The organism is Pseudoalteromonas spongiae UST010723-006 (assembly GCF_000238255.3).
Taxonomy (GTDB): Bacteria; Pseudomonadota; Gammaproteobacteria; order Enterobacterales; family Alteromonadaceae; genus Pseudoalteromonas; species Pseudoalteromonas spongiae.
The window spans coordinates 2,944,454-3,002,124 of the sequence record NZ_CP011039.1 but is presented as its reverse complement, the minus strand read 5'-3'; the positions used below and the strand labels follow the sequence as shown (position 1 = coordinate 3,002,124).

56 protein-coding genes and 1 riboswitch (2 of these 57 running past the window's edge) are annotated in these 57,671 nt (G+C 41.2%); of the genes, 23 read left to right on the top strand and 33 right to left on the bottom strand.

Annotated features, from left to right (window positions below):
* Together PSPO_RS13815 and PSPO_RS13810 are read left to right on the top strand one after the other, a co-directional pair.
* Positions 1-243, top strand: partial view of an acyltransferase gene (locus PSPO_RS13815; protein ID WP_010561447.1) — the final stretch only. It extends 669 nt beyond the left edge of the window; the window shows 243 of its 912 coding nt (coding positions 670-912); its start codon lies beyond the left edge, outside the window; the stop codon is at positions 241-243.
* Positions 244-254: 11 nt separating this feature from the next.
* Positions 255-1,445, top strand: coding sequence for a mechanosensitive ion channel family protein (locus PSPO_RS13810; protein WP_010561448.1), 1,191 nt, complete (start codon positions 255-257; stop codon positions 1,443-1,445).
* Here the strand turns inward: PSPO_RS13810 and PSPO_RS13805 are convergent.
* The gene (locus tag PSPO_RS13805) at positions 1,435-2,376 is read right to left on the bottom strand and encodes a histidine kinase (protein ID WP_010561449.1); all 942 of its coding nucleotides are present in this window, start codon (positions 2,374-2,376) and stop codon (positions 1,435-1,437) included. The two genes, PSPO_RS13810 and PSPO_RS13805, sit on opposite strands and share 11 nt — an antisense overlap.
* Entirely contained in the window at positions 2,369-3,508 is a 1,140-nt protein-coding gene (locus PSPO_RS13800) for a sensor histidine kinase (protein WP_010561450.1), read from the bottom strand. The genes PSPO_RS13805 and PSPO_RS13800 overlap by 8 nt, the downstream gene beginning before the upstream one ends.
* A gap of 385 nt (positions 3,509-3,893) precedes the next feature.
* Here PSPO_RS13800 and PSPO_RS13795 point away from each other — a divergent pair, with 385 nt between their 5' ends.
* Both PSPO_RS13795 and PSPO_RS13790 read left to right on the top strand, forming a co-directional pair.
* A complete protein-coding gene (locus PSPO_RS13795; protein WP_010561451.1) occupies positions 3,894-4,667 on the top strand; it encodes a substrate-binding periplasmic protein in 774 nt (257 codons plus the stop codon).
* Between the two features lie 73 nt (positions 4,668-4,740).
* On the top strand, positions 4,741-5,382 hold the full coding sequence (locus PSPO_RS13790; RefSeq protein WP_010561452.1) for a YiaD family glycine zipper/OmpA-like lipoprotein: 642 nt from the start codon (positions 4,741-4,743) through the stop codon (positions 5,380-5,382).
* 58 nt (positions 5,383-5,440) lie between these two features.
* On the opposite strand, the gene PSPO_RS13785 is transcribed toward PSPO_RS13790, so the two are convergent.
* Together PSPO_RS13785 and PSPO_RS13780 are read right to left on the bottom strand one after the other, a co-directional pair.
* On the bottom strand, positions 5,441-5,788 hold the full coding sequence (locus PSPO_RS13785) for a rhodanese-like domain-containing protein (protein ID WP_010561453.1): 348 nt from the start codon (positions 5,786-5,788) through the stop codon (positions 5,441-5,443).
* Between the two features lie 2 nt (positions 5,789-5,790).
* Complete coding sequence (locus PSPO_RS13780) at positions 5,791-5,979, bottom strand: YgaP family membrane protein (RefSeq protein WP_010561454.1); 189 nt, start codon at positions 5,977-5,979, stop codon at positions 5,791-5,793.
* Between the two features lie 134 nt (positions 5,980-6,113).
* On the opposite strand from PSPO_RS13780, the gene PSPO_RS13775 reads away from it, so the two are divergent.
* Genes PSPO_RS13775 through PSPO_RS13765 form a run of 3 tightly spaced genes read left to right on the top strand, consistent with a single transcriptional unit; the run spans position 6,114 to position 10,788 of the window.
* Positions 6,114-6,419, top strand: a complete 306-nt coding sequence (locus PSPO_RS13775; protein WP_010561455.1) for an ArsR/SmtB family transcription factor — start codon at positions 6,114-6,116, stop codon at positions 6,417-6,419.
* 13 nt (positions 6,420-6,432) lie between these two features.
* A complete protein-coding gene (locus PSPO_RS13770) occupies positions 6,433-9,732 on the top strand; it encodes an efflux RND transporter permease subunit (protein ID WP_010561456.1) in 3,300 nt (1,099 codons plus the stop codon).
* A 3-nt stretch (positions 9,733-9,735) separates the two neighbouring features.
* Positions 9,736-10,788 (top strand): efflux RND transporter periplasmic adaptor subunit, encoded by a 1,053-nt coding sequence (locus PSPO_RS13765; protein ID WP_010561457.1) that lies wholly within the window; start codon positions 9,736-9,738, stop codon positions 10,786-10,788.
* Positions 10,789-10,816: 28 nt separating this feature from the next.
* Here the strand turns inward: PSPO_RS13765 and PSPO_RS13760 are convergent, their stop codons facing one another.
* Positions 10,817-11,692 (bottom strand): DMT family transporter, encoded by an 876-nt coding sequence (locus PSPO_RS13760; protein WP_010561458.1) that lies wholly within the window; start codon positions 11,690-11,692, stop codon positions 10,817-10,819.
* 365 nt (positions 11,693-12,057) lie between these two features.
* Here PSPO_RS13760 and PSPO_RS21675 point away from each other — a divergent pair, with 365 nt between their 5' ends.
* Positions 12,058-12,228, top strand: coding sequence for a hypothetical protein (locus PSPO_RS21675; protein WP_157813518.1), 171 nt, complete (start codon positions 12,058-12,060; stop codon positions 12,226-12,228).
* Here PSPO_RS21675 and PSPO_RS13755 read toward each other — a convergent pair.
* The 3 genes from PSPO_RS13755 to PSPO_RS13745 form a co-directional block, all read right to left on the bottom strand.
* Positions 12,218-12,904: a pseudouridine synthase gene (locus tag PSPO_RS13755; RefSeq protein WP_040641425.1), complete on the bottom strand. Its 687-nt coding sequence runs from the start codon at positions 12,902-12,904 to the stop codon at positions 12,218-12,220. The genes PSPO_RS21675 and PSPO_RS13755 overlap by 11 nt on opposite strands.
* A gap of 31 nt (positions 12,905-12,935) precedes the next feature.
* Positions 12,936-13,391, bottom strand: coding sequence for an NfeD family protein (locus PSPO_RS13750; RefSeq protein ID WP_010561460.1), 456 nt, complete (start codon positions 13,389-13,391; stop codon positions 12,936-12,938).
* A gap of 65 nt (positions 13,392-13,456) precedes the next feature.
* Positions 13,457-14,374, bottom strand: a complete 918-nt coding sequence (locus tag PSPO_RS13745) for an SPFH domain-containing protein (protein ID WP_010561461.1) — start codon at positions 14,372-14,374, stop codon at positions 13,457-13,459.
* 149 nt (positions 14,375-14,523) lie between these two features.
* On the opposite strand from PSPO_RS13745, the gene PSPO_RS13740 reads away from it, so the two are divergent.
* The gene (locus PSPO_RS13740; protein ID WP_010561462.1) at positions 14,524-14,877 is read left to right on the top strand and encodes an outer membrane protein assembly factor BamB family protein; all 354 of its coding nucleotides are present in this window, start codon (positions 14,524-14,526) and stop codon (positions 14,875-14,877) included.
* A 25-nt stretch (positions 14,878-14,902) separates the two neighbouring features.
* Here the strand turns inward: PSPO_RS13740 and PSPO_RS13735 are convergent, their stop codons facing one another.
* The 4 genes from PSPO_RS13735 to PSPO_RS13720 form a co-directional block, all read right to left on the bottom strand.
* Positions 14,903-17,035 (bottom strand): TonB-dependent receptor plug domain-containing protein, encoded by a 2,133-nt coding sequence (locus PSPO_RS13735; protein ID WP_010561463.1) that lies wholly within the window; start codon positions 17,033-17,035, stop codon positions 14,903-14,905.
* Positions 17,036-17,144: 109 nt separating this feature from the next.
* Positions 17,145-18,173, bottom strand: a complete 1,029-nt coding sequence (locus tag PSPO_RS13730; protein ID WP_010561464.1) for a metallophosphoesterase — start codon at positions 18,171-18,173, stop codon at positions 17,145-17,147.
* A 137-nt stretch (positions 18,174-18,310) separates the two neighbouring features.
* Positions 18,311-20,461 (bottom strand): response regulator, encoded by a 2,151-nt coding sequence (locus PSPO_RS13725; protein WP_010561465.1) that lies wholly within the window; start codon positions 20,459-20,461, stop codon positions 18,311-18,313.
* Between the two features lie 157 nt (positions 20,462-20,618).
* Complete coding sequence (locus tag PSPO_RS13720) at positions 20,619-20,942, bottom strand: DUF3718 domain-containing protein (RefSeq protein ID WP_010561466.1); 324 nt, start codon at positions 20,940-20,942, stop codon at positions 20,619-20,621.
* Positions 20,943-21,610: 668 nt separating this feature from the next.
* On the opposite strand from PSPO_RS13720, the gene PSPO_RS13715 reads away from it, so the two are divergent.
* The gene (locus tag PSPO_RS13715) at positions 21,611-21,976 is read left to right on the top strand and encodes a DUF4870 family protein (RefSeq protein ID WP_010561467.1); all 366 of its coding nucleotides are present in this window, start codon (positions 21,611-21,613) and stop codon (positions 21,974-21,976) included.
* A 59-nt stretch (positions 21,977-22,035) separates the two neighbouring features.
* Here the strand turns inward: PSPO_RS13715 and PSPO_RS13710 are convergent, their stop codons facing one another.
* A complete protein-coding gene (locus tag PSPO_RS13710) occupies positions 22,036-22,941 on the bottom strand; it encodes a response regulator (RefSeq protein WP_010561468.1) in 906 nt (301 codons plus the stop codon).
* A gap of 82 nt (positions 22,942-23,023) precedes the next feature.
* On the opposite strand from PSPO_RS13710, the gene PSPO_RS13705 reads away from it, so the two are divergent.
* Positions 23,024-23,821 (top strand): hypothetical protein, encoded by a 798-nt coding sequence (locus PSPO_RS13705; RefSeq protein WP_010561469.1) that lies wholly within the window; start codon positions 23,024-23,026, stop codon positions 23,819-23,821.
* A 1-nt stretch (position 23,822) separates the two neighbouring features.
* Here PSPO_RS13705 and cysC read toward each other — a convergent pair whose 3' ends face one another.
* The 15 genes from cysC to ubiE form a co-directional block, all read right to left on the bottom strand.
* Positions 23,823-24,419, bottom strand: a complete 597-nt coding sequence (cysC, locus tag PSPO_RS13700) for an adenylyl-sulfate kinase (protein ID WP_010561470.1) — start codon at positions 24,417-24,419, stop codon at positions 23,823-23,825.
* A 22-nt stretch (positions 24,420-24,441) separates the two neighbouring features.
* Entirely contained in the window at positions 24,442-26,166 is a 1,725-nt protein-coding gene (locus PSPO_RS13695) for an SLC13 family permease (RefSeq protein WP_010561471.1), read from the bottom strand.
* A 2-nt stretch (positions 26,167-26,168) separates the two neighbouring features.
* Positions 26,169-27,587: a sulfate adenylyltransferase subunit CysN gene (cysN, locus tag PSPO_RS13690; RefSeq protein ID WP_010561472.1), complete on the bottom strand. Its 1,419-nt coding sequence runs from the start codon at positions 27,585-27,587 to the stop codon at positions 26,169-26,171.
* Entirely contained in the window at positions 27,587-28,486 is a 900-nt protein-coding gene (gene cysD / locus PSPO_RS13685) for a sulfate adenylyltransferase subunit CysD (protein WP_010561473.1), read from the bottom strand. Before cysD ends, cysN begins: the two co-directional genes overlap by 1 nt.
* 37 nt (positions 28,487-28,523) lie before the next feature.
* A complete protein-coding gene (cysG, locus tag PSPO_RS13680; RefSeq protein ID WP_010561474.1) occupies positions 28,524-29,948 on the bottom strand; it encodes a siroheme synthase CysG in 1,425 nt (474 codons plus the stop codon).
* A gap of 485 nt (positions 29,949-30,433) precedes the next feature.
* Positions 30,434-31,447: a porphobilinogen synthase gene (gene hemB, locus PSPO_RS13670; protein WP_010561475.1), complete on the bottom strand. Its 1,014-nt coding sequence runs from the start codon at positions 31,445-31,447 to the stop codon at positions 30,434-30,436.
* A complete protein-coding gene (locus PSPO_RS13665; RefSeq protein ID WP_010561476.1) occupies positions 31,447-33,303 on the bottom strand; it encodes a sensor domain-containing diguanylate cyclase in 1,857 nt (618 codons plus the stop codon). The genes hemB and PSPO_RS13665 overlap by 1 nt, the downstream gene beginning before the upstream one ends.
* On the bottom strand, positions 33,294-34,082 hold the full coding sequence (locus tag PSPO_RS13660; protein ID WP_010561477.1) for a TatD family hydrolase: 789 nt from the start codon (positions 34,080-34,082) through the stop codon (positions 33,294-33,296). The genes PSPO_RS13665 and PSPO_RS13660 overlap by 10 nt, the downstream gene beginning before the upstream one ends.
* A 4-nt stretch (positions 34,083-34,086) precedes the next feature.
* Positions 34,087-34,584, bottom strand: coding sequence for a type VI secretion system-associated protein TagO (locus PSPO_RS13655; RefSeq protein WP_010561478.1), 498 nt, complete (start codon positions 34,582-34,584; stop codon positions 34,087-34,089).
* A gap of 1 nt (position 34,585) precedes the next feature.
* Complete coding sequence (tatC, locus tag PSPO_RS13650; RefSeq protein ID WP_010561479.1) at positions 34,586-35,344, bottom strand: twin-arginine translocase subunit TatC; 759 nt, start codon at positions 35,342-35,344, stop codon at positions 34,586-34,588.
* Complete coding sequence (gene tatB / locus PSPO_RS13645; protein WP_010561480.1) at positions 35,325-35,666, bottom strand: Sec-independent protein translocase protein TatB; 342 nt, start codon at positions 35,664-35,666, stop codon at positions 35,325-35,327. The genes tatC and tatB overlap by 20 nt, the downstream gene beginning before the upstream one ends.
* 3 nt (positions 35,667-35,669) lie before the next feature.
* A complete protein-coding gene (gene tatA, locus PSPO_RS13640) occupies positions 35,670-35,894 on the bottom strand; it encodes a Sec-independent protein translocase subunit TatA (RefSeq protein WP_010561481.1) in 225 nt (74 codons plus the stop codon).
* Positions 35,895-35,931: 37 nt separating this feature from the next.
* Entirely contained in the window at positions 35,932-37,542 is a 1,611-nt protein-coding gene (gene ubiB / locus PSPO_RS13635) for a ubiquinone biosynthesis regulatory protein kinase UbiB (RefSeq protein ID WP_010561482.1), read from the bottom strand.
* An 11-nt stretch (positions 37,543-37,553) separates the two neighbouring features.
* Positions 37,554-38,156, bottom strand: coding sequence for a ubiquinone biosynthesis accessory factor UbiJ (locus PSPO_RS13630; RefSeq protein WP_158523451.1), 603 nt, complete (start codon positions 38,154-38,156; stop codon positions 37,554-37,556).
* Positions 38,157-38,163: 7 nt separating this feature from the next.
* Entirely contained in the window at positions 38,164-38,916 is a 753-nt protein-coding gene (gene ubiE / locus PSPO_RS13625; RefSeq protein ID WP_010561484.1) for a bifunctional demethylmenaquinone methyltransferase/2-methoxy-6-polyprenyl-1,4-benzoquinol methylase UbiE, read from the bottom strand.
* Positions 38,917-39,163: 247 nt separating this feature from the next.
* On the opposite strand from ubiE, the gene PSPO_RS13620 reads away from it, so the two are divergent.
* A complete protein-coding gene (locus PSPO_RS13620; RefSeq protein ID WP_158523450.1) occupies positions 39,164-40,984 on the top strand; it encodes an EAL domain-containing protein in 1,821 nt (606 codons plus the stop codon).
* Between the two features lie 56 nt (positions 40,985-41,040).
* Here PSPO_RS13620 and PSPO_RS13615 read toward each other — a convergent pair whose 3' ends face one another.
* Complete coding sequence (locus tag PSPO_RS13615) at positions 41,041-42,051, bottom strand: GGDEF domain-containing protein (RefSeq protein ID WP_010561486.1); 1,011 nt, start codon at positions 42,049-42,051, stop codon at positions 41,041-41,043.
* A gap of 371 nt (positions 42,052-42,422) precedes the next feature.
* Here PSPO_RS13615 and PSPO_RS13610 point away from each other — a divergent pair, with 371 nt between their 5' ends.
* Together PSPO_RS13610 and PSPO_RS13605 are read left to right on the top strand one after the other, a co-directional pair.
* Positions 42,423-44,213: a DUF885 domain-containing protein gene (locus PSPO_RS13610; RefSeq protein ID WP_010561487.1), complete on the top strand. Its 1,791-nt coding sequence runs from the start codon at positions 42,423-42,425 to the stop codon at positions 44,211-44,213.
* Positions 44,214-44,309: 96 nt separating this feature from the next.
* A riboswitch (cyclic di-GMP riboswitch) is annotated at positions 44,310-44,394 on the bottom strand.
* 160 nt (positions 44,395-44,554) lie between these two features.
* The gene (locus PSPO_RS13605) at positions 44,555-45,616 is read left to right on the top strand and encodes a potassium channel family protein (protein ID WP_040641430.1); all 1,062 of its coding nucleotides are present in this window, start codon (positions 44,555-44,557) and stop codon (positions 45,614-45,616) included.
* Positions 45,617-45,660: 44 nt separating this feature from the next.
* Here PSPO_RS13605 and PSPO_RS13600 read toward each other — a convergent pair whose 3' ends face one another.
* Together PSPO_RS13600 and PSPO_RS13595 are read right to left on the bottom strand one after the other, a co-directional pair.
* Entirely contained in the window at positions 45,661-45,909 is a 249-nt protein-coding gene (locus tag PSPO_RS13600) for a hypothetical protein (RefSeq protein ID WP_010561489.1), read from the bottom strand.
* A 194-nt stretch (positions 45,910-46,103) separates the two neighbouring features.
* Positions 46,104-46,571, bottom strand: coding sequence for an EVE domain-containing protein (locus tag PSPO_RS13595; RefSeq protein ID WP_010561490.1), 468 nt, complete (start codon positions 46,569-46,571; stop codon positions 46,104-46,106).
* 74 nt (positions 46,572-46,645) lie between these two features.
* On the opposite strand from PSPO_RS13595, the gene tesB reads away from it, so the two are divergent.
* Entirely contained in the window at positions 46,646-47,506 is an 861-nt protein-coding gene (tesB, locus tag PSPO_RS13590; RefSeq protein ID WP_010561491.1) for an acyl-CoA thioesterase II, read from the top strand.
* A gap of 43 nt (positions 47,507-47,549) precedes the next feature.
* On the opposite strand, the gene plsB is transcribed toward tesB, so the two are convergent.
* A complete protein-coding gene (gene plsB, locus PSPO_RS13585; protein WP_010561492.1) occupies positions 47,550-49,961 on the bottom strand; it encodes a glycerol-3-phosphate 1-O-acyltransferase PlsB in 2,412 nt (803 codons plus the stop codon).
* 228 nt (positions 49,962-50,189) lie between these two features.
* On the opposite strand from plsB, the gene lexA reads away from it, so the two are divergent.
* The 5 genes from lexA to PSPO_RS13560 all read left to right on the top strand — a co-directional run bounded on the left by lexA (position 50,190) and on the right by PSPO_RS13560 (position 55,287).
* A complete protein-coding gene (lexA, locus tag PSPO_RS13580; protein WP_010561493.1) occupies positions 50,190-50,807 on the top strand; it encodes a transcriptional repressor LexA in 618 nt (205 codons plus the stop codon).
* Between the two features lie 338 nt (positions 50,808-51,145).
* Entirely contained in the window at positions 51,146-52,276 is a 1,131-nt protein-coding gene (gene coxB / locus PSPO_RS13575) for a cytochrome c oxidase subunit II (protein WP_010561494.1), read from the top strand.
* Positions 52,276-53,850 carry a cytochrome c oxidase subunit I gene (gene ctaD / locus PSPO_RS13570; protein ID WP_010561495.1) on the top strand — a complete coding sequence of 525 codons (1,575 nt, stop codon included), beginning with the start codon at positions 52,276-52,278 and terminating at the stop codon, positions 53,848-53,850. Before coxB ends, ctaD begins: the two co-directional genes overlap by 1 nt.
* Positions 53,850-54,425, top strand: a complete 576-nt coding sequence (locus PSPO_RS13565) for a cytochrome c oxidase assembly protein (protein WP_010561496.1) — start codon at positions 53,850-53,852, stop codon at positions 54,423-54,425. The genes ctaD and PSPO_RS13565 overlap by 1 nt, the downstream gene beginning before the upstream one ends.
* Entirely contained in the window at positions 54,409-55,287 is an 879-nt protein-coding gene (locus tag PSPO_RS13560; protein WP_010561497.1) for a cytochrome c oxidase subunit 3, read from the top strand. The genes PSPO_RS13565 and PSPO_RS13560 overlap by 17 nt, the downstream gene beginning before the upstream one ends.
* Before the next feature lie 13 nt (positions 55,288-55,300).
* Here PSPO_RS13560 and PSPO_RS13555 read toward each other — a convergent pair whose 3' ends face one another.
* Complete coding sequence (locus PSPO_RS13555; protein WP_010561498.1) at positions 55,301-55,519, bottom strand: DUF2909 domain-containing protein; 219 nt, start codon at positions 55,517-55,519, stop codon at positions 55,301-55,303.
* A 20-nt stretch (positions 55,520-55,539) separates the two neighbouring features.
* Here PSPO_RS13555 and PSPO_RS13550 point away from each other — a divergent pair, with 20 nt between their 5' ends.
* The 3 genes in view from PSPO_RS13550 to PSPO_RS13540 are tightly spaced (at most 9 nt apart) and all read left to right on the top strand, a layout consistent with a single transcriptional unit that may run on beyond the window.
* Complete coding sequence (locus PSPO_RS13550; RefSeq protein ID WP_010561499.1) at positions 55,540-56,259, top strand: SURF1 family protein; 720 nt, start codon at positions 55,540-55,542, stop codon at positions 56,257-56,259.
* Positions 56,252-56,776, top strand: a complete 525-nt coding sequence (locus PSPO_RS13545) for a hypothetical protein (protein ID WP_010561500.1) — start codon at positions 56,252-56,254, stop codon at positions 56,774-56,776. Before PSPO_RS13550 ends, PSPO_RS13545 begins: the two co-directional genes overlap by 8 nt.
* 9 nt (positions 56,777-56,785) lie before the next feature.
* Positions 56,786-57,671 carry the 5' portion of a COX15/CtaA family protein gene (locus tag PSPO_RS13540; protein WP_010561501.1) on the top strand. The gene runs 107 nt beyond the window's last position, so the window shows 886 of its 993 coding nt (coding positions 1-886); the start codon lies at positions 56,786-56,788; its stop codon lies off the right edge, out of view.

Genomic DNA, 57,671 nt, shown 5'->3' with positions numbered 1-57,671 from the left:
TATCACGGAACATCCGAGACAATTTGTAAAGATATGCTGTTTGGCAAGCTCACTAAAATACATGTCGATATAAAAGTACAACCCATCTCTGCAGAGCTAATTGGTAATTATCAGCATGACCGAGAGTTTAGGGTTGAGTTTCAACAAAAACTAAATGTAATTTGGCAAGATAAAGATCTGCAAATTAGTTTAATGCAAGAAAACGAGCAGTTACCAACGATTAAACCAGCGCATTCGAGTTAAAAAGGATTTATATGAGCAAGGTAGAAAAGCTAATATCCCTTTGGGTTAAAGAGGCATTTCCACATTTAGATTGGCTGCCACAAGTGCTTTCTATTTGCTCTGGCGTATTGCTGCTAGTCATTATTTATTATGTTGCACGCTGCTTGGTATTACCGGGCTTTGAAAAACTAACCGTTTATATTTCGCCACATCGATTAGGTCAACTTAAGCCGCTATTTAGCAAACTTAATAGGCGCCTAGCGGGGTTTATATGTAGTGTGGTGTTTGTATCTGGCTTTCGTTATTTTTACTTACCTGGTGATGAAGGCGAGGTGTTTTACCGCTCAATTGGCCAAATTATTGCCATTATCTACAGTGGCTTTATTTTTAGCTCGGTTATTAGCATTGCAGGGGCTGCATATAATCAGCTGAGTTTTGCGAAAGAAGTGCCAATCTTGGGCATTATCCAAGTAGCTAAGCTTATTACCTTTATCGTAACGTCTATTCTCATCATTAGTGTGTTAATTGACGAATCTCCGGCTTATATTCTATCGGGCTTTGGTGCGCTAGCGGCGGTGCTATTATTGGTATTTAAAGATACTATTTTGGGGTTTGTTGCGAGCATTCAAATTGCCGCAAACCGACTAGTAAAAGATGGCGATTGGATCCAGTTTGACCAATACGGAGCTGACGGTGAAATTGAAGAGTTAGGGTTAAATACGGTTAAAGTACGTAACTGGGATAAAACCATTACTACTGTGCCAACCTATGCTCTTATTTCTCAGTCATTTAAAAACTGGCGCGGCATGCAAGAGTCTGGCGGCAGACGCATTAAGCGTGCAATTCACCTTGACCTTAATAGTATTCGTCTTATCGATAGTGACTTCTTAGAAACCCTGAAAAGTAATGAATTTATCACCCAAGTGCTCAGCAATGAAGAGTTAGATAACGCAAAAGCACAGAGTAATGTGAAGTTATTCCGCGCTTATGCAGAAGAGTATTTGCGCCAGCATGAGGCGCTTAATCATAATTTAACTTTAATGGTACGCGAGCTTGCGCCGAGCGCAGAAGGTTTACCGGTAGAGCTTTATTGTTTTAGTGCAGATAAGCGCTGGATCCCATATGAGCACTTACAAGCCGATATTATGGATCACTTGCTAGCAAGTTTAAACATGTTTGGTTTACGCCCTTATCAGCACGTTACAGGCCAGCTTACAGGCTAATAATCAGGCTTAATACCTTATTGTGATATTGAATGCTCGCTTGTTGGCTGGCAAAAAATTCAATGTAGTGGCTTTTAATTCGCGAAATAATAAGGCGTGGTTGATAACTAAAGCCTGTAACGCTCACAACACAATTTTGCTGTTCAAATGTAACGTTTACGTGCAGCGGTTGAGATACTTTCAAATTTAGCATATACAGCAAGTTGTAGACTAACAATGGCGGCACAGTGACCGATTGCTGTGCTAATTCTGGCGCGACCTTTACCGTTAAATCGCCTGCATTCGCTAGCCGTTGCATATATGATAATGCACTTAGCTCTTGTTGTAATTCAACTAGATCTTGTTTTCCGGCTTGTAGTTTGTAACGCAGCAGCTCAGCTAAATCGGTAATAGACTCGCTTGCCTTATCGGCATCTTTATCCATTAACGCTTCTATGTTGTCTAAACATTGATAGAGAAATGCGGGTTGAACTTGCTGCGATAGCATTTTAAGTGAATGGCTTTTAATGCGTTTTTCGATACTGGCTTTTTCTCGAATGGCCTGTGCACTGACATAACCAATAGTCCAAACAAGGCTTAAAAATAGGTTAAATTTGGTGAGTAATTTTACTAACTGCTGTCTGTCACTGGCCTCGATATACCAAATATAACTAAGCAAAGTGCTTGGCAAATATAAAATAGCGACCGTAATAATTACTGCACTCAATACCACTAACGCACGATAAAACCGCTGCTTCTGCAGCATGCGCTTGATAAAGCTGCGGGTAACAAAGTGCCAAACAGATACCAATAAAAGGGTATACAGCAACCATTCGTGAGCATATTTAAATAGTTTTTCTGGCGCAAAAAAAGTCACTGCAACTAACGGGAAAAACAAGATTAATACCGTGATAATGCCTTGTGCAACGTAATAATCGTACGACTTATTCACCTGCCTTGTCCTTTTTCAACGGGATCTGTAATTCAACGCTGAACTGGTCATCACTGCGTTCTGAATTAATTGTGAAATTATCACGATAAAGTAATGCTAAGCGCGCTTCAAGATTAGCTAACCCAGTGCGAGTGCCATCAGCTTGACGTGCGGTTTTATTAATTGGATTACTTACGGTGATTGACAGTTTTTTATCTTGCTTGGCAACCGAAATGGCGATGGTACCGCCTGAAGGAATTTGCCCGATGCCATGTTTAATCGCATTTTCGATCAAGGTAAATATACTCATACTTGGCACAAGCATAATTTCACATTCGCTAGGCACCTTTAAGTCGACATTGAGGCGCTCTTCAAAGCGCACTTTTTCAAGCTTTAAGTAATGGCGACAAAGCAACAGCTCTTGTTTAAGAGCAATACAGTGTTGTTTATTATCGAAATGGTGCTTAAACAGCTGGCGGAACTCTAGTAACAGCTTTTTAGCTTCGCTAACGTCCTCGTACAGCATCCCGCGAATGCTATTTAATGAATTAAATAAAAAGTGTGGGTTAAGTTGATATTGCAGCACATCGAGTTGTTGCTGCTTTAGTTTTTCTTTTAATTTGTGCTTATGCATAATGCCGTAAGCTTGCAGATAACACAGCATGTAAAAGCAGTAAAAAATGCTGTGTAGAAACGCTTCAACGTAAAAATATGCCGGAGCAAGTGGTTTGTCGTACCCCTTAATACTGGTGCTAATAGTGAAGGTCATATAAGAGTTATTTTCGCCCGTATGATCATAATCGGGGTCGGTTACTTGCTTTGTGCCACCTTCTATTTTAAATAAAAAGCTACCAGGCACAGAAGCTGTATGCGTGTAAGTCGCGCTGGCAAGACCTGCTAATACGCATAAAATTAAACCCGCAAAATAGGCTTTTTTGCCACTGTTTGATCTTTGCCTAATAAGTTTTAGTGGCAGATAGATAATCAGCAGTGGTAGCAAAATAATGTGTATGGTGTAGTGAGTAAGGCGTTCAGAATCAACACCCTCAACACGCAATGGGCCAAACTCCCAGATAAAACTGACAAGAAGAATAAGTGAAAACAGCAGTAAGTTTATACCTATAACTACTTTATGTTTTGTCAGCCAATGCAAGTGTCACCTAATGTGAGGGAAAAACTGTTTGCAAAATATAGCTTTTTAAAATAAATGGCAATAATTGATTGCTTATAGGGCTATGCCATAATTAATAATAGTTGCTGAACTGAGCGCTAAGTTTTGTTTTAATCCGCGCCAAATACAGCTATACCGTTGTACTACTGATAGATTAATAAGTATTTACATTTGTTTAAATATTGTAGCCTAGGGTTTTTTTGGGGTGGCTTTTTGGCTAGAATCACGAAGGTCTATTAAAATTTGTTGTTTTATTTGGTTTTATTGGGCAGTGTGTAGCGCAATATAATTGCTTAAATTACAATAGACTCTAGGTATGCAACCGCAGAACAAGGATTTTTTGCCACTCTGTAGTTAAGGCAGAATTGTGAAAATAAAATACGTAGCACCTTTTATCATCTTTGTTTCGCTTCTAATGGCAGCGCCAAGCTCTGCTAGCAGTCGTTTGGTGGTTGCTGTTGACCATGCACCTCCATACAGTTACACCCAAGGTGAAACCCGCCCCCGAGGTTTATTAATCGACATTATGATGCGCATTTCTAAGCAGCTTAATGTATCTTTACAGCTTATTCCATGTCCTATTTCGCGCTGTGTTCAGTTAATTAAATCAGGCCAAGCCGATATTGGTGGGGCGTTTATCAAAACGCTAGAACGTCAACGTGATATGGCATTTCTTGAACCGGCCTACATGGTATTGAACTCACCATTTGTATTTTATGCACAAACCGAAAGCAAAACAGTGGTTAATACATTTGGTGACCTTTACGGAAAGCGTATTGGTATTGTGCGCGGTGCTGCGCATTTTGCTCGTTTTGACAATGACCAAAAGTTAATGAAAATCGCGGTGCAAAGTGAAAAAGTAGCGATGGATTTACTTTTGAAAGGTCGTTTAGATGTGGTTATTGCTGTTGAGCAAACCGCTGACCATTCGTTGAGTGTCTTAAACCAGCCTTCACACAGGCTTAAAAAACTAACCTACCGCCATGATGAGCCGATTCTCGGTTACGCAGTGGCTTCAAAGCGTTCAGAAAAGCAGAAGTTGATCGAGCAAGTGCAAGTTGCCCTACAGGAATTAGCAAAAAGTGGAGAGTTGTCACAAATCGTTGATCTGTATGACTTACCACCAGTTGATGTGAAATAACTTCGCAATTCAGCGTTTATTCAGACATACCACACTACATTTTTATAAAACTCCAAAGATAAAGAGAGAGACAATGACTTACTTCTCGTCACGTAAATTACTGAGTGTTTCTATTTTGGCTGCGGCTGTTGCAGCGTCAGGTTGTGCTACAACCAATGCGGAAAAAGGTGCGATGATAGGTGCTGTAACTGGTGCAGTAATCGGTAAATCTACCTCTAACCACAAAAATAAACGCGCGGTGATTGGTGCTGCTGTAGGTGCTATTGCAGGTGCCGCGATTGGTGATTACATGGATCGTCAAGAAGCAGAAATGCGTGAGCAGCTTTCAGGTTCAGGTGTTGAAGTAGTCAGGGAAGGCGATAACTTACGCTTAGTGATGCCATCAAATATCACTTTTGCGAGCAATCAATCAACCATTACGCCGCAATTTCACGACACCTTAAACTCAATTGCGAATGTATTGAGCCATTATGATAAAACGTTTTTGAGCATTGAAGGGCATACTGATAGCAGCGGTAGCGAAAGCTATAACCAAACGTTATCAGAGCGTCGAGCACGCAGTGTGCAGCAATACTTAGTTAACCAGTCAATTATGCAAGCGCGTTTATCTGTTGTTGGCTACGGTGAAATGCGTCCAGTTGCGAGCAATGAAACCGCTTCTGGTAAAGCCAAAAACCGCCGTGTTGAAGTACAAATTGTACCTAACCAAGCGTAATTAAAGCCGTACCTTATCAGCTAAATTAAGGCTTCCAATCGGAAGCCTTTTTTGTGCTTTAGCAAAAGGTATCACATACATTTTCAGCTTTGCAGCTGATCACTGTTACCTTGTTATAACCAATACGTTGCAGTTGTTCTGCCGCTAAAGTAGCACGTCCGCCCGTTGCACAATGCAAGTAAATTGGGCGTTCTGCGTCTTTTTCAATTTCAACCAACTTCATTTCGAGCACGCCACGGGGAATATTAATAGCACCTACTGCATTTTTAATTGCGTGCTCAGCGGGTTCACGCACATCAATAAGTAAGCCATTGTTCTTGGCAATTTCACTTTTTGCTTGTGCAGCATCCATTTTTACTACATGTTCAGATGCAAGTTTAATAAGATCTGGAATAGTTTTCAGCACGGTCAATCCTCCAAGCCAAATTTACGAAGTATCGTCATCATTGGGCACCACTTAGTAAACGCTGACTGTAATAAATTAACAGCGATAAATAGCGTGAAAAAGATCCAGTTGGGGTGCACAAAGTGCGTTAGTAACAGTGACACTATCAGCATCACACCGGCAATTAATCGTAGTGCATCATTTACTTTCATTCGAATAACCTACTTAAAAGTGGAGTTGCATTTAAATATATTAGAAAAACCTAAATTAGTAAATTCTAATATTAGACTTTTCTAATATAACAGCTTATACTTTGCTCAAATTTGAGAATAAAGAATTGACGCCTATGAATTTAGATATGGACAAAATGCTTGAAAATGCAGCAGAAGCCGAGCAGTTTTTAAAATTGATGGCAAACAAAAATCGTTTAATGATCTTGTGTACATTAAATCAAGGTGAGCTAAGTGTTAGCGAGTTGAACCAAGCTGTACCATTGGCGCAATCTGCATTGTCACAGCATTTAGCGAGTTTACGTAACTCGGGCTTAGTAGAGACGCGTCGTGAAGCGCAGACTATTTATTATCGTATCGTCGATCCGCGAGTGAGCGCCATGTTAAGCGCGCTTTACGATATGTTTTGTCAGCCTGAATAGCAAGGACGGTGTCATGAGTACATCACACCCGATTGATCGTTTAGTAGCAAGTTCACTGCAAGGGCGTGTTCCACTGGTGATTTTTATTTTCGCTTTGTTAAGTGGCGTGTTAGCGCTTAAATTCACCGCGCGAGAAGAAGAACCACAGATAGTGGTACCTATGTTGGATATTCTGGTATCGGTGCCAAATATCAATGCCAATCAAGTGGAACGACAAGTAACTATTCCCCTTGAAAAACTGTTGGCGCAAGTGCCAGGTGTTGAACATGTTTACTCAGTAACACAAACCGGTGGAACAACCGTTACGTTACGCTTTTATGTAGGCGAAGACCGCGAAAAAGCGATTTTAAACACTTACAATAAATTGTATGCCAATCAAAATTCTATGCCGAATATAGTGGCGAATTGGCAAGTAAAGCCAATTGAAGTTGATGATGTAGCTATTATGATGCTCGGCTTATGGAGTGAGCAGCCGCAACTTTATGATGATTATGAATTACGCCGCATTGCACAAGAAGTTTCAACTCACTTACAAGCGATAGACGATACCTCTGAAGTAAAGGTTATTGGTGGTCGCCAGCGCAGCATGCAAGTTTACTTAAATACCACTAATCTTGCTGCATTTAATACAACCGTAATGGATGTTTATAACGCGATTAATGTGTCAAACCAATTAGCAGCGGTTGGTGTGCAGGTATCGAATAGTGAATCTGTAGTGCTTGAGGTGGGTGATGTATTTAGACAAAGCGATGAATTAAATCATTTAGTAGTTAACGTAATAAATGGTAAGCCCGTGTATTTATCGGATGTTGCAACAATTCAAGATGGACCAAGCGAAGCAACAAGTTATCAGTGGTATAGCGAGGCAAGTGCCAATTCAGCCGATCACCCTATGGTGACGATTAGTATTGCGAAACAAGCAGGCAGCAATGCTGTTAACCTTGCCAACAAAGTACTAGAAAGTATTAATGCGTTAAAAGGGCAGCTGATACCCAAACATGTCAATGTTGCAGTACTGAGAAACTATGGCGAAACGGCAAATGAAAAAGTTAATAACCTTGTTTCGTCATTAGCATTCGCAGTATTTACCGTGGTGGTATTTATCGGTGTCTTTTTAGGTTGGCGACCTGCCATTGTTGTTGGTTTAGCTGTGCCGATTTGTTATGGCTTAACACTTATTTTGGACATGGCCTTTGGTTACACCATTAACCGAGTCACCTTATTTGCGCTGATTTTATCACTGGGTTTACTGGTAGATGACCCAATTACCGGCATCGATAACATTAAACGTTTTATGCTAAAAGGCGACGGTAAAACGAGTCAGATAGTGGCCGCTATGAGCGAAATTCGCCCAGCTCTAATTATGTCTACCGTAACCATTGTTTTGGCGTTTGTGCCAATGGCCTTTATTACCGGCATGATGGGGCCTTATATGGCACCGATGGCGTTTAATGTGCCAGTTAGTGTGATTGTGTCTACTTTGGTTGCGTTATTCGTCACTCCTTGGTTAGCAAGTAAATTACTTAAAGATTCTACTAAACAACAAGAAAGCAGTAATAGTGGCGACCTATACCATAAAATTTTAACGCCAATTCTAGCGTCGAAATCGCGTGCTAAAACAGCGTTATGGCTAACGCTGGGGCTTTTCATTGCCAGTGCATTACTACCTGTTTTTCGCACTGTGCCGCTCAAATTATTGCCTTTCGATAATAAAAATGAAGTGCAAATACTTATCGACTTACCTGAGTCAGCCAGTCTAGAGCAAAGTGCAGCGCTCTCTGGCGAAATTGCCCAACAAGTTAAGCGTGTTGCGGAAGTTAAAGCGGTTGCCGTTTATGTCGGTGAGCCCAGTGCAATCGACTTCAACGGCATGGTTCGCCAATACTATATGCGTACGAGAGAAAATCTCGCGGAAATACGCGTATTGCTGGTAGATAAAAGTGAACGAGAACATCAATCTCATGGTGTCGTCTTACGCTTACGAGAATTACTTGCGCCATTTAATAAAGATGGCGTGAATGTAAAAGTTGTTGAAGTACCACCTGGCCCACCGGTGTTATCAACGTTAGTTGCCGAGGTATACCGTGACCCATTTGTTGCACTCGAACAGCAACAATTAGCGGCACGCAATATCGCGGTGCGTTTGGCAAGTGAGCCACATGTAGTGGAGGTTGATACCACAATGCAGGCAAAGCAACAGATTAATCGTTTTGTGGTAGATAAAGAAAAAGCCGCACTTTCTGGTATCGCAACGGAAGATATTAAACGCACATTAATGATTGCAGGATTCGGCGTAGAGGCTGGCAGTATCGCCAATCAATATGAAGCTGAGCCGCTGGCAATAAAATTACGCATACCTTATCAAACGCGCAACCAAGCTAGTGAGCTTGATGGTCTGTATATTCGTGGCCGAGAGGGCATTGCGCAAACCGATTTAGGGCTTGGTTTAGAAGCTGCGCCGCAACCATTAGTTGCCTTAAGTGAATTAGGCCAGTACCAAACGTTGAACGTTACTCAGCCTATTTATCGTAAAGACTTACAGTCAGTGATTTATGTCACCGCCGAGTTAAATGGCCGCGCGCCTGCGGAAGTAGTCGCAGATATTAATGCTGATCAACGTGAACAACTTAACGATCAGCAAACAAGCCATGTTGCTTGGCAAGAACGTCATTATCTTAATAACGGTGGTGGTGAGTTATGGTCAATTCCACAAGGCACCTGGCTTACGTGGAGTGGTGAAGGCGAGCTAAGAATAACCGCGCGCGTATTTAGAGATATGGGTATCGCGTTTGCTTTTGCGCTCACGGGGATCTTCTTTATTTTACGCTTACAAACCGGTTCTTATGCGTTGTCGGGTATTATTATGTCGGCTATTCCGCTGACTGTAATTGGTATTATGCCGGGCTTTTGGTTAATGAATCAGTTTGGTGAGCGAGAGATTGCAGCGAGCCCTGAACCTGTTTTGTTTACCGCAACTGCGATGATTGGCATGATAGCGTTGGCCGGTATTGTGGTTCGCAATTCACTTATTTTGGTTGAATTTATAAGTGCTGCACGTGCACAAGGTGCTGCGATAAAAGAAGCGCTATTAATGGCAGGCAGTGTGCGCATGCGCCCAGTATTGCTCACCGCTGGTACCACATTACTTGGTAATTTAGTGATTATTCTTGACCCCGTATTTAGTGGTTTAGCGCTCGCGATTATCTTTGGCATTATTTCCTCTACCTTATTCAGTTTGATCATTGTGCCCGCCGTTTACTATCTGGTTTTCGACGACACAAAAAACAGTGCGCAAGACGCTCAGGAGCAATAAATCATGACAAAAAAAACGTTATTAATTCCGGTTGTTGCGATTCTCGCGTTAGTGGCAATGATCATTATGATGGCGGGTGGTTTCAGCGACAAAATTGCGCCGAGTACAGCATCGCCTCAATTACAAAATGTGCAAACTATCACTATTGAACCCTACGCTTATACCGATAGGCTTTGGTTGCCAGCCAACCTTATTGCAAAGCAAAACACACAAGTAGCGAGTCGTATTTTAGCAAATGTGACCTCAGTAAATGTTCGTGCTGGCGATATGGTGCAAGCAGGTGATGTGATTGCTGAGTTAGACAACCAAGATCTCAAAGCGCAAGTGCGTCAAATTGAAGCGCAGGTTGAAGCCGTTTCGGCTCAGTTAACGCAAGCGTCTTTACAACTAAAACGTAATAAGGCGCTTCGTGAGCAGGGGTTGATCTCTGTTAATGATCTGGATTCTGTGCAGTCTACATTTGATCAATTACGAGCAACCAAACTAAGTTACGAGCAGCAGCGTGATCAAGCTAATGTAACGCTAGCTTACAGCAAGATCATAGCACCGATAGCAGGTAAAGTGGTTGATCGTATGGTTGAACCGGGGGATTTAGTGAATCCGGGGCAAGCCGTTGTAGCGCTTTACAATCCGAGCAGTATTCAAATTAGTAGTTATATTCCTGAAAGCCAAGCGGTAACCCTAGCCTTAGGTCAAGCGTTGCAAGTGGAACTATCGGCATTGCAGCAAGTAAGAACTGCGCGGATCAGTGAAATTGTGCCGCTTGCTGACAGCGCAGCTCGCAGCTTTGAAGTTAAACTCGATTTAGCGGGTGATAATCTTGATGGTTCGGGTTTGATGCCTGGGATGTATGCCAAGGTGGGTATTGATAAGGCCACACGCGATGTTATCGCAATTGATAAGCGATATATTCAGCAATTTGGTCAGTTATCAAAAGTGTCGGTATTGGAAAACAATCAAGTAAGCGAGCGATTTGTGCGTTTAGGTCAGCAGCTTGATAATAATCTGGTGATTATTATCTCGGGTTTATCTGCTGGCGAAAAATTGGTTATTTAGCTTATTGATTTAGCTGCCCTCTAACTTGCTATTGCCACATTACTAAAATAGCAGCGAGTGCAATGAGTATTAAACCGAGCAACTCATTTTTGCTTGGTTTTTGTTTTAGCCAAAATATCGCAAGTAAAATAGTAAACAGTACTTCTATTTGCCCCAGCGTTTTAACATACGCGACGTACTGTAAACTCATTGCACTAAACCAGCCGATTGAACCAATACAACTCGTTACACTAATGGCGAATGTGGTGGGCAAGTGCTGTTTTAATTTGCTAAATGTATGCCTTTCTTTTATCGCAATGTGCGCAATTAAAATGATACTTTGCAGTGTTAATACCCAGAGTAATACCCATGCAGCACTGTGTGGGAATGGTAAATCAAGGGCAATACTGGCTTCACGTACTGAAAGAGAGGTTAAAGCAAATGCGCTGCCGCAGCCCAAACCAATCAGCACGGTTTTTAATTGAAAGCCTTGATTGAACTTTAATCCACTTAAAACAAATACTGCCAAAGCGCCAATCAACACGCCAAACCAACCGAGCGGTGTAAGTGCACTACCAAAAAATAATGCACCTAAAATAGCGGCAACAAGCGCCTCACTTTTTGCCAGCCCAGCACCAATTGCGAAATTTTGTTGTTTAAATAAAACCACCATAAGTGCTGTCGCAAGGATTTGCATGCCTGCAGCAATGGCAACATAACTTATGAACTGACGGTTAAACTCGGGGTAGGCGATTGGCTCAAATTGATAGAGCAAAACAAGGTAGGTAAGCGCTATCGGAGTGGCAAATAAAAAACGCGCTGAGGTTACACCGAGCGTGCTGACATCTTTACTTAACTTACTTTGCAGGCCATTGCGAAACGTTTGCATAAATGCTGCTAACACAGTAAAGAAGACCCAAAGCATTAATAAGTACCTTAATCAACAAAATAGCATATTAACAGGTATTGCTAGGCTAGGTCGGTGAATTGCCATGGATGTGAAAAAAATTCATTAAAAGTGCGACATTATGTCGCAGGCAGGTTTTTATAACTGTTTTATACTCTGTTTTGTAGCTCGCTCATTGCTACATATTTTCCACACAATGCTATTGTTGATTTGCCGCAAGTTTTGCGGCTTATTTTTTCTTAGCTCGTCTATTTTTTTATTCTAGATCAAAGTTTTTTCGGTCAAAAAATCTAAGCTACACCCAGCTTATATAAAGCTTACTCTTTTTTATTAATGTTTGAATCAACCCCTGATTTGGTTTAGCACAACAGCAAGGAATTGTTATGAATACCAATAAATTTTTAGAGCTTTCTTGGGAATACTTAGACGTAATTGTAACGACAGTATTTTTTATTGGCACTATGGCTTATCTAGCGATGAATGGTATGGAAAAAGCGTTACTACCGGGTGGTTTGATAGCAAGTCTTTATATGTATGTTCGATTCAGGAAGTAATTTGGGCTTTTGCTATTTCACAGTACTTGCCGGGTGTAAGATTAAGCTCGGCAAGAGATAAACTTGCTATTCTTACTCTCTTTAAATCAATCACATAATTACCACAATATTTTGTCATGCGGCGGATCTGACGGTTTAGCCCTTGCGTTAATATAATACGAAATTGCGTTTCGCTGATTTGCTCAACTTCACAGCGGCGGGTAATAACGCCTTTTACAGGCACGCCACTCATCATTTGCTGACAAAACTCATCGGTAATAGGTTTACTCGTGGTGACGATATACTCTTTTTCTTTATCAAAGTCAGGATGATTGAGTTGTTGGCACAGCTCTCCGTCATTTGTAAGCAGTAATAAGCCGTGAGAATCTTTATCTAAGCGTCCGATTGGAAACAGCCTGATTTGTTTTGGCAGTAAATGCACTAGGCTAGTGGGATCGCTCTCAATAAGCTTGCAGTCAACGCCAATCGGCTTATAAATCGCGTAATAGGACTTTGTTGTAACCGGTTTAATCTGCTGACCGTTGACCTCAATAACATCACTGGCATCAACATGGTCAATATGATTTGCTGGGCGACCATTGACGAGCACGCATTTATCGTCAATTAAGCGAGAAGCTTGGCGTCTTGAACACACGCCAGCATCGGCAATAAATTTTGCCAATCGTATTTTGTTCACGAAATGTAATTTATCCCGAGTGCAGGTTAGTTTAGTTAATTGTAGTAATTTGCAGGCACATGCTATCAGCATCGACAACCTTGATACGGCTGCCTTTATTTATCTGACCTTCAAATGTCACTTTCCAAAACGTATCGCCTATTTGAATACGGCCATGTCCACCGCTTAAGTCGTGCTCAACTACCAGTTCGCGGCCTATCAGGCTGGCTGCGCGTTGATTCAGTGGGCCGTGGTCAGAACGGTTGTTAAATTCTTTAAAGTATTTCCAGTATGCGATAGAAAAGCCAAGCGCAGACAGTGCAAACAAAACAATTTGTGTTTGCCAGCTTAGTTCTGCAAATAACGCGTTAATAATCGCAAGCAAAAAAGCAGCAATGGCCGTACCGAGTAAAAAACCAGATGCACCTAATGCTTCGGCACCAAGCAGCAATAAGCCGAGTGATAACCAGTGCCATGGTTCTAAATTATTTAATAGTTCCGAAATCATAACTGCTCCTAAAACACAGCACAGCGGCAAGCTGTGCTGTTGTTAAGTATACATGTTTGTAATGTTTATTTCTTGCCAAACGCTTCTTTTGCAATTTCAGCAACACCAGCAATCGAGCCGAGCATATTGCTTGCTTCTAGTGGGATCATCATTACCTTGTTGTTATCTGATTCGGCTAATTTACCTAGTGATTCCATGTACTTTTGTGCGATGAAATAATTAATTGCACGCGAGTCACCATTTTGAATTGAATCAGACACTAAGCGAGTTGCTTCGGCTTCTGCTGCCGCTAAACGTTCACGTGCTTCAGCTTCGCGTTTAGCTGCTTCTAATTGACCTTCGGCTTTTAAAATTTCAGCTTGTTTTTGACCTTCGGCAACCTTAATTGCTGCTTCACGCTCACCTTCAGCTTCTAAAATATTGGCACGCTTTTCACGTTCGGCTTTCATCTGACGAGCCATGGCATCCACTAAGTCCATTGGTGGTGCTATATCTTTGATTTCGATTCGGGTTACTTTTACACCCCAAGGATCGGTTGCTTCATCTACCTTTACCAGCAGTGAACCATTAATCCGATCGCGGTTCGAAAGCATTTCATCAAGCTCCATCGAACCAAGTACTGCACGGATGTTGGTCATTACTAGGTTACGCATAGCGCGTTCTAAGTCATTTACTTCATACGATGCTTTAACTGGGTCAAGTACTTGATAGAAACATACTGCATCGGTAGTAACTTGTGCGTTGTCTGATGAAATGACTACTTGTGGTGGTACATCAAGTACTTGTTCCATCATATTTTGTTTACGGCCAATGGTATCTACCAATGGGATAATTAACTGTAGGCCTGGCGGTAAAGTTCGGGTGTATTTACCAAAACGCTCTACCGTATAGGTGTAGCCTTGCGGCACCATTTTTACCCCTAGGGCTAAAATAATAAATACGACGGCTAAGCCAATTATTATCGTAATATCAAACTGTTCCATAATTGCATCTCCTGTTTAACAGGCTTCAATCTAACGTTTTTTAACATGAAATAACAGATTTAATGATGAGTGGGGAATGGCAGTGTTGAATGGTCTTTGCTTTTTCAATGAAATCGCGCAAGCTGGTATTGACACTAAAAGGAGGGTTTATGAATTATCTTATTTTGGGTATTAATGGAAATGTTGTTGCAATTAATAAAGACGATGGCAGTGAGCTTTGGCGTAAAAAGTTAAAATCAGGAGTAATCACTGTAGTAAGTAGCGATAATACCAAGGTGTACGCATCTTCCTCTGGCCATTTATTTTGTTTAGATAAAGCTACAGGCGAACAGATATGGACTAATTCGCTAAAAGGCTTGGGTTACGGCACATGTATTATCGATGTCGGTAATCACGCAGCGTCTGTAAGCGGAACGGTTGCGGGTAATGCAGCTATTGCAGCAACCACGGCAGCGACAACAGCAGCTATTGCGGCGTCGGGCAGTGTATCTGATGGTGGCTAATGGCTATCATCTAAATTTTGGTGAGCTAAAACTCATAACTCAATGTTGCCCGAACATTGCGTCCTGCCTGTGGGTATGGGTGTAATGTTGTGCCCCCTTGCTGATACTCGGCATCCAGTAAGTTATGCGCAGTTAATGCTAGGTTTAAGCTGTTACTTAACTGATAATCAAGGGCTGCGTTGAGTAATATAACGTCATCGACTTTATAATTAGGCGCATTAAAATTAGCACCTTGATTTGGATAAGGATCGCTAATTTCTTGGCCATTCGAAATAATATGAATGGGTGATGTTTGCTCACCAATGTAGCGCACAGTGAGGCTTGCATTTGCATCTTCAAAAATTGGCCAGCTGGTAACTAAGTTTGCCGTGATGCTAGGTACATTATTAATATCATCACCGCTCGTGGCAAAGCGTTCAGAGTCAATAACCGCTTGATAACCCAAAGTGGCATGCCATGTAATATTACGCTTGGTAATACGAGATTCTAACTCTACACCCCAAGTGGTTAAGTCACCGGCATTAGAATAATTAGGCTCATTTGCACCAGCGTAATTATCGCGAAAGATAAAGTCATCGAGCTGATTGTAAAATACATTAACGGCGCCATAAAACTGATGTTCAGGTAGCTTTATGCTAGGTGTTAGTTGTAATGAGGCGAGCTTTTCGGGTTTAAGTGTTTGCGCGCCACGAAATGAGCTTAATGTACTAAAGCGGTTCCAATAGGTTGCGTCGACAAACGAAGTGGCATAAGACGCTTTAAAATTATAGCCGTTTTCCCCTTGGTAAATAATCGCCAAACGTGGGCTAAAATCGTCAATATTATCGCTGCCAATCCGATTTTTTTGATCGTACCTTGCACCTGCGTTTGCCAGCCAACGTTCTGACAATCTGTATTTAACTTGTGCAAATACTGAATAAATCGATTCGCTGCTTTCTTTTAACAGTGGTGTTTGCTGATCAGCCGGAAGGTAATCTTCACCATTTAGCGATGCTTTGAAATCAGAATCGGTTACTTTCATATGATCTAGCTGTAAACCGACCAAATAATCCCATTTACCAATACGTTTACTGAGGTGAGTTAGTAGCCCTGAAGAGCGTTCCTGCCAATAAACGCGAAGGGCATTATTGGTTGTTGGCTGTGTTACCACAACCGTATCTACTTCATTTTGATCAAAATAAAGCTCTTGATGCCACTGCCAATCAAATAAAGTATCGCTGTGATTTACATTGAAGTGTGATGCGGTGTAACTAAAGCCTGGTCCCGTACCTTGGTATTTACGGATTTTGTCATACACATAACCTTCGCCACTAAGGCCGCCCGTTGTAAAGGGTTCAACATAATGTGAGCGTCTAGTGTTGGCGAAAATGCGCCAATCTTGGTAGTTAAGTTTAGCGCCAATATCATATGTATTGATGTCTTGATAAGCTCCTAGGTTCGCTTCTGCATCAACAATCGGGTTGGGTGAGTAATTGTCTTGTGGGGAGATTGCGTGTGTTTCACCTTCTGCAGAAAACACTTGTGCCCATGCCAGTAAATCCCAGCTATCACCTTGTTTATCATAGGTTACACTGGCTTGTTTATGCCCTTGATTCCCGACAGTTACAGCTAGTTTGGAGTTTTCGAGCTCTGTAGCTGATTTTAAAATGATATTAACGGTGGCTGTGAGTGCCACATTGCCATAAATTGAACTCGACGGCCCTCTTAGCACTTCTATTTGTTTTATTTTGTCGAGGCTAATGGCGTAGTCGGGTGATGCCATTGAGTAGCTTCGGCTGTTTAGCCTGTGGCCATCAATCAAGAATAATATTTTTTGTTGTGAAGACGTAAATACCCCGCGAGCTGCAATGTTAGGTTCATTTTGATCTTCAACATGGGTGATGTTTGGTACATAGGTGACGAGCAAATCTTTAATGTTGCGAGCACCTGATTGCGAAATCATATTTGCGGTAATTACGGTGACCGGAACAGGCGCCTCACTCAGTGTCTCTTTTGTTAGAGACGCAGAAGAGACCTCGACATTGAGCAGTTGTTCTAATGAGAGGCTAAATAAGTCATTGTCCTCACTGGCTGTTAAAAATGATGAATTTAGCGCTAGCAACAAAGTGCTGGATAGTGTGAGCCATTTTTTTGTTTTGTTGGTGTTCGCTAAATTCATTTTGCCACTCTTAACACTTGAGTATGTTTGTAAATACCTGAACTCAAATAAAAAGCCTTAAGGCTTGGGATGACTTAACATCTTGCCATATTTATAGATTCGCGCAAGCTTATTGCAATGGCTTTTGCTCGCCCGACATTAAACCACGTTTGAATTCGCCATTTTGCCAAAGTAATATTTCGCCTTTTTCTCCTCGCTTGATTGAGCTATCAATCGCGATGATTTTGCTGTCAAAGCGTGTTTCAATGGTTGGCATTGAGGTATGACCTACAATAACCTTTTTAGCATTAAGTTGTGATAAAACGGCATCGACTTGTGTAGCGTTGAGCGTGTCATCTCTAAAGTAGCCGCGGTACCAAATAGGGCCGTTACTGCCATGTAGTGTTAGCCACGTTGGGTTTTCTTTTAACGCTTTTTTGCCTAAACCAATAGTTTTACGAAACTCACTATTAGCTTGCTCTAAGCTCAGTTTAAGGTCTAAGAAGTCTTGGTGAATGCCGCCGTGTAGAAAAATAAAACCATTGATATTAATGATCGTCGACTTGCTGCGCAGCCAGCGGCCTAATACGCTGTTGTTACTGTATTGCTGACGTAAGTCGTTATTAAAGTGCGATACTGAATGCACATATTTCGGGTGCAAATATCGTTGATCATCACGTAGTACCATGTATTCGTGATTACCTAGCAGGTAATGAAGCTTTCCGCCCGCCGCTAATGCCTGTTGTTCTAATTTATAAACTAACCACAGCGCTTCAGTAACTGTGTCGCCACGGTCAAAAATATCACCGGTAATCACCAAATGCCCTTTACCGAAAGACCAATTTAGAGATTGATCGATAACCTTGTTATTCACTAATAAGGTTTTGAAAATATCAAACTGCCCATGGATATCACTGATTGCCGCAATCTTTTCGACGCTCTGAAAGTTGTCGATGCGATTTGCGTTGAAGGTTGGCGTTATTGTGAGTGGGCCATTGTACTCTGACACCGTTTTTTTATTGGCAACGATATCAATGCGTTCAATTTTATTATTGTTATAAAACAGATATGGGCCATCGTTGTATAGCGTGGACGCACTGAGTGCGCCTGAAAAGGCGATGCTGATAAGTGCAGAAACAGCAAACCAAGATTGAGTCATAACATTTTCTTATATGATTATTAGTCGATGCCTAGCGTGGCGAAGCCGTGGCGAACACGCAACTCTTTCTTGCTCGTTTTTATATCTATTTTATATTTAAGCCATTTTAATTCTTTGAATTTAAATGATTTTGCTGTTTATAGTTGCTCGCGTGCATACTTTAAATAACTTGTTAAGCTTTGCTGCCAAAGTTGTTTTAAATATTCGTTATCAAATACTAACTTGTTATTTAGTAAGTCTCGTTCACTTTGTTTTAGTGCCAATCCGAAACGGTTAAAGCCTAGTTGTAATGCGGTACTGGCTAAGCGATGTAAGGTGCGAATTGTTTCATCAGTTTGTTTTTCAAAACCTGTTTCGCAGCGTGCCAGTTTGTCGCGTAGCGACATAATAAATTCATCGTAAATGGCATTAAACTCTTCTTGCGCAAAAGATGCACTCAGGCTTTGTGCTGCGCTTGCATCAAATAATATGTCTTCGACATTCTGGCTGGTTTGCGAAAAAGACTGTTGTTGCGAGTTAAAAATGGCTTGGCGCAGCTTTTCGAGTTTAATTGGCTTGCCGACAATATCTTTGATGCCGAGCGTTAAATACTCTTTTACCTCGTCCGGGCTTAAGCTTGCGGTAAACGCTAAAATTGGCGTGTGAGAATTGATATGGTCAATGTCGTTTAGTTTCTTTACAACCTCCTGACCTGAGAAATCAGGTAAATTCATATCGAGTAACACTAGGTCAAATGCCTGTTTTTGTAGTATTTGAATCGCTTCTTCGCCGGAACTTGCCAGTGTGACTTGGTGTTGATCCATCGCCATAAACTCAATTGCGAGCTTTTGATTTAATGGAAGATCTTCAACTAGTAATACAGATAATCCAGTTAGTGTATCGGCTTTTTCTTTGGTTTGTTCAACAAGGCTTAGCTCTCCAAGACTAAAGCGAATATCAAAACTAAAACGGCTACCTAAATCGAGTGTACTTTCAATATTGAGCTCGCTCTGCATTTTGTTAAGTAACCGCTCACTTATTGCTAACCCTAAGCCAGTTCCACCTTTTATTTTTCCAGCATCACTTTGAACATAAGGTTCTTTTAATTGTTCAATTTCTGATGCCGCAATGCCTGGGCCTGAATCTGTTACGGTAAATCTTACAATATGCTCTAGAGGCGCTTTAGAAAGAACTTCAACCGACAGTGTAACTTGGCCTGTGTCGGTAAATTTAATGGCATTTCCCAGTAAATTAATCAGTACTTGGCGCACGCTTTGTTGGTCAAAGTAATAGCACGCTTTTTTCGGCAAGTTATTGTTTAGTTTGAAATCTATGCGTTTTTGTTGGGCGAGAGGGCGATATAACAAGCATAAGTTTTCTAACCAAGGTGTTAGCTCTATGTCTTCCTCTGTTCCTGTTTCAGCATTTTGTTCTAAACGTGCGTAATCAAGTACTTTGCCAATTAGTAAGTTGAGTGATTCTGATGAATTGATGATTGCTTCACAGTAAGGCTTCACTTTGGCGCTAGGTGATTGGTTTAAAATTAATTGAGCACTACCCATAATGCCGTTAAGTGGGGTTCTTATTTCATGGCTCATGGTACTTAAGAATAAACCACGTAGCTCCGCATCTTGCTGGGCTTTATCTTTTAGGACTGAAAAGTGAAGAGCTTTTCGTTCACTGCATAAATAGGCCATACCTAGTGCGTAAAGTAATGGGCTGACAATGCCCGTAACCATAGCACCTATCGCAAACCATTCATGTTTAAATAATTCGGGTGTGCCTAGCGGCATAAGATAGTAAGTACGAATTGGGTATACGGTTATGAAAATAAGCGCGTGGCATAAATAGATATGTTTAGAGAAGCGGTGATTTGACGTATCCATTGTGAACATAATCCATAGGATCATAACGCCTTCAAGAAACCGCTGAAGGTTAAATATTAGTAATCTATTGTGTGCATTTGATTCGCCATAGGTATACCAAGAAAACATGATGATGCAGCAGACAGTCACCAGGTTAAATAGCTTTATAGCGATACTGTTAATCGCAAAAAAACGCTGTAGGCAATGAATACTTAATATCGAGCAGCTCAGAATGATTAAACTTGCAATACCCGCTTTTATATCGATAACGCGATATAAATAAAGAGAGTAACTAAACAGAGCTAGTAACATTAAGCTCGGTAAAAGCAGATTGGTAAACGCCCCATCGACGCTTTTATTTTCTCGCCAAACTTGAAAACTAATAAACCACGAGAGTAATAAAACAACGCCACTAACAATGTAAAGGGTATTTAAATCAAGCATATCAAGATTTCTGTAAGCTGTATTTAGCTATGCTATCTTAACGGTGGCTAAAAAAGCAAAAGGCAAACATTAATTGCTCGCCTTTTAGTTATTGGATTGGGATGTCATAACTAAGATTAGTTATGTTGCTTTACAAAAGCAAGAAGCTTTTTAACATTTATTTTACAATGTTGTTGTTTGCAAGTTGTTCTTGGCTTGGCTCAAGTCTTAAGTGCGCAATTGCTTTGTATGAATTGTGCTTTTGTGCAAACTCAGAAAGAGAAAGGCCATTACAAAATAGCACCTCTTTAGCTTGATGTTTACGTAATCTCGCTTGCTTTAAGCGTTTTGTAATAACCACTGGTTTATCTTTAATAATTGCAGCGCAAAGGCTTGAATCTGCTGAAGAGTTTGTTGTAACTACTTGCTTGTTATGTGCTGAAGATGGCGCGCTAGTTAATGAGAGTAGTGCGATTCCTGCTGTGATTAATAGTGTTTTCATTTTCGTGTCCTTTAATGTGGCATTGGGTAAAGTGCACTGAAAAGGTAACTTAAAATTTTCATAAGAGTGTTTGAAAACTATGATGTGCTGTAACCAAGTATGTAGGAATTTTCTGTTTAAAAAGTAATCGATTAACAAGTTGCATAGTAAAATATAGGTATTCACATCTACATTGTTGCTTATTTTGCAATTAAATTCCGTTCGCCATTTAAATCAATCCGACTGTCTTAGGTTATTTAGTTAAAAATGTAAAAAGGAGCAAAAAGGTTAATTTTTTAGTGCTGGGTCATAACAAATAATTTGTTACACATGTATAGCGAGAACAAGCATAAAAAAGAGCATTTCGGCCAATACGCGCTGTTGATTTAATAACTAAATTTGTCTGATGTGAGTACTATCAAGGCAAGCTTGAATTAAGTTACAACTAAGGCAGGCTGTATTGCTGCCTTTAGTTGTTGCAATAACGCCACGCATGTACAGTGCAACAAAGCTAAATTATGTGTTGTCTGTATATCGATACAAGTAAGTAGTAGATTTATAGTTTACTGTTTTTCAGATAGTTTTTTATCTTAACAGCTCCGCCCAGTGATTCTCTTATTGCAATAATTTCAGATGCTTGTAAATTAAGCATTCTGGCAACAAATAAGTTCATCATAAGGAGATAAAAGGTGACTGACCAGGTAGTTGAAACTAACGAAAAGCAAGATGCGTCGGCAAAAAATGGCGCTAAGATTAACTATGTACTTTACCTAGCGAGCATTATTTTAGGTATTACAGGTTTGATCGGCGTGATCATGGCATATGTTAATAAAAAAGATGCACCAGAATGGCTTCAAACACATTATCAGTATCAAATCCGTACGTTCTGGATTGGTTTATTGTATGTTGTGATTGGAACAATTCTTTCTGTTGTTGTAATCGGTTTCGCAATCATTCTATTTTATCTTGTATGGCTAATTGTACGTTGTGTTAAAGGGCTTAAAGCGCTGGACAAAAACGAGCCAATCGAGAATCCAACATCTTGGATGTTCTAATCCGCTGATTCGATATGTAGAAGGGCGCCTTACGGCGCCCTTTTTGTTTTTCTAGCGGTTTAGAAGCCTATGATAGTGACTCGCCCCTGAGCCAAAGGGGGAATTTGTATCGAGATATCAAGCCGCCTATTAGCGGGCGTCTTGTAGAGATTTTCTAATTTGGGAAAGGATTGGTCGATAAAGTTAGTATTTTTTAAGCGTAAACTTTTTCGGCTTTGGTGATCAAGAAATGCCACAGCGACCTTTTGCAGTATCTGTTGACTGGTTTCCATCACATACTTACTTGGGCGTTTGGTTTTAATAACGCGTTGAATATGTCCATTTGTTACGTTTGGGTTGCTTTTTGCCAAGGTACACGCGGCATAAATATCGAGTAATGTCACGGAACGTATTTTTTGTGTTTCACAGTCTTCAAACACCGCCATAATACAGGGCAGCTTAGATTCATCAAATACTTGTGCTTTGATAGTGTTAATTGTTAGCTCGTTTGAGGTGAGCTTTACTAAGCTTTTTTCGAGTTGAGCTAGATTAGGCAGTGCCAATCCCTCTGAGAGCTCTTCTATCTCGTCGAGTATAATTTCGCTTTGCTCCGCGCCTTGCACCAAAGGCAATAGTTTTTCGTAAAGCTCCTGGTCATCAAATGGTTTGCTGAGTACAAAGTCAGCCCCCGCCTTTTGCGCTTGTTCGAGTTGCTTTGCATCGTCGATGGTAGTGATCATACCGATTTGCGTTTTTAGCTGCTTTTTACGAATCGCCTTAATTAAAGCAATTCCGCTGAGCTCGGGCATATTCCAATCAGTCAGTAAAATATGAGGTTGCCACTGCCCAATGATGGAAAGGGCATCAATCGGATTATTTGTTTTTTTTATTGAAAGGTGACGATAACCAAAACCTTCAAGCGAGCGTCTTACAATTTCAAGGGTCGCTTTGCTATCGTCTACAACAAGTATTCTCAAAATTAACATCTGTAGTTGTAGATAATTTATTCAGTATAGTCGCAAAAAATAATCAAGACTATACTTAACTCACTGTCTTACTGGAGAAGTTATGAATATCCCAGGTTTAACCTCATTCAAAGTTTTGGAAATATTAGCACTCGACCTAGGTTTGCTTATTCTTTTGGGTTGGTTTGTTATTTTATGGTTGATCCTTCGAGAGTTTAGAAAATTCGCCTATCAAGCGGGTGGCAATGGCTCGCATATTGACGATAAATTGATCGCAGAATATCAAGATTCAATCGAGATGGCGCTTAATTACAGCGCAGAAAACCGTGATACACTCGATGCGTTAATTCGAGTGCAACAAGGGCTTGAGAGTCAACTTGCCAATATCAAAGCTTCCACGTCTGATCATATAAGCAAAGAAGAAAAGGCGTCTATGGATGATTTGAATGCGCGTTTAAAAAAAGCCCATAAATTAATTCATAAGCTGAAAGGTGATTTAGACTCCAGTGTGAAAAAACTCAGAATTACCCGTGAAAAACTTTACTCTCAATACGACACAGTTGAGCGTTTAACCAAGGAAAACAAAAAAATTAGCGAGCAGTTTGAACAGTTAGAACGAGAATATGTGCAATTAACATCAAACGCCTCCACAACTTCTAGTAGTGACGAAAACAACAATTTAAAAAGAGCGCTACAGCAATACAAAAAGCAAATGGCCGAGCAAGATCAAGTTATTCAGCAATTAATGGCGCAAGGTGCGGATAATACTGATGCAGGTGAAGCGAAAAAATTACAGCAAAAATTACTGCAAGCAGAAGAGCGATTAACACATCTAGTAAAAGAAAAAGACTTTGTAGAGAAGAAGTTTCTCGACTTGCTACAACAAGTCGAGAAAAAGTAACTTAGATGATTTGGCGTTGCTTCAAAGCAGCAATGATTTGGTTAACTGAATCAGCAACTGTATTTGCGCCTGTATCCAGTGATATTTCAGGTGATTGTGATGCTTCATAGGTTGAATCGATACCGGTGAAGTTTTTAATCTCACCTGCACGCGCTTTTTTGTATAGACCTTTCGGATCACGCGTTTCACACACTGCTAACGGGGTATCTAGGAATACTTCAATAAACTCACCGTCATCTACTAGCTCACGTACCATTTTGCGTTCGGCCTGAAATGGTGAGATAAACGCACTCAGTACTACAAGCCCTGCATCGACCATTAACTTAGCAACTTCACCCACGCGGCGAATGTTTTCTTGGCGATCTTCATCGCTAAATCCTAAATCACCACAAAGACCATGACGCACATTGTCGCCATCGAGCAAATATGTGTGTACTCCCATTTCATGAAGTGCCGTTTCAAGGGCGTTAGCAACGGTGCTTTTGCCTGAGCCTGAAAGACCTGTGAACCATAAAATGCATGGCTTATGGCCTTTTTGCGCTACGCGAGCTGATTTTTCAACATGGTAGTTGTGCCAAACGATATTTTCGTCACTCATAATGGGTTCTACAATCCGTTAATTAAAATGGAAAAACAATAGGTATAAAGATCAACGCAGTAATTGAATATACTAACGACATGGGCACACCCACTTTGATGTAATCTTTTATCTGGTAATTGCCTGCGCTATACACCATCAGGTTGGTTTGATAGCCAAATGGCGAAATAAAGCTGGCAGATGCACCAAATGCTACCGCCATAATAAAGGGTAGAGGGCTGACGCCAAAGCCAATCGCTAATGAATAGGCGATAGGGAATGAGAGTGCAGCTGCCGCGTTATTAGTAATTAATTCTGTACAAAGTAAGGTCAAAAAGAAAATAACCACAAGTGCGGTGTAGGGACCAAACTGACCAACTAGACTTAACACAAACTCCGAGATTTGCGTTGCCACACCGGTATCGATCATCAATTTAGCAAGGCCAATTGCGCTACCAACTATGACAAACAGTTCCAGAGGAAATCGACGCTTTACCTCGCTGACTGAGACGACACCCCATAACATAAAGGCAATTAGTAAAACGATTAAACCTTTAACAAGTGGCACAACATCAAAAATACTCAGGCCAATTACTGCAATAAAACCCGCGAATACACAGTGAGACTGTTTTTCATCAAGGTGACTCTGCAAGTCGAGGCCTGAGATATAAACAAATTCGCGCTTAAGTTTTTTGTTTGATTGGAAATCGCTGCTCGGCGCTAAAATAAGGCTGTCGCCAGCTTGTAATTGAATATTGGCAAAGCTACCTTCTAACCGACTATGGCCGCGACGGATCGCGACTACCGCAGCTTTAAATTCTTTACGAAAATTCGCATCTTTGAGCGTTTGACCTACTAATGAACTACTGTGACTGATAACTACTTCAACAAAGTGTTCAACAGCCATTTCGTGTTTATCGTGGATAACCTCTAAACCATCAAATTGTTTTAATAAAGGCACTGATTTTAAATCGCCAGAAAATAATAAAATATCGCCAGCTTTAATTACTTGTTTTGGTGTTACTGCGGCAATACGCTTTTCACCACGTATAATCTCGGCTAAGAAAATATCTTTTAATTCACGTAAACCGTTCTCTTCAACCGTTTTGCCAATTAATTTAGAACTCGCCTTTACTTTGCCTTCGAGGTAAAACGGCGTGACTTCATCGTCGGCTTCTTGATAATTGGGTAAAAACTTTAATAGCAGCAAAATTGCAATTAATCCGGCACTTAAAACCGCCAGACCAACCAAGGTGAAGTCAAAAAAGCCAAGCGGTGCCATGCCAGCGTCCACAGCAAAACCATTGACAATGAGATTGGTCGATGTGCCAATTAAAGTGAGTGTGCCCCCGAGAATCGCGGTATACGACAAAGGTAATAACAACTTGGATGGTGCATGCGTTTTATTTTCTTTCACCGCAGAGATGAGGCTTGCAACTACAGCAGTGTTATTAGTGAATGAAGATAAAAAGGCAGTTGATAAACCTAGTTTTGTTACTGATTTTGATAAGCTTCCTTTTGCTAAGGAAGTTGACAGTTTACGAACAAATGCCGTTTTTTCGATGCCAATACTTATCAAAATCAACAATATGAGTGTGATTAAGGAAGGATTAGTGAAGTTAATAAGCACGCCTTCTAAATCAATAAGACCGGCTAAATAACTTACACTAATCGCGCCAGCAAAAGCCCACGCAGGCTTTAGTCGCGTGCCAAATAGACACGCGACTAAAACAATCATAATAAGACTAAGGCTGACTTGTTGATACATACTTATAGCTTTGAAATATCAATTGCTTGCCAGTGAGGGAAGTGTTTACGCACAAGCGCATTAAACTCTACTTCAAAGGCACTGAAGTTAGATGGTGCTTGTTGTGCATCGGCACTGTCAAGTACTTGTTCAATCATGCCAGCCGCAACGGTTAAGTTTGACAGACGATCGATTAAGATAAATGAGCCTGTTTCACGGTTTGCTACATAGGCATCAGCGAGCACTTGCTCATCGATTTCAATAGTAACAATCGCGATTTCGTTCAGCTGTAAGGTGTCTGCCTGACCGTGTGCTAGGGTGTTTACGTCGATAGTGTGGTCAATCGCAACTACTTTCGCAGTTGTTTTCTTGGTTGCCAACTTAACATTGTATTCTTTGCCTAACACTAACGGTGCTTCGTGCATCCATACTAATTTTGCTTGCAGACGGTTTGAAATTTTAGCCGTACTATTTGCTGGTACAATTACATCACCACGACTGATATCAATTTCATCGTTAAGTGTTAAAGTGATAGCTTGTCCAGCTTCCGCGCGCTCTAAATTGCCATCAAAGGTTACGATTTCTTTTACCGTTGAAGCTTTACCTGAAGGTAGTGCTTTAACTGCTGCGCCTACTGTTAATGCACCGGCTACTAAAGTGCCTTGGAAGCCTCGGAAATTGAGGTTGGGGCGTGTAACTAGTTGTACTGGTAAACGCGCTTCAAACTCGGTATTAGCCGCTGCCGCAGGCGAGTCTTCAAGTAACTCAAGTAATGGTGCGCCGGTGTAATAAGGTGTTTTTTCGGAGCGTGTAACTACGTTATCACCTTTTAAGGCAGACATTGGAATAAAACGAATGTCTTCAACATTAAGTTGCTCAGCAAACGCTAAATAGTCTTGCTGAATTTTGTTGTAAACGGCTTCATCAAAATCCACGATATCCATTTTGTTGATCGCAACCACAAACTGCTTGATGCCTAATGAGTCACAAATAAAGCTATGACGCTTAGTTTGCACTTGCACACCGTAACGGGCGTCTACCAGAATAATTGCTAAATCAGCCGTAGATGCACCTGTTACCATGTTGCGCGTGTACTGTTCGTGTCCCGGTGTATCAGCAATAATAAACTTGCGCTTATTGGTTGAGAAATAACGGTAAGCAACGTCAATTGTGATACCTTGCTCGCGCTCTGCTTGCAGGCCATCGACGAGCAGTGCAAGGTCTAGTTCTTCACCCGCATTACCTACTTTTTCGTTATCTTTATGAAGTGCTGCTAGCTGATCTTCATAAATTTGATGGCTATCGTGTAACAAACGGCCAATTAGTGTTGATTTACCGTCATCAACGCTACCGCAGGTTAATAAACGTAATAAGCTTTTGTCTTGTTGACGTGATAGGTACTGCTCAATACCTAATTCTCTTACTTCATTTGCTGTCGACATTAGAAATAGCCCTCACGTTTTTTCTTTTCCATAGAACCAGACGAATCGTGGTCAATTGCACGGCCCTCGCGTTCAGATGATGTTGATAACAACATTTCTTCAATGATGCCGGTTAAGGTATTTGCTTCAGACTCAACAGCACCTGTTAGTGGGTAACAGCCTAAGGTACGGAAACGTACAGAGCGTAGTTCTGGCTCTTCGCCTTCACGTAATGGCATGCGTTCGTCATCAACCATGATAAGTAAACCATCGCGTTCAACAACAGGGCGCTTGTCCGATAAGTAAAGTGGCACAATTTCGATGTTTTCTTGATAGATATACTGCCAAATATCAAGCTCAGTCCAGTTTGATAGTGGGAATACACGAATGCTTTCACCAGGGTTTACTTGGCCGTTATAGTTGCTCCACAGCTCTGGACGTTGGTTCTTCGGGTCCCAGCGGTGGTTCTTATCACGGAACGAATATACACGCTCTTTTGCACGTGATTTTTCTTCATCACGACGTGCACCACCAAATGCCGCATCAAAGCCATACTTATCAAGCGCTTGCTTTAAGCCTTGAGTCTTCATAATGTCAGTATGCTTAGATGAACCATGGGTAAATGGGCCAACACCCATAGCAATCCCTTCAGGGTTTTTATGCACAATTAGTTCAAAATCGTATTCTTTTGCTAAGCGGTCACGAAACTCGATCATTTCGCGAAATTTCCAATCAGTATCTACATGCAGCAGTGGAAAAGGAATTTTGCCTGGGTAAAAAGCCTTGCGCGCTAAGTGCAATAACACCGATGAGTCTTTACCAATTGAGTAAAGCATCACAGGGTTTTCAAACTCAGCCGCAACCTCGCGGATAATTTGAATACTTTCAGCTTCGAGTTGCTGAAGATGGGTTAATGCCATGATTTTGTCCTAAAACGTAAAGTTAATTCTAAATTCTTTATGCCGCATTGGTGAGCAGCTGGCTGCTCGACAAATGTGGCTGTTGTGAATTACCAAACCAAGCAAGCTCTTTGCTTAGGTTGGCAACTTCACCAATAATTAATAATGCTGGTGACTTAATTTGCTCTCTTGCGATTAAATCAGCCAAGTCATTGAGTTCACCTGTTACAACACGTTGTTCTTTACGTGTGCCATTTTCAATAATTGCAACAGGTGTCTCGGGTGCGCGCCCATATTCAAGCAATTTTGCTTGAATATGCGGCGATTTTATCACACCCATGTAAACAGCGAGAGTTTGATTTGCTTTTGCCAGAGATTGCCAATCAAGTTCTTGACCATCTTTTTTACAATGGCCTGTGACAAATTGAATTGCCTGTGCATGATCGCGGTGCGTTAGCGGAATACCCGCATATGCCGAGCAGCCTGCTGCGGCAGTAATGCCTGGTACAATTTGAAACGCAATATGGTGCTTTGCCAGCTCTTGTACTTCTTCACCGCCGCGACCATAGATAAACGGGTCACCGCCTTTTAAACGGCATACTTTTTTACCTTGCTTAGCAAGCTCAACCAAGATTTGGTTGATTTCATCTTGCGGCACGCTGTGATTACCTAAGCGTTTACCAACACACACCAGCTCTGCGTCTTTACGCACCAGTGCCATAATTTCGTCAGACACTAAATAGTCGTATACGATAACATCTGCAGTTTGCATTGCTTGCAGTGCTTTAATCGTTAAAAGCTCAGGATCACCAGGGCCCGCACCAACCACAAACACTTCGCCGCTTAACTGGTTGTCACCAGCTAAGATGTTTTCAAAGGTTTGTTCTGCAGCAGCAAGATCACCTTTAGCTACTTGTGCTACGGCATCTGAAGTAAATGCTTTTTCCCAAAACATGCGACGTTTGCTAAAACTATCTAGTTGGCTTTTCACTTTATCGCGAAAGTTACCTGCAAGCTGCGCCAATGGGCCGATATGTTGTGGAATTATGGTTTCAAGCTTTTCACGTAAGCGACGCGCAAGCACCGGCGCTTTGCCTGCGCTCGAAATCGCAATCGTAATAGGGCTGCGATCGACAATTGATGGAAAAATAAAGCTGCACTTAGGTTGGTCATCAACCACATTTACGAAAATATTCTTTGCTTCTGCGGCATCAAATACAGCTTTGTTAACGGATTCAAGATCTGTCGCCGCAATCACTAAGCTCTGGTTGGTAATATGTTGTTCTGAAAAGTAATCCTGAATGAGAATTACTTTATTGGCATTGTTAAGTGCGATTAATTCAGCGCAAAATTCGGGTGCAACAAGGGTAATGCTGGCGTTAGCTTGCAGCATAGCTTGGCATTTGCGATGCGCTACATCACCACCACCAACAATTAATACAGGCTTATTTTCAAGCTTGGTAAAAATTGGAAAATAGTCCACGAGTTGTCCCCTAAGAAAGCGATAATTTTGCGCTGTGTTATCAGGCTGATTGCATTACAGGCAAAGATTTAGCATGGAGCATAGAGAAGAGCATGGAAAGAAAAAAATAACTTTAAATCTAGCTATATTCTTTTTAGTTATATATCGACTTTGATTTTGGTTTAAGCAAGCAAAAACAAGGGGTTTAATTAAAAACGTTGTGTTTAGTGTCGATTAGCCATTATAGTTATTAGATATAAATTTTTATTTTGAGCTGAGACAGTGATGTTGCAAGTGATTTATTTATGCCTATTTGCCTGTTTTGGCGCAACGGCAACCTGTTTTTTGCAGTTTATGTATTTTTATTGGATTAAGCGAGAAATGAAATTGGTTTACTTGCAGCGCGCAGGCGCAGGCCTTGTACTTGCGATACTCTGCTATGGTGCAATTCTATTACTGCATTAGAATGAAAAAAGAGCGCTGGCGCTCTTTTTTCATGTTTTATTTCAGTCTTTCTCGTTTAACCAAATCGCAGCTTTTTTAGCGAAGTAAGTCAAAATACCATCGGCGCCAGCGCGTTTAAAAGCAAGTAATGACTCCATAACGATTGGTTTCTCGGCTAACCAACCATTTTCGATTGCCGCCATGTGCATTGCGTATTCACCGCTTACTTGGTATGCAAAGGTTGGTACGCCAAATTCATCTTTTACGCGGCGTACCACGTCAAGGTAAGGCATGCCAGGTTTTACCATCACCATGTCTGCACCTTCTTGCAGATCTAATGCGACTTCGCGTAGCGCCTCGTCTGAATTGGCAGGATCCATTTGATAGGTCTTTTTGTCAGCACCTTTTAAATTACCGGCAGAACCGACGGCATCTCTAAATGGACCATAGTAGCTCGAAGCATATTTTGCCGAATAAGCCATAATGCGCGTGTTGATAAAACCGGCATCTTCTAATGCTTCACGAATCGCACCAATGCGGCCGTCCATCATGTCTGATGGGGCAACAACATCTGCTCCAGCCTCGGAGTGAGATAGTGCTTGCTTAACTAGAATGTCTGTTGTGATGTCGTTAAGTACGTAACCGTCTTCATCAATAATGCCGTCTTGACCGTGTACCGTAAATGGGTCGAGTGCAACATCAGTAATGACGCCCATTTCTGGCACTGCTTGCTTGAGTGCTTTAACGGTACGCTGTGCAAGACCTTCAGGGTTGTACGCTTCTTCTGCTTCAAGTGATTTTTTATCTGCTGGTGTCACTGGAAAGATTGCGATCGCAGGTACACCAAGTGCCGCAAGTTCTTTTGCCTCTTCAATAAGTAAATCTATCGAAAGGCGTTCAATTCCTGGCATAGAATCAATTTTTTCACGACGACTTTTACCCTCTAATACAAATACTGGATAAATTAAATCGGCCGTTGTAAGTACGTTTTCTTGCATTAATTTGCGTGAAAAAGGGTCTTTACGCATACGACGCATGCGTGAATATGGGAATAAATCTAAACCTGATTGGGCCATTATAACTCCTCGGGGTCTTTGGGTGACTGGGTTGAATCGGCAATAAAAACACGATTACGACCTTGCTGCTTGGCGCTATAGAGTGCCTTATCTGCCCAGTCGGTATATTGATTTGGATCTAAGCTTGCATCCGCAGTCTTGCTAAATATGCCGGCGCTAATAGTCAGTTTTACATCACCAGAGCTGGTTTTTATCGCATGTTTTGCAATATTTTGACGAATGGTTTCAGATACTAACTTAGCACCTTGGCTATCGGTATTTGGTAAAATTAGGGCAAACTCTTCACCGCCATAGCGACATGCGATATCCGATGGACGACGCAATGCCCCTTTGATACTCGCTGCAACATACTTAATCGCTTCATCACCCGCTAAATGACCATATTCGTCATTGATTGGTTTGAAATGGTCGATATCCAACATCACTACAGCCAAAGGTGTTTGCTCACGACGAGAGCGACGAAACTCCATGGTGATTTTCTTATCAAAATGACGGCGATTACGCAGCCCAGTTAATGCATCAAGTGTATTTAGTTCTTCGAGCTCAAGGTTCTTTTCTTGTAGTTCTCTAAGGGTCACTTCTAGCTCAAAGGTGCGCTGTTGTATTTTACTTTCCAATTCTTCTTGGTGTAATTCTTGTAAGCGAATTGTTTCACTCTGAATGGCTTCGTTAGCTTCCGCTTCTGCAAGGCGTTTTTGTTGCTGACTGACTTTAATATCGCGCTGTTGAATATATTGGCTAATTGCAATCAGGGTTAGGGCTATACAGCTAATCAGATAACTTACACCAAACACTACCATAAGTTGGCTAAAGTAGATGCTGTAAGAAAAGAGCAATGCGCCTTTATACAAAAGGGTGATTAGCAGCGGTAAAATGCACACTACAAGTAATTGTGCCTTGGTGTCTTTTTTCTGCGCGCGAATGCCGGTTACCAGTAACAAAATAAGTACATGAATAAGCGCAAAAATAACCGCTACAGTAAGCGCGATGGTGTAGCTTAAAAAAGGTGTTATAACTACTAAAGCTAAGCTGATCCCTAGCGTAATGCGCAAACAGGCAACGTGTGGCTTAGCGAGGCTATGTAGCCCTAAAATTCGTTCGGTAAGAATGTTTAGTGGGACGAGTACAAAGATTGTTAACGCCGGAACAATGGTATGAATTAACCAAAAGCTTTGGTCAGAAATATAGCGATAAACATAGCCGAGTAACCACGCAAATAAAAACCAAACGCAAATATTAAACACTGCCGCAAGAGCAAAGCTTTGCTTTTTAGTAATTAAAAACAGCACAGATAAAATCAGCGATGATGCAAACATCACTCCTAATATCAGCCCCATAATGAGGTTGAACTTGGCTTTCTTCTCAATGTACTTATCGTGCTGCCAAAGCGATAAGTTAAGCTTCATTACACCTGCTGTTTCAGCTTTTATATAATATTCATAGTGTGTATTTGGTGACAGGCTGAGTTTAAATATCTGATCAGCATCTTTTAAATAGCGCGTTTTAATCGGCATGCTATCACCAAGTGTAAGCTGGGTTTGCGCTAAGTTGTTGCCTTTTTGATATAACGTGAGCTTATCGATATGAACAAATGCGTTAAACAAAAAGAGCTCTTGCTGTATCTGTGTATTATTATTTATCTTAAATTTCAGCCAAACAGGTGAATTACCCAAGCCAAGATTGACTTGCCCTGATTCAACACGTTGCCAGGTATTTACTGGGATTTTCTCAGGAGAGTCACTTGGTACTAGGCTGTAGTCAAATACTAACTGCGTGTATCCGTTTAATTTAGTATTTAAGGTATTTGCTTGCAGTGCACATGAGAATAACAGGCAAATAAACAAGATCAGTCGCATGCATTCACTTCCAAAGCAAAGAGTTTATGCGCATTGTTAAATGCTGCATCAGCGACTTCTTCTACAGGTAACTCATACAACTCAGCGGCTTGGACAACAACATGTGTAATATGCATTGGTTCACAGCGGCGAGATTTTGGCTTAGGTTTAATATTGCGTGGTAACAAATACGGTGCATCGGTTTCAAACAACAGCTTGTCGAGCGGAATTTGTGGCAATAATTGACGCAACGTATCTCCGCGGCGTTCATCGCATAGCCAACCCGTGATGCCAATATAAAAACCGAGTTCTAAGTAAGCCTCTAGAGCTTGCTCACTGTCAGTAAAACAATGCACAACGCCAGGCACTTTAGCTTCTTTTACTATTGCTAAAAAGTCTTGGTGCGCGTCACGCTGATGCATATAAAGCGGTTTATTAAGTTTATTTGCCAGTGCTACTTGCGCGGCAAATACTTCGCGCTGTTTGTCGCGTGGTGAAAAGTCTCGATTATAATCGAGGCCGCACTCACCAATTGCAACTACGGCGTTATCACTTGCCAGTGACGCGATGGTTTCGCAATAATTGCCTTGTGCTGTTTTCGCATCATGCGGGTGAATGCCCGCACTGGCTGTTAGATTAAAGGTGTGGGCGAGCGCAATAGCTTGGCGGCTATCATGAATGTTTGAACCAATTAGTAGCATATCCTCAATGCCTGCCGATTGGGCACGGCGAATTACATCTGCTCTGTCTTTGGCAAATTGCTCGCTGCTGAGGTTTACACCGATATCAAAGTAACGCATACGACTATTTACGTTTTACTTTAATGCCTCTGTTTCTACCCTCAACTTTCATCGTAAATGAATTAAAAAGACCTCGAGAAATGATAACAGTCTCGCCTTCTTTAACTGAGAAGTATTCTGTACCTGTTTGATGCCAAACATGACCATTCTCTAACGTCACCATAAGTTCGCCATGTGGTTTTTTCTTAACGCTAACCACAACCGAAGTAATTTCATCTGTTTCTTTATCAAGCTTTTTGTGTTCAAGGCCAAAGTTGTCTTTTTTCGGTTTGGCCTGGTTTTCGTTGTTAGTTGATGTACGTTTTGAGTCAGGCTTAGCTTTTTTATTGTTGTTCGCTTTTGCTGCTGTAAGCTCTTTTCCTGCAACAACTTGGTCATAACACTGCAAGCGCTGAAAATCATTTTCGATAAAACTACATGCTTTTAATGCCTGTGTATTAATTTCTTGCGCACTTAGCGGCAAAGTAAGTAGTGAGAATAAAACAATAGATAACTTTTTCATTTTAGTTTTTAGCCTCTTCAGGGTCTGTGTTCTTTTGATAAAATCCTGCTAGCAATAAGCCTAACTCAAAAAGGGCTAGCATGGGAATAGCCAACAATGTTTGTGATAAAACATCTGGTGGCGTTAAGAACATCGCAATAACAAATGCGCCAACGACAACATAAGGTCGCTTTTCTTTTAGTTTTTCTTTAGTTGTCGCGCCGCTCCAACACAGCAGCATAATTGCGACAGGAATTTCAAACGCAATACCAAACGCGAAGAATAGCTTTAAGACAAAGCTTAAATAACTGCTGATATCGGGTGTAATGGTCATTACTTCAGGACCAATGCCAGTGAAGAATCCCAGTACAATTGGCATTACAAGGTAATAACAAAAGGCAATGCCGCCATAAAATAAAATTACTGAGGCTGCCAGAACTGGAATTAGCGCGCGCTTTTCATTTTGATACAAGCCGGGCGCAATAAACCCCCAAATTTGATGCAAAATAAACGGGAAGGCTAAAAACAACGCAGCGAATAATGTGAGTTTGAATGGCGCAAAAAACGGCGCCGTAACATCGGTTGCAATCATGCTCGCATTTTCGGGTAAGTGCGAAATAAGCGGTGTCGCAACGAATTCATAAATATCATTAGCAAAATAAACCAATGCTAAAAATATTAACAAAATGGATGCGAGTGCTCGCATTAGTCGGTTGCGTAATTCTACTAGGTGACTAATAAAGGTTGGCGCTGGTTCAGCGTTACTTTGGTTGTTGGTCATTATTGCTGTTCTGCGCTTGCTCTGTATTTTTTTCGGTATTTTTGTAACTGTGAGTTACCGATTGCGCCGCTTCTGAAAGTTCAGTAACCGAGCGTTTTAGCTCTGGCGACAGGTTATCCATACCTTGTTGTTCTGCTTTCTTTAAGTTTTGGTGCAATTCATGAACGCGCAGTTCTTCATTAATTTCAGCTTGTACATTTGTTGCCATTTGTTTGACCGTTTTTATCCAGCGCGCTACTGAGCGTACCGCAGTAGGTAAGCGTTCAGGGCCGAGTACAATTAGGCCTACAACTAAAACAACAAATAGCTCCCAAAAGCCCATTATTTAAACCTTATCGTGCTTTTTTTCGCTGTCGGTAACTTTATCGCTTTCGCTTTTGTTTTGAATTGCGTCAGATTGTTTGTCTTCATCTGAAACTGCTTTTTTAAACCCTTTAACAGCGCCACCCAAATCACTACCAATACCGCGCAGTTTTTTAGTACCAAACAGTAATACGATAATTGCCAAGATAATAAGTAGCTGCCAAATGCTAATACCACCAATACCCATAATATGTTCTCCAAATCAGTAGATGGTTAAATTATACCTAATGATTGCTTGAATGTCGCAAAGCTCGCCAAGCGCTCACTGTTGCAGCCGTAAACAGTGCAGCAGCAGGAATAATGAAGTTAGTAACAAAAAATACTGTGCCAGTTAATGTGAATGTCATGGCAAATATTGCCCAGACTATAGCACGATTAGATTGTTGTATTGTGACGTTTGCACTCGAATTAGAGTGTTGTTTAAGTGCTTTGTAGAGTAAATCTGGCATTTCAGGCAGTTTTTCACCCCAAAATGGCAGATTTTCTTTAATTTGTGATAATACCGCTTTCGGGCCAATTTGCTGTTTTACCCATTCTTCTAAGAATGGTTTAGCGGTTTTCCAAAGATCAAGTTGCGGATAAAGCTGACGGCCCAGCCCTTCAATATAAAGTAAGGTTTTTTGCAGTAACACAAGCTGCGGCTGTACTTCCATATTAAAGCGTCTAGCGGTATTAAACAGGTTTACCAGCACTTGGCCAAATGATATTTCGGCTAGTGGTTTTTGGAATATAGGTTCGCATACTGTGCGAATTGCAAACTCAAACTCTTCAACATTTGTATCGGCTGGCACCCAACCTGAATCAACATGAAGCTCTGCAACTTTGCGATAGTCGCGGTTAAAGAATGCAATAAAGTTTTCCGCTAGATAGCGTTTATCTTCTTTATTGAGCGTACCGACGATACCGCAGTCTATACCAATATACATTGGGTTTTCAGGGTGCTCTCGCGATACAAAAATATTACCAGGGTGCATATCAGCATGAAAAAAGCTGTCGCGGAATACCTGAGTAAAGAAGACTTCAACACCGCGTTCGGCAAGCAGCTGTAGGTTGGTGTTTTGTGCTTCTAGTGCTTCAAGATCTGATACCGGAATGCCATATATGCGTTCCATAACAAGCACGTTTTTGCGGCTTAAATCGCTATAAACGTACGGAATATAAAGACTATCTGAATCTTCAAAATTACGTTTAAGCTGAATTGCATTAGCACCTTCACGCTGTAAGTCGAGTTCATCTAACAGGGTTTTGCGATACTCGTTAATGACTTCGACAGGGCGTAACCGTTTGCCATCTGGCATAAATTGACTAACTAATTTGGCCAGTTGTGCCATTAGCTTGAGATCAGAGTAAATAGCGTCTTCAATGTCAGGACGAATAACTTTAATCACAACTTCGTGTAGCTCGCCTGCGTGTTTTAGTTGTGCAGTATGAACTTGTGCAATAGATGCGGAAGCTAGCGGTGTTTGTTCAAACTGTTCAAATAGCTGATGAATATCATCGAGTTCTAGTGCTTGTTCAATTAGCTGCTTAGCTTTGTTGCCGTCAAATGGTGCGACATTATCTTGTAATAAACTAAGTTCTTTCGCGATATCAGGGGGTAATAGATCACGGCGAGTTGATAGCATTTGGCCAAATTTAACCCATACAGGCCCCAATGACTCAAGGGCTAAACGCAAACGCTGACCGACACTTTTATCTTTATGTTTATTGCCAAGCCAAAAAAAACAACTGCGCGCGAGTTTGCCATACCAAGGAAACAGGTGTGCCGGAATTAGTTCATCTAAACCATAGTTAAGAAAGGTTTTAATAATTTTATAAGCACGTGAAAAATGCACTAATTGAGCCCTTAAATTGCGTTACAAAGCTTATCTACGCGCTGCTCTAATTGCGCTAAGCCTTGCTGTAATGAGCGACACTGCTGTTTAAATAATTGCGCTTCCAGTGGGTGAATAGACACTTTTAACTCGTCTTGCAGTAAGCTGGTAAACGTTGTCTGTGATACCGCACTTTGTTTTTTTGCGTTACTAACCGCGTGTTTAATGCCATTAACTAGCGTGTATGCCGGGCCATCACCTAAATACGATGACAAATTATCAGCCCAGTCGATGTTCAGCGCGTTAAATGCCTTGCTATATTGTTGGGCAAGATTTAAATCACCTTCAAGGTCGAGTTTACCGCTGCGAATTAGTTGGGTTACTTTTTCTGGTTGCTTGAGTTCAAGCAAGGTACTTAAATCTGCGCGAATGAGGCAGTCGCTTTGGCTATCGCCTTTTGGTAAAGCATGAAAGCGTTGACCATCAAATAACAGCGTAATAAACAACGAAATATCGGTAACATCAATGGTAAGCTGTTTTCGCGTAGCTGCATGTAACCCAGAGACAAACTGCCCATCAAGCTTGATTAGTTGATTAAGCAGTTGTTCTATTGCGGCAGAAATTAGGCTCGACACCATAAGCTTAGAATTTAAACCCTTTATGAAGTGCCACAATGCCACCAGTTAGGTTTTCGTAGCTAGTCATTTCAAAACCCACATCTTCCATCATTTGCTTGAGCGTTTCTTGATCTGGGTGCATGCGAATTGATTCCGCTAAATAACGATATGATTCAGCGTCATTCGCAACTAACTTGCCCATATTCGGTAACAGGTTAAACGAGTAGAAATCGTAGGCTTTACTCAGTGGTTGGTGAATAGGTTTTGAAAACTCTAACACCAGTAAACGACCACCTGGCTTTAATACACGCTGCATTGACGCCAGAGCTTTACTTTTATCGGTTACGTTGCGAAGGCCAAACGCAATTGTAATAAGGTCAAAGGTGTTGTCTGGGAATGGTAACGCTTCGGCGTTCATTTGTACGTATTCAATGTTACCTACTTTACCTAAATTACGTAGTTTTTCGCGACCGACTTTAAGCATTGAGTCGTTAATATCGCCTAATACTACTTGCCCCTCAGGGCCAACGATATCGCTAAAACGTGCCGTTAAATCACCTGTGCCACCGGCTAAGTCAAGAATTGTTTGGCCAGCGCGGGCGCCCGAGCAAGCAATTGTGTGGCGTTTCCATAAACGGTGAATACCAAACGACATTAAATCGTTCATTACATCATATTTAGTTGCAACAGAATGGAATACATCGGCGACTAGGCCCTGCTTTTCTTCTCGTGCAACAGATTTGTAACCAAAGTCAGTTTGCTCGTCGTGTGGTTTCATTTTCAATCCTATGATTATTAACGCCCATAGTTTACTCGAATGGAATAACAAATGACAATCATCAGCGTGCCTTAGTGCTTAAATTGGGCACTTTTATTGATCTCACACTAAACTGGAATAATGGAATAAAAATTAGTCAAAACAATCGATGACCCTGAAAACCTATTTTAATGTGATTGTTGCTTTCATTATGGTCTCACTTTTTATTGTGATTACCAGTTTTACCGTGAGCAATAGCAAGGCATTTATGAAGCATCAGCTCGCTGAGCAAACTGAATTGTTGGGGTTAACGTTAGTGCAAAGTATTTCGCAGTCTGCAAATGCTAATCACCAGTTATTGACGGAGCATGTTTCGCAGTTTAGCCGTTTACATCAATATGCTTATATTAGAGTGCAGCACCTTGATAAAACTTTAATTGAAAAGCGTGTTACACAGCCCTCGACTATGCCAAAGTGGCTTGCAAATTACCTGTCTGTTTCTAGTCCATTATTTCAACAAAGTTTCGCACTTGCAGAGCAAGAGTACATGGTGCAATTGCAGCTACAGTCTTCGCCCGCGAATAACTATATCTATGACTCATTTAAAGATGTGTGTGCGGTATTTGCTTTTTTCATCTGTTTTGCTTGGTTTATTTTACATATTGCAATTCGCGCGCTTAAAGCCCCGATCGATGCTTTGCATCAACACACCAATAAACTTGCAAATAAAGAGTTTACCGAGGCACCTGAGATACAAAGTGTGGCTGAAATGAACGCGTTAATGTCGAGCCACAATCGCATGACAAATCAAGTAAAAGAGCTAGTCAACGAGCTAACTCAGCGCTTGGGACATGCTAAAAACGCGTTATACAGAGATGAACTTACGCAACTTGGTAATCGCCGTTTGTTTTGCGCGCAATTTGATCAATTGCTAAGTGATGAGAAAAACCAAAGCGGAGCACTAATATTAGTGCGCTTAAGTGAGTGGGAAACGGTTCGTCGTAAAGAGGGGTTTTCGGTAGCGCGGTCCTTTTTAGAAGATGTGATATACACCTTGCAAACACATTCAAAGCAAGGTGTTAATGCACGAATTTTTCGCTTAAACGACAATGAATTTGCGTGTGTGTTACAGCATGTTACGCGAGATGAGCTAGTTAAAGTTTTGAGTGACATGGCGTCGCACTTGGCTCGTTTGCAAGGGCAATACCAGCAAAAGAAAGAAGTATTAGTAGGCGCTGTGTTGTGGCAAAGCGGTGAGGCAATGTCGAAGGTTATGAAAGCGGCAGATGAAGCCGTTTTAATTGCTGCGAAAGAACGCAGAAAATATCATCTATATGAACCGTCTCAACATATTAAAAAAGTATCAGATATGCTAGCGACACGTGAGCGTGTTTTAATGGCGATTAGTGAATCAACACTGGGCTTATCGCAACATAGCGTAATGATGTCAGACCAAGTTAGTTTAATGTTTTCAGAAGTGCTCACGAAAATCACCCACCAGGACGAAGTGATCCCTACTTTATTACTGCAATCAAAAGCCGAGCAATTTTCAGCAAGTGGCGAACTCGATAAGCGTATTTTTAATTTGATTAGAAGTTGGTATGTAAAAGGGCAGCTGGATTTGCCTGTGAGTATTAATGTGTCGGTCCACAGTATCTTAGACGATACCTTCTATACTTGGTTGATTGGACAGGCGCATCAGTTTGCAGACTTTTTTGCTTCTATAATTTGGGAGTTCGATGAACAAATGTTGTCGCAAAGTCAGCTCGCGCCGCAGGTTATTTCTAAGTTACATAAATTGGGTTCTAAAGTAGCGATTGACCACTTTGGTACCGGAGACAATACATTATTCGCATTGCGGAAGTGGCCAGTTGATATTGTTAAGCTCGATGGTAGCTTTATTCGTGAGTTAGAACAAAAACAAGATTCTTGGTACTTTCTTGAGAATATTATTAAATTAGCGCACAGTTTGGGTGTTGTTGTGGTATGCGAGCAGCTTGAATCTGAAGAACAGGTCAAATGGGCGCAGCAGTTAGGTAGCGATGGCTTTCAGGGCTTTAAGCTCGCACTACCTCACGCGATTGGGTAACAATTGTATTAAATTTTACGCCGATTTTAGGTTAAATAGCCTTATCGCCATAAAACCTAATGCGTATTAAAAAATACGTTATTTTTACCTTGAAGTTTGGCTCTTGCGACAGAGTGTCTGGCGCCTGCAGTTAGCTGCTTAAGATCTTGCTCTTTTTCTTTCATCTCGCTAATACCTAACGAAACGGTTAGTGTTGGTAAGCGCTTACCACTGCGAGAGCTTATAAATTTTAGCTTTTCTACACCAGAGCGCATGCGTTCTGCAATTTCTTTTGCTGTTTGTACGCTAACGTCAGGCAGTAAAATCATAAACTCTTTGCCTTTAGTACGCACGGGCAGACCACTGTCTTGCACGTACGAACGAATTTTTTTGGCGACTTTACCAATGACAACATCGCCTACCGCTTGACCATACTTCTCATTAAAGTCATTAAAGTCATCAATATCAATGGCTATAGCACATAAGGATTTACCTTGCTCTACCCAAACCGCAGCTTTATCCACCATGTAGGTTTCTTTATATAGGCCGGTTAGTGGGTCAACATGGCGATGCTTTTCAATTTGTTGCAGTTGCTGCTGGCAATTTTTAAGCTCTTGTCTAGCTTGTAATAATGATTCATGCACGTGTTGTTGCGAACCTTTTAGTTCATAGCTCGCATCAATTAGGTCAGCAATAAGCTGTTTTGCTTCACTGATATCTGCATCGTCAATGGCAACTAAACTGCTATCTAATGTGGCAATATACTTGTTTACGCTATCACTGCTCTGGTCAACTGAATTATCCATAATATCAATTGTTTCTGACACACCTTTAACAAGCTTCTTTTGGCTTGAATCGTGTTCAGATAAGTAGCGATTAAATAGGTTTTCTAGGGTGTAACTATCTAATTTTTCGTCGGCAGCAAGCAGTGCTTCAATTTCTTCGCACAGCGCATCATGAGATTTTGAGATATAGCTATAGATCGTATGATAGTTGATCGGAATTGGTGGTAAGTTATACCTTTCTAAAAACCAGCAAACCTCCGTCATTTTTTGCTGCGCCTGTGCCATGGAATCATGGTACTTCATAAAACCCCAACCTCAGTGGTTAATTACTGCTTAAATATTCACCCTAAATTACTAGCAACCTTCATCCATTGAAGTCCAAAGTAATTAGAAAACAATTTTTATCTTTTGGGAATAGGAAAAGTCTATTAATTATTAAAAAAACTCCCTTTTATTTAGCTTAAATTTAACCGGTGACACGATGTGATTTCAGTGAAATATGAAAAAAATGTATGATTGCTGTATTTACTGTTTTGATTTTATTGGGTTTAAGTGTTTTTGAATTAAGTAATTTATGATTTTTTGCAATTATTTACTTACTTGGTCGCAAATAAGTTGAGATTAAAAATTGAATTTGCGTATGCTGGGTCAATTTTCTATTTTGGTTATTATTTATGAAACCGTTCAATTTATCCCTAGTTGCGTTAACATTATCTAGTACTTTATTGGTAGGTTGCCAATCTACTCAAGATATCACCGCAGCTACTTCAACGAGTGTGCAAGCGCAGAGCGTGAGTGTCTTTGAAAGTGTTGCGAATGACATTGTGGCATATCGTAAAAGTGTTGACCCGTATCAACAAAAAGAAGGTGTTAACGGTTATTTTTTACCAGATTTATCACCTGAGTTTCTAGCTAATAATCATGCCAAGAATGTTGCGTTTTTAGCGCGATTAAACGCTGTTGATGTGAGCGCGTTGGATGAGCAAAACCGGATTAACCACGCGATTATATTTTCTCAAGTGCAAAACTCGGTAGATGAGTATGACTTTAATGCACACTACATGCCGTTAACCTCTGAGTTTGGTTTTCACTCTGCATTGTCATTTATGGTGTCGCGCAGCAGCTTTAAAACCGTTGAAGATTATCAGCTTTACTTAAAACGGCTTGCAGGTGTACCGCGTTATTTTGAGCAGAATATAGCGTGGATGAAAAAGGGGATTGCGATAGGGCTAACTCAGCCAAAACCAGTGCTGTTAGGTTATGAGGACTCAATTAATGCGTTTATTGTAAAAAGCCCAGAACAGTCGGAGTTCTATAAGCCATTTAAAAACAAGCCAGAGCACATTTCTGACGCTGATTTTGCAAAACTTAAAACGCAAGCGCAATCGATTATAAGCAACAGCGTGATTCCATCGTACCAAAGCTATTTATCGTTCTTTGAAACCGAATATGCGCCGAATGCACGTGCCGAAATTGGTATTTCAACCACGCCGAATGGCAGTGAGTTTTATCAAAATCGTGTTAAGCATTACACCACAACTGATATGACCGCCGAGCAGGTACACCAGTTGGGTTTAGCTGAGGTGAAGCGGATTCGAGATGAAATGCAGCAAGTAATTGCGAAAACTGGTTTTACCGGCAGTTTTGCTGAATTTGTGCAATTTTTACGAACTGATCCGCAGTTTTACGCTAAATCGGCTGAGCAACTATTAAAAGAAGCGTCGTTTATAGCGAAAAAAGCAGATGCGCAGTTACCTAAGTTTTTTAAACTGCTACCTCGCACACCGTATGGTGTAGCGCCAGTACCAGACTCAATCGCGCCTAAATATACAACGGGTCGTTATGTCGGTGCGAATAAAGACACTGCGCCCGGGTATTATTGGGTAAATACATATGGCTTAGATAAGCGTCCGCTTTATGTGTTAGAAGCATTAACATTGCACGAAGCTGTGCCGGGTCACCATTTACAAATATCACTCAATAAAGAACTAGAAAATGTGCCGGGTTATCGTCGTAGTCACTATATTTCAGCATTTGGCGAGGGGTGGGGCTTATACTCTGAATACCTCGGCAAAGAAATGGGTTTTTACCAAGATGCCTACAGTGATTTTGGCCGTTTAACCTATGAAATGTGGCGTGCGGCACGTTTAGTTGTCGACACAGGTATGCATATGTTTGGTTGGAGTCGTGAGCGCGCAATGACCTTTATGCAGGATAACTCTGCGCTGTCGCTACACAATATTAAAACTGAAACAGATCGTTATATTTCGTGGCCTGGCCAAGCGTTATCATACAAAATTGGTGAGTTAACTATTAAGCGCTTACGTAAAAAGACAGAGCAAGCGTTAGGAGCTGAGTTTGATATTAGAGAGTTCCACTTTCAAATTTTGAAAAACGGTTCACTTCCTCTGAATTTACTCGAAGCACAGATTGACGCATACATCGAAACGGCGAAAAAAGCGTAAGGGTGAATTGCTAAAATAAAGGCTGCTCCAAAGTCCCATGATTCTTATATTCGTGAGATGGTTTCGAAGCAGCCTACATAGCCCCCGACCTGTTATCGTGGCAGCTTCGCAATCATAGGAGTGCTCCCTTAGACCGATAGCTTTGCGTCATCAGCTTTCGCTGAGTTTGCCTTTGTCGAACTTAACAGTTCAAATTAAGTCTAGAACGGGTTTCATTATTTTGCCTATCAATTTGCTGTTTTTTTACTGCAATCTAAACTGAGATAATTTCACGTACTGCTTGCTCCACTTATTAGATGGCGCTACAGTGCGTATCATTAGTAAAATAAATAATAGTTATCATGAACTTAGTTATAAAGAAAATTCTAGTAGCTATTCGACGCCATATTCACTATGTAAGTTGGACGTCGGTTGTTTCTCTGCTGGCAGCACATATGCTCTTAACTTGGGTGTGTTTATTTGCAGCGAAAGAAACAGAGTTATTAGGGATAAATCAATTTATTTATTACTACATAGTGACCACTTCGACGGTTGGGTATGGTGATTTAAGTCCCAGCTCCGATTGGGGAAAACTATTTGTAGCCTTGGTGCAAATTCCTATTGGATTAGCACTGTTTGGTGTGGTGTTAGGTAAAGTTGGACAAAGTATTACGGGGTTAATCAAGGCATCTATGACGGGCGATAAAGATTATTCAGGACAAAGCGAACATATTCTAATTTTTGGTTATCATCCTTCGCGCACACGTAAGATGATTAATTATATTTTGGCTGATAACAAGCGCCTTGAGCGACGAATTTTATTGGCCGTTGACGAGCAGATGACGCATCCGTTTTCAGATAACCCACACGTGGATTTTGTTCGCCTTTCAAGTTTCACTGATGTTGATGAACTTAAGCGTGTGGCAATAGATGGTGCTGATAAAGTAATCGTTGATGGCAACGATGATGATCATACGTTTACTACAGCGCTGAAAATCAGTCGCTTAGTGCATTCATCTTGTCATATCAGCGCGTACTTTCTTGATGAAAGTAAAAGTGAGATGTTGCGAGAACACTGTAAAAACGTGGAATCTACGAGCTCGAAGTCGGTAGAAATTTTGGTACGCTCGATGCAAGATCCAGGTTCAAGTCGTATTCAAGAAGAGCTGCTTTCAACGTTACATGGTGATACTCAGTTTAGTTTGGAAGTCGGTGAAATTAAGCAAAATGTTAAATTTGAAGTGTTATTTTTCCACTTTAAAAAGCAGTTTGATGCGACCATTTTAGGTGTAGCGCATAACCGTATCGGTGAGGGATTAGACTTGAATCCGCCGCTAGAAATGGAAATAAAACAGGGCGACATTTTGCATTATATGTCTGTTGAGCGAGTGCTCAGTGACGAAGTCGATTGGCAATCGATGTAATAGTGCATTAAGCAATTAATAAAAAGGCAACCTAGGTTGCCTTTTTAGCGAATGCGAAAATGTGGCTCCATATCGACTTCACCAAGATAGTCGATCGTTGCATAGCTAGTATCACATCTTGCGAATGCTAGGTAGTTTTCTTCTAGTTTTCGCGCAAAAGCAAGTTGATAACCATAGCGATTTAATTTATTTAATTCGACTTTTTGGGCAAAACTTAAGTTGCTCCAAAAGGCATTTAAATCACCTTCTCCTTGCCTTCTCTCCGCTGTAGGCTTATTTGTTAAAGCAGACATAATCTTTCGCAATTAAAAATTAGACAACTTATACTAAACCATTAAAAAGAATACTGTCTAGTCCGATCTGCTTACTTAGTATACTTGTAAATCGTGGTGCAATTTGATGATTGCAACAGCGAGAAACATGCCGAACGTCACTCTGGTAATCAATTCACTCTTTAAATAAACTCTTTGGCTACTCTTTTACGTGGCTATTTAAGTGAATTGCTAGTGTATTTATCGAGTATATATTGCCACTCAGATTCTCTCACCGGTTGAATTGATAGTCGGCTACCTTTTTGCACTAAATGCATATCTGCCAATTGCTGATCGGCTTTAAGCTTGGTGAGTGGAATAATACGTAACTTTTCAACGAATTCTAATGTAACACTTATCCATCTTGGGTTATCGGGAGTTGCTTTAGCATCAAAGTATTTTGATTGCGCATCGAATTGAGATGGATCGGCAAAGGCTGTTTTAATTACCTTAGCAATGCCAACAATGCCGGGTTGTTTACAGCTAGAGTGATAGATAAATACGAGATCGCCTAACGCCACTTGGTCGCGTAGAAAGTTACGTGCTTGATAGTTGCGAATACCATCCCAAATTTCATCATTTTTTGCTTTTAAATCGTCGATAGAAAATTCGTCAGGCTCTGTTTTAAATAACCAATAATGCATTACCTATTCTCGCTAATGTTAAAGTGGCAGGTGTTTGCTATTATAGCGATACTAGGAAATTACGAAATAGTGTTATGAGTCAGGTACTAAACGATCTTTTAGCATTGCTGAAGTTAGAAAAAATAGAACAGGGGCTGTATCGTGGCCCTAGCCAAGATCTTGGTTTTAAAGCTGTTTTTGGCGGTCAAGTTATGGGGCAAGCGCTATCTGCTGCAAAAGAAACCGTTGCAGAAGATAGGCAAGTGCACTCGCTGCACTCATACTTTTTAAGACCTGGCGATGTTGATCACCCGATTGTTTATGATGTAGAGAACATTCGCGATGGCCGCAGTTTTAGCACGCGCAGAGTTAAAGCGATTCAATTTGGTAAGCCGATATTTTATATGACTGCTTCTTTTCAAGTGGATGAAGAGGGGGTGACTCACCAAGCGGCGATGCCTAATGTACCAGGCCCTGAAAAACTGCCATCGTCACTGGATGTTTATCGCGAACACAAAGAACTGATCCCGGAAAAAATTCGCAATAAAATTATTTGTGACAAGCCAATTGAAATGCGACCGGTTAATTTTCAAAACCCGTTTAAGCCTGAAGTAACTCTTGCTGAGCGCTATGTATGGTTTAAAGCTAATGGCGATATGCCAAATGACCCGCGAGTGCATAAATATTTGCTTGCATATGCTTCTGATTTTGAATTTTTACCTACAGCGTTACAACCGCACGGTTTGTCATTTTTACAACCGGATATGCAAGTTGCCACCATTGACCATGCGATGTACTTTCATCGTCCATTCCGTTTAGATGAATGGATTTTATATGCTGTAGATAGCCCTTCAGCCAGTGGAGGCCGAGGGTTAGTTCGAGGGCAGTTCTTTAATCAGAAAGGTGAGTTAATTGCCTCGACGATTCAAGAAGGTGTGATTAGAAAATATGGATAAAAAAGGCGGTGTATACCGCCTTTATTTTTGTTGTCGATAAAAGCTAGTTTTCAAGTGCACTGGCAATACTTGGGTTAAGTTGTTTTAGAATAATTTGACTCAACTGCTTTGTTGTCTCGTTGCCTGTGATGCGGCCTTGTTCGCAATCATCAATCATGTGGTTATGCTTAAGCGTGCTAATAAAACCAGACAACACTTTTTTATCGAAGAATTCTGGTGTATCGATACCAAATAGTTGTGCAAGCTGTTGTGCAAAATCTTGGCTTTGCGTTTCAAGCTGGTCGCGCGAAATGCTGTCACTTGCCAGAATTAATTTAAGTACGCTGGCATAGCGAATTAATGTGCACTGGATAAAGCGTGCTAACAAGTTAAGCTGAGCTAGAGATTTGCTGCTAGGATTAACTGAAATCGCATCGTTTTCAACGGTTAATAACCCAATACCGCTCAAGGCTTCAAGTGAGTCATTTAGATACGTTTCGCAATACGGTTGCATAAACCACTCCTGTTTAAAGAGCGGATATAACGCGTTAACTTGCTTGATTAGCTGGTCGCGAGAAATGTGTTTTTGGCTAATTAAGATTGAGCTAATTAGACTTGGTACTGCGAATAAATGCAGTACGTTATTGCGGTAATAGTTCAGTAATACTTTTTGCGTGTCTTGAATACGGATTACTTCAACTCGCCCTTGCGTAATCACTTCAAATTTATCTAACGTGAGTGCGTGTTCAAGCAGCTCTTCTGCGCTTTTGTTTGGCACACTGACATCTTTGCTGTACGGCGCTAATTCAAGCAATCTCAGGTAGTTTGTCATACAAGCAATGAGCTCGTTACGCGTCATCGCCTGTTTTTCGGTGTTTAACAAAATAGATGACATTAAAGTAACGGCATTGATCGCAGCCGCATTGTTGATGTTGACCATAACTGAATCAGCAAGTTTGCCAACCATTGGCGTTAGCCAATTAGGCTTTTCATTTGCAGCAATGCTGTCGCGCCAATCTGACTGGTGCTGGGTAAGGTATTGATTAATGTTGATTGGTTCGCCAAAGTTTACATTACCTTTGCCGTAATTCTTGAGCTTACGTAGAGTTTTGAATACGCCCAGTACTGACTCATTTTTCTTTTTTTGTCCAGCAAGTTCACCAAGGTAAGTGTTTACTTCCATTACATGTTCGTAACCAATATATACAGGCACGATTGAAATTGGACGATCGATACCGCGCAAAATTGATTGTAATGTCATCGCTAACATACCGGTTTTAGGTGGAAGCAAACGGCCAGTTCGGCTGCGGCCGCCTTCGGTATAAAACTTAACAGCGTAGCCTTTTATAAATAACTGGCTTAAGTATTCACGGAACACTGCGGAATAAAGCTTGTTGCCTTTGAACGAGCGGCGTAAGAAAAAGGCGCCACAGCGTCTAAATATTGGGCCTGCAGGCCAAAAACTTAAATTTATACCTGCTGCAATATGCGGTGGTACAAAACCTTGATGGTAAATAACGTAAGTAAGTAATAAGTAATCCATATGGCTACGATGGCACGGCATATAGATGATTTCGTGGCCTTTGTCGGTCAGCTCTTGAATCCGTTCCGGGTTATTTACTTCAATACCGTTGTATAGCTTGGTCCACAGCCAAGTAAGAATGCGCTCAGAAACACCGATCATTGATTCGTTATAGTTGGCAGCAATTTCATCAACGAGTTTTATGGCATTTTGTCGTGCTTCTACAATTGAGATGTTTTTACTTTTTGCTTCATCTTCAATTGCGGCTTTGACAGTGCTTGATGCTAAAAGACCTTGATACAGCTGATCGCGAGATGGCAGTTTAGGGCCAAGCGCAGCGAGCTTCTGACGTTTAAAGTGGACGCGGGCAACACGAATGAGTTTATGCGGTAAATCATCACTTTGTTGCTTACTGGTAAGCTGCGATAGTTCTAATGGACGACTAAAACGAATTAAGTTGTCGCGGCCAGATAGTAACACGACAAATACTTTACGTAACCAACTTGGTGTAAGAGAACTGGATAAAATAGTGCCAAGGCCTGGCTTTTCTTTACCTGGATTGCGTCCCCATAAAATGGTGACCGGAATAACTTGTAAATCGGTAACGTCAGATTGTTTTAATGCTGCAAATATTTCTTCGCTAATTTCGAGCGCTGGGCTGTCTTTTTTGGCTTTACCAAACAGTGGCGAGCGATGATGAATTGGAATGTACCTTGGAACTTGTTTATCACCAATTTGCTGAGTGACCTGAGGGTCTGGTAAGCCGAGTTTTTTACAGGTGCTGCGCAACGCGGCTGAATCAGAAAAAGAATTTAACAATGTGATGTAAACGGTCGGCTTGTTCTTATCTATTGCGAGGTTGTCTAAAGGGTGTTCAGGCACTATTTTCGAACGTACTAAAAGCTTGTTCATACCGTTTGCAAACCACTGAATCATAGAGCCAACCAACTTCATAACACCAACCTAAAAACAAAAGGGGCGCTAGCATACCAGTTAACTCTAAAAGATTAAATAACTGGTCGTGCCAGAGGAAAAATAAAGCAATTTACTGCGATGATTTTTGATTTGCAGCAATTATCGTCTGTAACTAAGCATAGTGCTAATTATCAAATAATTAAAAGTTGCGAAATAAGAATAACTGTATATACTCACAGTTATCTGTACTGTATGGAAAACCAGTGAATGAGACCATTAACAAAACGTCAGGCACAAATCTTAGAACTTGTTAAAGTATTTATTAAAGATACTGGCATGCCGCCAACGCGCGCAGAAATCGCATCGACACTCGGTTTTAAAAGTGCAAACGCTGCAGAAGAGCATTTAAAAGCATTAGCCAAGAAAGGCGTAATTGAAATGGTGCCAGGCGCTAGCCGTGGTATTCGTTTAGTGGAAGAAGATGAACCCGAGCAACTTGGTTTACCATTAATTGGTCAAGTTGCCGCAGGTTCACCTATTTTGGCTAATGAGCACATTGAAAGCCATTATCAAGTGGATCCAAACCTATTTAACCCATGTGCAGATTTCCTACTGCGTGTACGTGGTGAGAGTATGAAGGATATCGGCATTATGGATGGTGACTTACTTGCTGTTCATCGCACGCCAGTGGCGAATAATGGTCAAGTGGTTGTAGCCCGTGTTGATGAAGATGTAACGGTAAAGCGTTTTGAAAAAGCAGGCAAACAAGTACTATTACATGCAGAAAATGACGATTTTGACACAATTAAAGTCGATTTAGAGCATGATCATTTTAATATCGAAGGCCTTGCGGTTGGCGTTATTAGAAATGCTGACTGGATGTAATACACTTTTGTTGACCTTGGCTAGTGAGTAATTTTGCTAGCCTCACCCTGCTTTAAAACACCCTATTTCTTACTATAACCCCTTCTATTTTTACATCTTCAAAAATCGCTAACTTATAGATTTATAAAAAATTTATCTTAAATTTGACTTGCGTAAAATTTAATCGTTTACTAGACCTTAGTAGTAACCTTGTTTTCTTTTTAAGCAAAGTGCGGCTTTTAGAAAACAAGTATAATAAAGAAAATGGAGTGATGCTGTAGTGCGTCGTGCGATTTAATCGCTAAAACTTTCACTGACCATTTCCTAACAACATAATAATAATTAGCTAAGGAGCGAGCATGAGGCTAGTGAAACTATCCTTATGGTTACTATTGAGCTTTCCTTTTTTAGCAGTTGGGACGAGTCAATATAACTTACCTGTTGGGGTGACAGACATCAGCCGTGATGTCTACGAGCTCCATATGACAATTTTTTATATCTGTTGCGTTATTGGATTAGTAGTATTTGCCATTATGTTTTGGGCAATAATTCATCACCGTAAATCAAAAGGAGCAGTGCCTGCTCAATTTCATGAAAGTACCAAAATTGAAATACTGTGGACCGCAATTCCATTTGTAATTTTGATTGGTATGGCAGTGCCTGCAACCAAAACCTTGATTGCCATGGAAGACACCACTAAAGCTGACCTAACGATTAAAGTCACAGGGTCACAATGGAAGTGGCATTATGAATATCTTGACCACGATGTGTCGTTCTATTCTGTTCTTTCGACTCCACGTGAACAAATCACCAATCAAGATCAAAAAACAGAAACCTACCTATTAGATGTTGATAAACCCCTTATTATTCCAAAAGGAAAAAAAGTACGCTTTTTAATGACTTCGGACGATGTAATTCACTCTTGGTGGGTACCTGAGTTCGCGGTTAAAAAAGATGCGAACCCTGGCTTTATTAACGAAGCGTGGACTAAGGTCAATGAGACCGGTATTTATCGCGGTCAGTGTGCTGAGTTATGCGGAAAAGACCATGGCTTTATGCCAGTGGTTGTTGAAGTTAAAGAGCCTGCTGAATTTGAACAGTGGTTGGCAAATGCGCAGCTTGAAAAAGCGCAAGCAGCGGCTGCAGAAAAAGCGTCACTTGATCTTACACTATCTCAAGATGAGCTAATGACGCTAGGAGAACAAGTGTATATGGCTAATTGTGCTGCGTGTCACCAACCTACTGGGATGGGATTGCCAGGTGTGTTCCCAGCGCTAAAAGATAGCCCAATAGCACTTGGCGATGTTAAAGCACATATCGATATTGTGGTTCATGGCAAGCCAGCAACAGCAATGCAAGGCTATAGCAAAATGTTGTCACTAAAAGAATTAGCGGCAGTAGTGACCTATGAGCGAAATGCTTGGGGTAACAACACTGGCGATTCAGTGCAACCAAGTGATATTCAAGAATCTGTGGGAGAAGCACAATAATGACAACACTAGCTGAATCTCATCACCACCATCATGCGCCAACGGGTTTAAAACGTTGGCTATTTACGACTAACCATAAAGATATCGGTACGCTATATCTGCTATTCGCTCTGTTAATGTTTTTAACGGGTGGCGCAATGGCACTGGTTATTCGTGCCGAATTATTTCAACCAGGCTTACAATTTGTAGAGCCACACTTTTTTAACCAAATGACTACAGTTCATGGCCTAATCATGGTTTTCGGTGCAGTTATGCCTGCGTTTACTGGCTTGGCAAACTGGATGATCCCTATGATGATTGGTGCGCCAGATATGGCACTACCGCGCATGAATAACTGGAGTTTTTGGATTTTACCATTTGCGTTTTTCATTCTGCTTATGTCGTTATTTATGGAAGGCGGCGGCCCAGCTTTTGGTTGGACGTTCTATGCCCCACTATCAACCACATACAGCAATGATAATACGGCACTATTCGTCTTCGCTGTGCATATTATGGGCATTAGTTCAATTATGGGGGCAATCAATGTAATTGTAACCATAGTGAATATGCGCGCACCTGGCATGACGTATATGAAATTACCGCTGTTTGTATGGACGTGGTTAATTACTGCATTTTTATTAATTGCGGTGATGCCGGTACTTGCTGGGGCGGTGACTATGGTGCTAACTGATAAATACTTTGGCACAGATTTCTTTAACGCGGCAGGCGGCGGCGACCCTGTAATGTTCCAGCATATTTTCTGGTTCTTCGGACACCCTGAAGTTTACATCATGATTTTACCGGCGTTTGGTGTTATCTCGACGATTATTCCAGCGTTTTCACGTAAGAAACTGTTTGGCTATGCCTCAATGGTGTATGCCACAGCATCAATCGCGTTTTTGTCGTTTATTGTATGGGCGCACCACATGTTTACCACTGGCATGCCATTGGCGGGGGAGTTGTTCTTTATGTATAGCACCATGCTGATATCTGTGCCTACGGGGGTAAAAGTTTTTAATTGGGTAGCGACAATGTGGCGTGGCTCGATTAGCTTTGAAGTGCCGATGCTGTTTTCCATTGCGTTTATTGTGTTATTCACCTTAGGTGGTTTCTCTGGATTGATGTTAGCAATAACACCGGTAGATTTTCAGTATCACGATACTTACTTTGTGGTTGCTCACTTCCACTATGTGTTAGTAACGGGGGCTGTATTCTCGATAATGGCAGGAGCTTATTATTGGTTACCAAAGTGGACAGGCAACATGTATCACATTGGTCTTGCTAAAACCCATTTCTGGTTATCGCTAATTAGCGTAAACATTCTGTTCTTCCCAATGCATTTTGTGGGCTTAGCCGGTATGCCGAGACGTATTCCTGACTATGCACTGCAGTTTGCTGATTTTAATGCATTGATCAGTGTTGGTGGCTTTGCCTTTGGTTTATCTCAATTACTTTTTGTTGCCGTTGTTTATAAGTGTGCAAAGGGTGGCGAAAAAGTACCTGCCAAAGTGTGGGATGGGGCTGAAGGGTTGGAGTGGGAAGTTGCATCGCCTGCACCTTATCATACGTTCTCTGAGCCGCCGGAAGTGAAGTAATGAATAACGTTAAGCTACTCAAAAAGCTAATCTTAACCAGTTTATTAATGTTTGCGTTTGCCTTTGCGCTGGTGCCACTTTATGACGTGTTCTGTGATATCACAGGGTTGAATGGAAAACCTAATATGGAGCAGGCCCAAGTGAGTGCGCAAAGTGATGAATCGCGCAGTGTACGCGTTACATTTATCACACACGCGCAAGCTGGCGCACCGTTTAAAGTCAAAGCTAAACGCTACAGTGTTGACGTTAGCCCGGGTGAAATGGAGCGCATAGAGTTTATTGCGCAAAACCTTTCGAGTAGCAACAAGATAATGCAAGCCGTACCGTCAGTAGCACCAGGTCGGGCGGCTAAATATTTACATAAAGTGTCTTGCTTTTGTTTTAATCAACAGCCGCTGACAAGCAAAGGTTCAGCGGATTTGCCATTGCTCTTTTACCTCGACGAAACCTTGCCAAATGATATTCATGAAGTGACCTTGTCGTACACCATTTACGATATTACAGCAGATGTTGAAGGTAAAGTTGCAAGCAATAGCAAGCGCGATGGAGAGTTAGTCAATGAAAACTCAATATGAAAAATATTATGTACCTGAGCAAAGCCAATGGCCGATTGTGGGTGCTGTTGCTCTGTTCTTAATTGCCATTGGAGCTGGCTTAGCGGTAATGCAAACTGCTAAACAGCAAGGTGGTTTTGGTTTTCACATTTTAATCTTAGGCATTGCGGTTTTACTTTATATGCTGTTTGGTTGGTTTAAAAATGTGATTGATGAGTCTCAAGGTGGACTTTATTCATCGCAAATGGACCGCTCGTTTAAACAGGGTATGGCGTGGTTTATTTTCTCTGAAGTGATGTTTTTTATGGCATTTTTTGGAGCGCTATTTTATGCCCGTACATTTGCTGTACCGTGGCTCGGTGGTGATAGCAATAACGCGATGACAAACGAAGTGCTATGGCCATCATTTGAAGCTGTGTGGCCTTTAGTCAGTACGCCCGGTGGTACAGAAACGCAAGTAATGGGTTGGCAAGGTTTACCACTTATCAACACGATTATTCTTTTAACCTCATCGGTGACTTTGCATTTTGCACACACCGCAATTGAGCATGGAAAACGCACGCAGTTAAAGGTAATGCTTGGTTTTACTATTGCTTTAGGGGCGATATTTTTAGCGCTACAGGGTGAGGAGTACGTTCATGCATATCAAGATCTAGGTTTAACACTGGACTCAGGTATATATGGCAATACGTTCTTTTTGCTAACTGGCTTTCACGGCATGCATGTCACGTTAGGCACGCTCATTTTACTTGTCGTATTTATACGAATTTTAAAAGGGCACTTTAGTGAAGAAAAGCACTTTGCTTTCCAAGCTGCAGCTTGGTATTGGCATTTTGTTGACGTTGTATGGTTGTGTTTGTTTGTCTTTGTTTACGTACTTTAAAGGTCAATAACCACTAACCAACAGTATAAGGATTGCTGTTTGGTGTGATGATGCCAAACAGCATTGCCAGCAAAATAATCATCAGAACAATTGCAGAAAATAACACTCGGCGCCCTAAATAATGGGACATAGAGTTTGCAGCAGCGTCGCTTTTAAGCATACAAAACAGTGCTTTAAACAAACTAAAAACGATGTAAAACAATAAGAATACGATAATTAATTTTATCAACATAAGTTTAGGGAGTTTGCTATATGCGGTTAATCCAGAATAGTGCAAAAAGCATCACTCTGCTAGTGTGTACAACAACTGTCGCATTAATATGCACGAGTTTAGCTGTGTGGCAGTATCAAAGATCACAGCAAAAAATAACGATTATTAAAAAACTAGAACAGCTTAGCCAACAAGGGGTTATTCCTTGGTATCAGCTCGCTAGTTTACCAAGCGATTGGCTTGCAACGGGACTTAAAGTATCGCTATCCGGCGAAGTCTCTTCGCAGTTTTGGTGGCTTGATAATCAAGTGGTTGATGGCAGTTTTGGTTACGACTTGATCGTTGCCGTGAAACCAAAAAACTCTTCACGCTGGTGGCTGGTAAATCTTGGTTGGTTTGCGGGCTCGTTAAATCGAGAGCAATTACCAGAAGTAAGCTTGCCGCAGCAACTAAAACTCACCGCATTATTAAAGGTTGGTAACTTTACCAGCTTCAACTTGGTATCAAATGATCTTGAATTACGCCAAGGACAACGGTTGCAATACATTACGCCAGAGTTTGCAGCAAGTGCGCTCCAGCAGCCATTCGCGCCATATATTCTTTATGCACAGCCGGACAGTGCGCTGGGCGAATTTCATTACCAAGTTATTAATATGTCGCCAGATAAACACAAAGCGTACGCCTTGCAGTGGATTTTACTCGCTCTCGCTGCGATTGTGATTGGTGCGGTTATATATCGAAAAGGAAGTGCACATGAATAAGACTCTTGGACTTTTTATTATTTGTTTTTTAGCACCAGCGTTAACTGCTTTTTTGGCGTTAAAGTTTGATTGGCTTGAGCCCGCACAAACTAATTTCGGGCATTTCGTTGAAAATGAACAGAAAATTGAAAAGTGGCCGGCGGAATCTCAACTTAAATGGTCGCTCGTTACTTTGTCGGAAGAGGTTTGTGCGCAACATTGTGAAACTCGAAAGCAACTAATTAAAAATGTGTTTGATGTGCTTGGTAAACATAATTTATATGTGGGGGCATTTTCCCTTTCTAGCAGCCAGCAGGCATTGCAGCTGACCAATTTAACTGCACATGAAAATGCTGTTACACAACTTGAAAATCAAACACTTGCTATTGAATCAGATGCAATTTATTTAGTCGATCATCACGGTTTAATAGTGCTTGAGTATCCCGTTAATTATCAGCTTCAGTCAGACAATAATATGAAACGCGGACTTATTAAAGACCTCAAAAAGTTGCTCAATTATAGCCGCAGTAGGGCTTAGGAGGTGCGAATGAATCACTATCATAAAATTGTACTGTTTGGCTGTGTTTTTGCATTTATTGTGGTGGGGTTAGGTGCGTATACGCGACTTAGTGACTCTGGCTTAGGCTGCCCTGATTGGCCTGGATGCTATGGTTTTTTAACTGTGCCTAATGAGGCGCATGAGCTGGAAAAAGTCGAAGAACACTTTCCAACACACGAAGTCGATCAAGGAAAAGCGTGGAAAGAAATGATCCATCGCTATTTTGCTGGCACATTAGGCATAATTATTTTGCTTATTGCGATAATGGCATTTAAGCAACGGCAACATCGATTAGCACCTGTGAAGTTACCGTTGTTAATTCTGGGGCTAGTTGTATTTCAAGCTGCGTTAGGCATGTTAACAGTCACTATGAACTTACAGCCGCTTATCGTTATGGGGCATTTGCTTGGAGGCTTTACGATTATGAGCTTGTTGTTCTTGCTCTATATCAGGCTTACCACAGAGCGTATCCCTGGTGGTGATTCGGGCGCTAAACCTCATTATAGCTTGGCAATAATCGCTTTGGGCTTTGTTATTTCGCAGATTGCATTAGGTGGATGGTTAGCGGCAAATTACGCGGCCTCACATTGTGCAGATTTTCCTTTGTGCGGCGCCAATACATTTGAGCGTTTTTCATTTACGAGTATTTTCCAATTACCGAATGATCACGCCAGTTATGAGTTTGGAGTGTTGTCGGCTGAAGCGCGTATGTCGATTCACTTTCTCCATCGCATTTGGGCAATGGTTACCACGTTTGTCGTGCTTTGGGCTGGTTTTAAAATTCTAAAAGACTGTTATTCAACAATAATAAAACGAGCTATTTACCATATTTGGGTGGTGTTGTTTTGTCAGGTTGCGCTGGGAGTTAGCTTAA

Excerpts from the sequence above, each read along its gene's own strand:
- PSPO_RS13770 (WP_010561456.1), top strand. The coding sequence starts at position 6,433 with ATGAGTACATCACACCCGATTGATCGTTTAGTAGCAAGTTCACTGCAA.
- cysC (WP_010561470.1), bottom strand. The coding sequence starts at position 24,419 with ATGAGTGACGAAAATATCGTTTGGCACAACTACCATGTTGAAAAATCA.
- coxB (WP_010561494.1), top strand. The coding sequence starts at position 51,146 with ATGAGGCTAGTGAAACTATCCTTATGGTTACTATTGAGCTTTCCTTTT.
- PSPO_RS13735 (WP_010561463.1), bottom strand. The coding sequence starts at position 17,035 with ATGAATTTAGCGAACACCAACAAAACAAAAAAATGGCTCACACTATCC.
- PSPO_RS13775 (WP_010561455.1), top strand. The coding sequence starts at position 6,114 with ATGAATTTAGATATGGACAAAATGCTTGAAAATGCAGCAGAAGCCGAG.
- PSPO_RS13760 (WP_010561458.1), bottom strand. The coding sequence starts at position 11,692 with ATGCTTTGGGTCTTCTTTACTGTGTTAGCAGCATTTATGCAAACGTTT.
- PSPO_RS13790 (WP_010561452.1), top strand. The coding sequence starts at position 4,741 with ATGACTTACTTCTCGTCACGTAAATTACTGAGTGTTTCTATTTTGGCT.
- ctaD (WP_010561495.1), top strand. The coding sequence starts at position 52,276 with ATGACAACACTAGCTGAATCTCATCACCACCATCATGCGCCAACGGGT.
- cysN (WP_010561472.1), bottom strand. The coding sequence starts at position 27,587 with ATGTCGACAGCAAATGAAGTAAGAGAATTAGGTATTGAGCAGTACCTA.
- PSPO_RS13750 (WP_010561460.1), bottom strand. The coding sequence starts at position 13,391 with ATGATTTCGGAACTATTAAATAATTTAGAACCATGGCACTGGTTATCA.
- PSPO_RS13610 (WP_010561487.1), top strand. The coding sequence starts at position 42,423 with ATGAAACCGTTCAATTTATCCCTAGTTGCGTTAACATTATCTAGTACT.
- PSPO_RS21675 (WP_157813518.1), top strand. The coding sequence starts at position 12,058 with ATGAATACCAATAAATTTTTAGAGCTTTCTTGGGAATACTTAGACGTA.
- PSPO_RS13555 (WP_010561498.1), bottom strand. The coding sequence starts at position 55,519 with ATGTTGATAAAATTAATTATCGTATTCTTATTGTTTTACATCGTTTTT.
- PSPO_RS13730 (WP_010561464.1), bottom strand. The coding sequence starts at position 18,173 with ATGACTCAATCTTGGTTTGCTGTTTCTGCACTTATCAGCATCGCCTTT.
- tatA (WP_010561481.1), bottom strand. The coding sequence starts at position 35,894 with ATGGGTATTGGTGGTATTAGCATTTGGCAGCTACTTATTATCTTGGCA.
- PSPO_RS13550 (WP_010561499.1), top strand. The coding sequence starts at position 55,540 with ATGCGGTTAATCCAGAATAGTGCAAAAAGCATCACTCTGCTAGTGTGT.
- PSPO_RS13740 (WP_010561462.1), top strand. The coding sequence starts at position 14,524 with ATGAATTATCTTATTTTGGGTATTAATGGAAATGTTGTTGCAATTAAT.
- PSPO_RS13655 (WP_010561478.1), bottom strand. The coding sequence starts at position 34,584 with ATGAAAAAGTTATCTATTGTTTTATTCTCACTACTTACTTTGCCGCTA.
- PSPO_RS13745 (WP_010561461.1), bottom strand. The coding sequence starts at position 14,374 with ATGGAACAGTTTGATATTACGATAATAATTGGCTTAGCCGTCGTATTT.
- PSPO_RS13665 (WP_010561476.1), bottom strand. The coding sequence starts at position 33,303 with ATGCGACTGATCTTGTTTATTTGCCTGTTATTCTCATGTGCACTGCAA.
- plsB (WP_010561492.1), bottom strand. The coding sequence starts at position 49,961 with ATGAAGTTGGTTGGCTCTATGATTCAGTGGTTTGCAAACGGTATGAAC.
- PSPO_RS13660 (WP_010561477.1), bottom strand. The coding sequence starts at position 34,082 with ATGCGTTACTTTGATATCGGTGTAAACCTCAGCAGCGAGCAATTTGCC.
- PSPO_RS13615 (WP_010561486.1), bottom strand. The coding sequence starts at position 42,051 with ATGAAGTACCATGATTCCATGGCACAGGCGCAGCAAAAAATGACGGAG.
- cysD (WP_010561473.1), bottom strand. The coding sequence starts at position 28,486 with ATGGCATTAACCCATCTTCAGCAACTCGAAGCTGAAAGTATTCAAATT.
- tatB (WP_010561480.1), bottom strand. The coding sequence starts at position 35,666 with ATGGGCTTTTGGGAGCTATTTGTTGTTTTAGTTGTAGGCCTAATTGTA.
- lexA (WP_010561493.1), top strand. The coding sequence starts at position 50,190 with ATGAGACCATTAACAAAACGTCAGGCACAAATCTTAGAACTTGTTAAA.
- PSPO_RS13600 (WP_010561489.1), bottom strand. The coding sequence starts at position 45,909 with ATGTCTGCTTTAACAAATAAGCCTACAGCGGAGAGAAGGCAAGGAGAA.
- PSPO_RS13560 (WP_010561497.1), top strand. The coding sequence starts at position 54,409 with ATGAAAACTCAATATGAAAAATATTATGTACCTGAGCAAAGCCAATGG.
- ubiE (WP_010561484.1), bottom strand. The coding sequence starts at position 38,916 with ATGAAACCACACGACGAGCAAACTGACTTTGGTTACAAATCTGTTGCA.
- hemB (WP_010561475.1), bottom strand. The coding sequence starts at position 31,447 with ATGGCCCAATCAGGTTTAGATTTATTCCCATATTCACGCATGCGTCGT.
- tesB (WP_010561491.1), top strand. The coding sequence starts at position 46,646 with ATGAGTCAGGTACTAAACGATCTTTTAGCATTGCTGAAGTTAGAAAAA.
- PSPO_RS13725 (WP_010561465.1), bottom strand. The coding sequence starts at position 20,461 with ATGCTTGATTTAAATACCCTTTACATTGTTAGTGGCGTTGTTTTATTA.
- PSPO_RS13810 (WP_010561448.1), top strand. The coding sequence starts at position 255 with ATGAGCAAGGTAGAAAAGCTAATATCCCTTTGGGTTAAAGAGGCATTT.
- PSPO_RS13780 (WP_010561454.1), bottom strand. The coding sequence starts at position 5,979 with ATGAAAGTAAATGATGCACTACGATTAATTGCCGGTGTGATGCTGATA.
- PSPO_RS13595 (WP_010561490.1), bottom strand. The coding sequence starts at position 46,571 with ATGCATTATTGGTTATTTAAAACAGAGCCTGACGAATTTTCTATCGAC.
- PSPO_RS13720 (WP_010561466.1), bottom strand. The coding sequence starts at position 20,942 with ATGAAAACACTATTAATCACAGCAGGAATCGCACTACTCTCATTAACT.
- PSPO_RS13605 (WP_040641430.1), top strand. The coding sequence starts at position 44,555 with ATGAACTTAGTTATAAAGAAAATTCTAGTAGCTATTCGACGCCATATT.
- tatC (WP_010561479.1), bottom strand. The coding sequence starts at position 35,344 with ATGACCAACAACCAAAGTAACGCTGAACCAGCGCCAACCTTTATTAGT.
- PSPO_RS13705 (WP_010561469.1), top strand. The coding sequence starts at position 23,024 with ATGAATATCCCAGGTTTAACCTCATTCAAAGTTTTGGAAATATTAGCA.
- PSPO_RS13765 (WP_010561457.1), top strand. The coding sequence starts at position 9,736 with ATGACAAAAAAAACGTTATTAATTCCGGTTGTTGCGATTCTCGCGTTA.
- PSPO_RS13620 (WP_158523450.1), top strand. The coding sequence starts at position 39,164 with ATGAAGCATCAGCTCGCTGAGCAAACTGAATTGTTGGGGTTAACGTTA.
- PSPO_RS13710 (WP_010561468.1), bottom strand. The coding sequence starts at position 22,941 with ATGTTAATTTTGAGAATACTTGTTGTAGACGATAGCAAAGCGACCCTT.
- PSPO_RS13545 (WP_010561500.1), top strand. The coding sequence starts at position 56,252 with ATGAATAAGACTCTTGGACTTTTTATTATTTGTTTTTTAGCACCAGCG.
- PSPO_RS13565 (WP_010561496.1), top strand. The coding sequence starts at position 53,850 with ATGAATAACGTTAAGCTACTCAAAAAGCTAATCTTAACCAGTTTATTA.
- PSPO_RS13695 (WP_010561471.1), bottom strand. The coding sequence starts at position 26,166 with ATGTATCAACAAGTCAGCCTTAGTCTTATTATGATTGTTTTAGTCGCG.